Annotated in this window: 58 protein-coding genes (1 of these 58 cut by a window edge); 34 read left to right on the forward strand and 24 right to left on the reverse strand. The window is 62.3% G+C overall.

The window, feature by feature from the left end:
* A partial coding sequence (locus ACQKI2_RS07885) for a hypothetical protein (RefSeq protein ID WP_427379146.1) occupies window positions 1-391 on the forward strand: 391 nt, incomplete at its 5' end.
* A 534-nt stretch (window positions 392-925) separates the two neighbouring features.
* On the opposite strand, the gene ACQKI2_RS07890 is transcribed toward ACQKI2_RS07885, so the two are convergent.
* From ACQKI2_RS07890 to ACQKI2_RS07905, 4 genes are all read right to left on the reverse strand, one after another.
* Window positions 926-2701 carry a putative bifunctional diguanylate cyclase/phosphodiesterase gene (locus tag ACQKI2_RS07890; protein ID WP_427379147.1) on the reverse strand — a complete coding sequence of 592 codons (1776 nt, stop codon included), beginning with the start codon at window positions 2699-2701 and terminating at the stop codon, window positions 926-928.
* Window positions 2698-3252 carry a GAF domain-containing protein gene (locus ACQKI2_RS07895; protein ID WP_427379148.1) on the reverse strand — a complete coding sequence of 185 codons (555 nt, stop codon included), beginning with the start codon at window positions 3250-3252 and terminating at the stop codon, window positions 2698-2700. Before ACQKI2_RS07895 ends, ACQKI2_RS07890 begins: the two co-directional genes overlap by 4 nt.
* 357 nt (window positions 3253-3609) lie before the next feature.
* Window positions 3610-4248: a sigma-70 family RNA polymerase sigma factor gene (locus ACQKI2_RS07900; RefSeq protein WP_427379149.1), complete on the reverse strand. Its 639-nt coding sequence runs from the start codon at window positions 4246-4248 to the stop codon at window positions 3610-3612.
* Window positions 4245-4364 (reverse strand): NepR family anti-sigma factor, encoded by a 120-nt coding sequence (locus ACQKI2_RS07905; RefSeq protein WP_427379361.1) that lies wholly within the window; start codon window positions 4362-4364, stop codon window positions 4245-4247. Before ACQKI2_RS07905 ends, ACQKI2_RS07900 begins: the two co-directional genes overlap by 4 nt.
* A 675-nt stretch (window positions 4365-5039) precedes the next feature.
* Here ACQKI2_RS07905 and ACQKI2_RS07910 point away from each other — a divergent pair.
* Window positions 5040-5783 carry a response regulator transcription factor gene (locus ACQKI2_RS07910; RefSeq protein ID WP_427379150.1) on the forward strand — a complete coding sequence of 248 codons (744 nt, stop codon included), beginning with the start codon at window positions 5040-5042 and terminating at the stop codon, window positions 5781-5783.
* On the opposite strand, the gene ACQKI2_RS07915 is transcribed toward ACQKI2_RS07910, so the two are convergent.
* Together ACQKI2_RS07915 and ACQKI2_RS07920 are read right to left on the reverse strand one after the other, a co-directional pair.
* Window positions 5750-6184: a response regulator gene (locus ACQKI2_RS07915; RefSeq protein WP_427379151.1), complete on the reverse strand. Its 435-nt coding sequence runs from the start codon at window positions 6182-6184 to the stop codon at window positions 5750-5752. The two genes, ACQKI2_RS07910 and ACQKI2_RS07915, sit on opposite strands and share 34 nt — an antisense overlap.
* A gap of 75 nt (window positions 6185-6259) precedes the next feature.
* On the reverse strand, window positions 6260-6709 hold the full coding sequence (locus ACQKI2_RS07920) for a hypothetical protein (RefSeq protein WP_427379152.1): 450 nt from the start codon (window positions 6707-6709) through the stop codon (window positions 6260-6262).
* 298 nt (window positions 6710-7007) lie between these two features.
* Here ACQKI2_RS07920 and ACQKI2_RS07925 point away from each other — a divergent pair, with 298 nt between their 5' ends.
* The 4 genes from ACQKI2_RS07925 to ACQKI2_RS07940 are packed head-to-tail and all read left to right on the forward strand — an operon-like array spanning window position 7008 to window position 13848.
* On the forward strand, window positions 7008-7583 hold the full coding sequence (locus ACQKI2_RS07925) for a hypothetical protein (protein ID WP_427379153.1): 576 nt from the start codon (window positions 7008-7010) through the stop codon (window positions 7581-7583).
* On the forward strand, window positions 7547-8746 hold the full coding sequence (locus ACQKI2_RS07930; protein ID WP_427379154.1) for an ATP-binding protein: 1200 nt from the start codon (window positions 7547-7549) through the stop codon (window positions 8744-8746). The genes ACQKI2_RS07925 and ACQKI2_RS07930 overlap by 37 nt, the downstream gene beginning before the upstream one ends.
* Window positions 8743-12123: a PAS domain-containing protein gene (locus tag ACQKI2_RS07935; protein ID WP_427379155.1), complete on the forward strand. Its 3381-nt coding sequence runs from the start codon at window positions 8743-8745 to the stop codon at window positions 12121-12123. Before ACQKI2_RS07930 ends, ACQKI2_RS07935 begins: the two co-directional genes overlap by 4 nt.
* Window positions 12124-12138: 15 nt before the next feature.
* Complete coding sequence (locus tag ACQKI2_RS07940) at window positions 12139-13848, forward strand: two-component system sensor histidine kinase NtrB (RefSeq protein ID WP_427379156.1); 1710 nt, start codon at window positions 12139-12141, stop codon at window positions 13846-13848.
* 35 nt (window positions 13849-13883) lie between these two features.
* On the opposite strand, the gene thpR is transcribed toward ACQKI2_RS07940, so the two are convergent.
* Together thpR and ACQKI2_RS07950 are read right to left on the reverse strand one after the other, a co-directional pair.
* Entirely contained in the window at window positions 13884-14444 is a 561-nt protein-coding gene (gene thpR, locus ACQKI2_RS07945; protein ID WP_427379157.1) for an RNA 2',3'-cyclic phosphodiesterase, read from the reverse strand.
* Between the two features lie 73 nt (window positions 14445-14517).
* The gene (locus ACQKI2_RS07950) at window positions 14518-14850 is read right to left on the reverse strand and encodes a DUF2853 family protein (RefSeq protein ID WP_291051963.1); all 333 of its coding nucleotides are present in this window, start codon (window positions 14848-14850) and stop codon (window positions 14518-14520) included.
* A gap of 378 nt (window positions 14851-15228) precedes the next feature.
* Between ACQKI2_RS07950 and ACQKI2_RS07955 the strand changes: the two genes are divergently transcribed.
* The 5 genes from ACQKI2_RS07955 to ACQKI2_RS07975 all read left to right on the forward strand — a co-directional run bounded on the left by ACQKI2_RS07955 (window position 15229) and on the right by ACQKI2_RS07975 (window position 18508).
* Complete coding sequence (locus tag ACQKI2_RS07955; RefSeq protein ID WP_427379158.1) at window positions 15229-16002, forward strand: Bax inhibitor-1/YccA family protein; 774 nt, start codon at window positions 15229-15231, stop codon at window positions 16000-16002.
* Window positions 16003-16148: 146 nt separating this feature from the next.
* A complete protein-coding gene (gene mdh, locus ACQKI2_RS07960) occupies window positions 16149-17111 on the forward strand; it encodes a malate dehydrogenase (RefSeq protein ID WP_427379159.1) in 963 nt (320 codons plus the stop codon).
* Window positions 17112-17119: 8 nt separating this feature from the next.
* Window positions 17120-17422, forward strand: a complete 303-nt coding sequence (locus tag ACQKI2_RS07965; RefSeq protein WP_427379160.1) for a putative quinol monooxygenase — start codon at window positions 17120-17122, stop codon at window positions 17420-17422.
* A 91-nt stretch (window positions 17423-17513) separates the two neighbouring features.
* Window positions 17514-17966, forward strand: coding sequence for a hypothetical protein (locus ACQKI2_RS07970; protein ID WP_427379161.1), 453 nt, complete (start codon window positions 17514-17516; stop codon window positions 17964-17966).
* Window positions 17966-18508, forward strand: coding sequence for a GNAT family N-acetyltransferase (locus ACQKI2_RS07975; protein WP_427379162.1), 543 nt, complete (start codon window positions 17966-17968; stop codon window positions 18506-18508). The genes ACQKI2_RS07970 and ACQKI2_RS07975 overlap by 1 nt, the downstream gene beginning before the upstream one ends.
* 68 nt (window positions 18509-18576) lie before the next feature.
* Here the strand turns inward: ACQKI2_RS07975 and ACQKI2_RS07980 are convergent, their stop codons facing one another.
* Both ACQKI2_RS07980 and ACQKI2_RS07985 read right to left on the reverse strand, forming a co-directional pair.
* On the reverse strand, window positions 18577-18873 hold the full coding sequence (locus ACQKI2_RS07980; protein ID WP_427379163.1) for a PepSY domain-containing protein: 297 nt from the start codon (window positions 18871-18873) through the stop codon (window positions 18577-18579).
* 119 nt (window positions 18874-18992) lie between these two features.
* Window positions 18993-19286 carry a PepSY domain-containing protein gene (locus ACQKI2_RS07985; RefSeq protein WP_427379164.1) on the reverse strand — a complete coding sequence of 98 codons (294 nt, stop codon included), beginning with the start codon at window positions 19284-19286 and terminating at the stop codon, window positions 18993-18995.
* A 209-nt stretch (window positions 19287-19495) separates the two neighbouring features.
* Between ACQKI2_RS07985 and ACQKI2_RS07990 the strand changes: the two genes are divergently transcribed.
* From ACQKI2_RS07990 to ACQKI2_RS08020, 7 genes are all read left to right on the forward strand, one after another.
* The gene (locus ACQKI2_RS07990) at window positions 19496-20944 is read left to right on the forward strand and encodes a hypothetical protein (protein ID WP_427379165.1); all 1449 of its coding nucleotides are present in this window, start codon (window positions 19496-19498) and stop codon (window positions 20942-20944) included.
* Window positions 20945-20970: 26 nt separating this feature from the next.
* On the forward strand, window positions 20971-21543 hold the full coding sequence (locus ACQKI2_RS07995) for a hypothetical protein (protein ID WP_427379166.1): 573 nt from the start codon (window positions 20971-20973) through the stop codon (window positions 21541-21543).
* 36 nt (window positions 21544-21579) lie between these two features.
* Window positions 21580-22800 carry a murein hydrolase activator EnvC family protein gene (locus ACQKI2_RS08000; RefSeq protein WP_427379167.1) on the forward strand — a complete coding sequence of 407 codons (1221 nt, stop codon included), beginning with the start codon at window positions 21580-21582 and terminating at the stop codon, window positions 22798-22800.
* Window positions 22801-22832: 32 nt separating this feature from the next.
* Entirely contained in the window at window positions 22833-24179 is a 1347-nt protein-coding gene (locus ACQKI2_RS08005; protein WP_427379168.1) for a S41 family peptidase, read from the forward strand.
* Window positions 24180-24305: 126 nt separating this feature from the next.
* Window positions 24306-25607 (forward strand): divergent polysaccharide deacetylase family protein, encoded by a 1302-nt coding sequence (locus ACQKI2_RS08010; RefSeq protein WP_427379169.1) that lies wholly within the window; start codon window positions 24306-24308, stop codon window positions 25605-25607.
* Window positions 25604-26119, forward strand: a complete 516-nt coding sequence (locus tag ACQKI2_RS08015) for an RNA pyrophosphohydrolase (RefSeq protein WP_427379170.1) — start codon at window positions 25604-25606, stop codon at window positions 26117-26119. Before ACQKI2_RS08010 ends, ACQKI2_RS08015 begins: the two co-directional genes overlap by 4 nt.
* A gap of 20 nt (window positions 26120-26139) precedes the next feature.
* Window positions 26140-26892 (forward strand): alpha/beta hydrolase, encoded by a 753-nt coding sequence (locus ACQKI2_RS08020; protein WP_427379171.1) that lies wholly within the window; start codon window positions 26140-26142, stop codon window positions 26890-26892.
* Window positions 26893-26964: 72 nt separating this feature from the next.
* Here the strand turns inward: ACQKI2_RS08020 and folE are convergent, their stop codons facing one another.
* Window positions 26965-27585 carry a GTP cyclohydrolase I FolE gene (folE, locus tag ACQKI2_RS08025; RefSeq protein ID WP_035595302.1) on the reverse strand — a complete coding sequence of 207 codons (621 nt, stop codon included), beginning with the start codon at window positions 27583-27585 and terminating at the stop codon, window positions 26965-26967.
* 363 nt (window positions 27586-27948) lie between these two features.
* Here folE and cysS point away from each other — a divergent pair, with 363 nt between their 5' ends.
* From cysS to ACQKI2_RS08065, 8 genes are all read left to right on the forward strand, one after another.
* Window positions 27949-29334 carry a cysteine--tRNA ligase gene (gene cysS / locus ACQKI2_RS08030; RefSeq protein WP_427379172.1) on the forward strand — a complete coding sequence of 462 codons (1386 nt, stop codon included), beginning with the start codon at window positions 27949-27951 and terminating at the stop codon, window positions 29332-29334.
* Entirely contained in the window at window positions 29319-29891 is a 573-nt protein-coding gene (locus tag ACQKI2_RS08035; protein ID WP_427379173.1) for a histidine phosphatase family protein, read from the forward strand. Before cysS ends, ACQKI2_RS08035 begins: the two co-directional genes overlap by 16 nt.
* Window positions 29888-30508 (forward strand): exopolysaccharide biosynthesis protein, encoded by a 621-nt coding sequence (locus ACQKI2_RS08040; RefSeq protein ID WP_427379174.1) that lies wholly within the window; start codon window positions 29888-29890, stop codon window positions 30506-30508. Before ACQKI2_RS08035 ends, ACQKI2_RS08040 begins: the two co-directional genes overlap by 4 nt.
* Window positions 30509-30715: 207 nt before the next feature.
* Window positions 30716-31159 (forward strand): iron-sulfur cluster assembly scaffold protein, encoded by a 444-nt coding sequence (locus ACQKI2_RS08045; RefSeq protein ID WP_427379175.1) that lies wholly within the window; start codon window positions 30716-30718, stop codon window positions 31157-31159.
* On the forward strand, window positions 31159-31491 hold the full coding sequence (gene yidD, locus ACQKI2_RS08050; protein ID WP_427379176.1) for a membrane protein insertion efficiency factor YidD: 333 nt from the start codon (window positions 31159-31161) through the stop codon (window positions 31489-31491). Before ACQKI2_RS08045 ends, yidD begins: the two co-directional genes overlap by 1 nt.
* 261 nt (window positions 31492-31752) lie before the next feature.
* Entirely contained in the window at window positions 31753-33735 is a 1983-nt protein-coding gene (gene thrS / locus ACQKI2_RS08055; RefSeq protein ID WP_427379177.1) for a threonine--tRNA ligase, read from the forward strand.
* Window positions 33736-33777: 42 nt separating this feature from the next.
* The gene (locus ACQKI2_RS08060) at window positions 33778-35016 is read left to right on the forward strand and encodes an O-antigen ligase family protein (protein ID WP_427379178.1); all 1239 of its coding nucleotides are present in this window, start codon (window positions 33778-33780) and stop codon (window positions 35014-35016) included.
* Window positions 35013-35825, forward strand: coding sequence for a glycosyltransferase family 2 protein (locus ACQKI2_RS08065; RefSeq protein ID WP_427379179.1), 813 nt, complete (start codon window positions 35013-35015; stop codon window positions 35823-35825). Before ACQKI2_RS08060 ends, ACQKI2_RS08065 begins: the two co-directional genes overlap by 4 nt.
* 75 nt (window positions 35826-35900) lie before the next feature.
* Here the strand turns inward: ACQKI2_RS08065 and rpmE are convergent, their stop codons facing one another.
* The gene (gene rpmE / locus ACQKI2_RS08070) at window positions 35901-36119 is read right to left on the reverse strand and encodes a 50S ribosomal protein L31 (protein ID WP_011648164.1); all 219 of its coding nucleotides are present in this window, start codon (window positions 36117-36119) and stop codon (window positions 35901-35903) included.
* Between the two features lie 174 nt (window positions 36120-36293).
* Here rpmE and ACQKI2_RS08075 point away from each other — a divergent pair, with 174 nt between their 5' ends.
* A complete protein-coding gene (locus ACQKI2_RS08075; protein WP_427379180.1) occupies window positions 36294-38126 on the forward strand; it encodes an ABC transporter transmembrane domain-containing protein in 1833 nt (610 codons plus the stop codon).
* Window positions 38127-38130: 4 nt separating this feature from the next.
* On the opposite strand, the gene ACQKI2_RS08080 is transcribed toward ACQKI2_RS08075, so the two are convergent.
* From ACQKI2_RS08080 to ACQKI2_RS08090, 3 genes are all read right to left on the reverse strand, one after another.
* Window positions 38131-38298: a hypothetical protein gene (locus ACQKI2_RS08080; protein ID WP_427379181.1), complete on the reverse strand. Its 168-nt coding sequence runs from the start codon at window positions 38296-38298 to the stop codon at window positions 38131-38133.
* Between the two features lie 250 nt (window positions 38299-38548).
* Window positions 38549-40048 (reverse strand): flavin-containing monooxygenase, encoded by a 1500-nt coding sequence (locus tag ACQKI2_RS08085; protein ID WP_427379182.1) that lies wholly within the window; start codon window positions 40046-40048, stop codon window positions 38549-38551.
* A gap of 105 nt (window positions 40049-40153) precedes the next feature.
* Window positions 40154-40975, reverse strand: coding sequence for an inositol monophosphatase family protein (locus tag ACQKI2_RS08090; RefSeq protein WP_427379183.1), 822 nt, complete (start codon window positions 40973-40975; stop codon window positions 40154-40156).
* Window positions 40976-41144: 169 nt separating this feature from the next.
* Between ACQKI2_RS08090 and ACQKI2_RS08095 the strand changes: the two genes are divergently transcribed.
* On the forward strand, window positions 41145-41456 hold the full coding sequence (locus ACQKI2_RS08095) for a DUF4282 domain-containing protein (protein ID WP_427379184.1): 312 nt from the start codon (window positions 41145-41147) through the stop codon (window positions 41454-41456).
* On the opposite strand, the gene thiE is transcribed toward ACQKI2_RS08095, so the two are convergent.
* Entirely contained in the window at window positions 41457-42125 is a 669-nt protein-coding gene (gene thiE / locus ACQKI2_RS08100; RefSeq protein WP_427379185.1) for a thiamine phosphate synthase, read from the reverse strand.
* A gap of 112 nt (window positions 42126-42237) precedes the next feature.
* On the opposite strand from thiE, the gene ACQKI2_RS08105 reads away from it, so the two are divergent.
* Window positions 42238-42510, forward strand: coding sequence for a DUF2798 domain-containing protein (locus tag ACQKI2_RS08105; protein ID WP_427379186.1), 273 nt, complete (start codon window positions 42238-42240; stop codon window positions 42508-42510).
* Window positions 42511-42529: 19 nt separating this feature from the next.
* Here ACQKI2_RS08105 and ACQKI2_RS08110 read toward each other — a convergent pair whose 3' ends face one another.
* From ACQKI2_RS08110 to gap, 5 genes are all read right to left on the reverse strand, one after another.
* Window positions 42530-42760 carry a DUF1272 domain-containing protein gene (locus tag ACQKI2_RS08110; RefSeq protein ID WP_427379187.1) on the reverse strand — a complete coding sequence of 77 codons (231 nt, stop codon included), beginning with the start codon at window positions 42758-42760 and terminating at the stop codon, window positions 42530-42532.
* Between the two features lie 13 nt (window positions 42761-42773).
* Window positions 42774-43073: a zf-TFIIB domain-containing protein gene (locus ACQKI2_RS08115; protein ID WP_427379188.1), complete on the reverse strand. Its 300-nt coding sequence runs from the start codon at window positions 43071-43073 to the stop codon at window positions 42774-42776.
* Window positions 43074-43181: 108 nt separating this feature from the next.
* Window positions 43182-44075, reverse strand: a complete 894-nt coding sequence (locus tag ACQKI2_RS08120; RefSeq protein ID WP_427379189.1) for a fructose bisphosphate aldolase — start codon at window positions 44073-44075, stop codon at window positions 43182-43184.
* A 108-nt stretch (window positions 44076-44183) separates the two neighbouring features.
* On the reverse strand, window positions 44184-45380 hold the full coding sequence (locus ACQKI2_RS08125; RefSeq protein WP_427379190.1) for a phosphoglycerate kinase: 1197 nt from the start codon (window positions 45378-45380) through the stop codon (window positions 44184-44186).
* 101 nt (window positions 45381-45481) lie between these two features.
* Window positions 45482-46492 (reverse strand): type I glyceraldehyde-3-phosphate dehydrogenase, encoded by a 1011-nt coding sequence (gene gap / locus ACQKI2_RS08130; RefSeq protein WP_427379191.1) that lies wholly within the window; start codon window positions 46490-46492, stop codon window positions 45482-45484.
* 195 nt (window positions 46493-46687) lie between these two features.
* Between gap and ACQKI2_RS08135 the strand changes: the two genes are divergently transcribed.
* A complete protein-coding gene (locus ACQKI2_RS08135; RefSeq protein WP_427379192.1) occupies window positions 46688-47629 on the forward strand; it encodes a DMT family transporter in 942 nt (313 codons plus the stop codon).
* Window positions 47630-47758: 129 nt separating this feature from the next.
* Here the strand turns inward: ACQKI2_RS08135 and ACQKI2_RS08140 are convergent, their stop codons facing one another.
* On the reverse strand, window positions 47759-48172 hold the full coding sequence (locus ACQKI2_RS08140; RefSeq protein WP_427379193.1) for a hypothetical protein: 414 nt from the start codon (window positions 48170-48172) through the stop codon (window positions 47759-47761).
* 107 nt (window positions 48173-48279) lie between these two features.
* Complete coding sequence (gene secA, locus ACQKI2_RS08145; RefSeq protein ID WP_427379194.1) at window positions 48280-51033, reverse strand: preprotein translocase subunit SecA; 2754 nt, start codon at window positions 51031-51033, stop codon at window positions 48280-48282.
* A gap of 181 nt (window positions 51034-51214) precedes the next feature.
* Here secA and ACQKI2_RS08150 point away from each other — a divergent pair, with 181 nt between their 5' ends.
* Genes ACQKI2_RS08150 through ACQKI2_RS08165 form a run of 4 tightly spaced genes read left to right on the forward strand, consistent with a single transcriptional unit; the run spans window position 51215 to window position 53962 of the window.
* Window positions 51215-52126 carry a peptidylprolyl isomerase gene (locus ACQKI2_RS08150; RefSeq protein ID WP_427379195.1) on the forward strand — a complete coding sequence of 304 codons (912 nt, stop codon included), beginning with the start codon at window positions 51215-51217 and terminating at the stop codon, window positions 52124-52126.
* Entirely contained in the window at window positions 52123-53373 is a 1251-nt protein-coding gene (gene argJ / locus ACQKI2_RS08155) for a bifunctional glutamate N-acetyltransferase/amino-acid acetyltransferase ArgJ (RefSeq protein ID WP_427379196.1), read from the forward strand. Before ACQKI2_RS08150 ends, argJ begins: the two co-directional genes overlap by 4 nt.
* On the forward strand, window positions 53370-53786 hold the full coding sequence (mutT, locus tag ACQKI2_RS08160) for an 8-oxo-dGTP diphosphatase MutT (protein WP_427379197.1): 417 nt from the start codon (window positions 53370-53372) through the stop codon (window positions 53784-53786). Before argJ ends, mutT begins: the two co-directional genes overlap by 4 nt.
* Window positions 53783-53962: a Flp family type IVb pilin gene (locus ACQKI2_RS08165; protein ID WP_427379198.1), complete on the forward strand. Its 180-nt coding sequence runs from the start codon at window positions 53783-53785 to the stop codon at window positions 53960-53962. The genes mutT and ACQKI2_RS08165 overlap by 4 nt, the downstream gene beginning before the upstream one ends.
* Window positions 53963-53971: 9 nt before the next feature.
* Here ACQKI2_RS08165 and ACQKI2_RS08170 read toward each other — a convergent pair whose 3' ends face one another.
* On the reverse strand, window positions 53972-54121 hold the end of the coding sequence (locus tag ACQKI2_RS08170) for a methyltransferase domain-containing protein (protein WP_427379199.1). 792 nt of this gene lie beyond the right edge of the window; only the last 150 of its 942 coding nucleotides appear in the window; its start codon lies off the right edge, out of view; its stop codon occupies window positions 53972-53974.

Raw genomic sequence — 54121 nt, forward strand, 5'->3', positions numbered from 1 at the left:
GCTCCGCTCAGCGGGCCTTGACCACCCACCCCCAACCAGAAAGAAAGGCGAACAGAGTCTCCAATTAAACGGCCCGGATCAGGGGGCTGGGTCAGATCAATTGATGGCCGAGGTTAAAGAGTTGAAGGCGGCTGACCAGGCCATTCGCAACGAACTGGACAATCAGGTATCGAAACTTAAATCGGCCATTGAATCGCAACACGGCTCTCACAGCCTAGCAATTGACGACATCAGAGAAACACTAACGTTGCATGCTACTGGAGGTATCGACTTAACGCTAAGCGGCTCGGTATTCTTTTTTGTTGGGGCGGTTCTCGGTACACTTCCGTATTCAGTCATTAGATGGCCCTATGAGGTATCTTGGGAAGTTTTGAGCTGCCTAGGCTGCTAGTCTCGAAAGTACATTTGCCGTTTTTAGCCTGCATCGCCTATAGGGCTCCTAAGCAAGATAACTGTTGCCCCAGCAAACCAGTGACGGCCGGGTAGAACTGAGGTAGACTGACGTTATCCACAGGAATTCTGACAGAATCGGGACTCATACCGAATAACGATAAAATGTTGTTGGCATTTTTGATGGCCCAGACTCAAGGGTCGGATTTTTCCATTACAGAACAGTCGCTTGCGAGGACTTCGAGTCCGGCCAGGGGCACCATTCAGCGGTTTCAGACGGTCCGAGATAGTTTGAAGCTCAATGAAATAGTCAATAAATTCAATGATTAGGGTCCAGGGCGGTCCGGAGCCGTGCCTCGGCATGTGGGGGCATTCAGACAGCTTTGCGGTGGGCAGCGGCGCGGCAACATCCCGCTGGCTGGCCACGACTTCGGGCGGGGCCGGGCCATCTGGTCCTTTGAGGCGGTCTGGGGGCTTTGGGAAAATTGGCCCGGTGAGGCTTGCCGCATCGGGCGCGACGCTGCCGGGGAGTTGGTCAGGCGGCCGTGCAGCGGCGTTTGGCGATGAGGGCTTCAAATTTGCCCGCTTCCATGGCGGCGCCGAAGAGGTGGCCCTGAAGGTATTCACAGTGCATGCCTTCAAGATACGCTGCCTGCGTCTCGTCCTCCACGCCTTCGGCGATCAGTTTTGCGTCAAATACCTGTGCCAGTTGAGCCACGGAGACAATCAGCTTCCGCGCCCGCTCATCCTGTACGGCATCCTCGACGATCGAGCGGTCAATCTTGATGCGGTCGATGGGCAGGTCGAGCAAGGCCCTCAGATTGGAATAGCCTGTGCCGTAATCATCCAGGGCAATCCGGATACCCTGGTCCTTGAGGGCCTGTATATTGATGCGCGCGCGGCCAAGATCGTGAATGATGCTCGATTCGACTATTTCTATACAGACTTTCTGGGCAGGAATGCCGGACCGCCGGATGAGGCTGAGAAACTCATCCGAAAATCCGGGCCGGACAATCTCAAGCGCCGATGCGTTGAAGCTGACAAAATCCAGAGGGCCAGCGAGGATGATATGCCGGAACGTTTCGCACGCCTTTCGGACAATGCCGAAATCAAGCGCGGAAATGAGACCGCATTCCACGGCGATTGAAATGAATTCCTGCGCAGGAATCCTGCCCAGCGCCGGATGAGACCATCGCGCCAGAACCTCTGCGCCGATGATGTTGCGCGTTCGGGCATCCACGATCGGCTGATAGACGGGATAGATGTCCCCTTTGGCGATGGCCTTGCGGAGATCCCGTTCCAGGGTGAGGCGGCGGAAAGTGCGCAGGGCGAGCGCGGCATCGAACAGGCGGACCTGTTCCCGGCCCTGCTTCTTGGCTTCGATCAGCGCGGTATCAGCATTGAGCAGTAGGGATTCGGCGTTCTTCGCGTCCAGGCCGTGAACAGAAAGACCGATGGATCCGGACACGGGGATCAGTTTGCCATGAATCCGGGTTGAGCGAAAAATCCGATTGCGCTGTACACTGATGTGTTCGACGAGTACATGGGGCGCGACGCGCGGATGTTCGAAGAGAATTGCAAACTCGTCGCCCCCCATTCGCCCGACACTGCGGACGCCGGGCCAGGACACAAGGCGCCTGGAAACGGCGCGCAGTATCGTGTCTCCGGTCTTGTGGCCGTAGCTGTCATTTATGAACTTGAACCGGTCGAGATCCAGATAGGCCACGCACAGGATCCGGTCGGGTGGCAGAGGAGCGTTCAGCGCGGCGCCGAGATCCAGATCAAAGCCGATCCGGTTGCGCAGGCCGGTCGCCGCATCGGTATGAGCCGCTTTGGTGGCGGCCGATTCCGACTGCCTGGCAAGTTCCAGCCGCTCTTCCAGAGCGCGCATCCGCGCCGCATCCGGATGCCGGGCGGGCGCGACAACAGCCTCATGCTTCCGGATGGATTCCTTTGCTTGGCTTGATGCTGCGTCGGCGACATCCAGTACACTGAGAACAATGCCTGCGATGATCCTTTTGCCCGACGGCAGTGTAACCAGCCGCCTGACCGTCAGGAGTACGGTTCCGGTGATCAGGGTCTCCTCATCCAGGCTTTCTGCGCCGGCAATGACGCGCCGCTCGGCGTCCCGTATCCGGTCCAGGCAGGAGGGATGAGTAACGATGCTGTCGTCTTCGCCGATCAGATCCGCCTCGCCTGCCAAGGCCTTGAACGCAATGTTTGCGTATATCCATCGATGCGCGTCGTCCTTGGCGAAGACGGGATAGGGGGAGGCATTGAGGAAAGCCTCGAAAAATGCCTGATCCGTCATTTTCTGGAGCCGGAGCACGCTGACGTACCCGGAAGATTTTCCGGCATGAACACTCTTTCGATGATGCGGGCTGCATCTTCCGCATAGCGCCAGAGACGCGGGCCATCTTCCGGTTCGAAACGGCGGGGAATATCATCAAGCAAGCAGAAGCCCCCAATCCGGAATTGTCCGCCCACAGTCAGGGGCGCGCCCGCATAAAAGCGGATGTGCGGGGGATTGCGAACTTGGGGATTATTGCAGAAGCGGGGATCATCAAGTGTGTTTTCGACAATCAGCAGCCGCATCCGCCGGATGGTATGATGGCAAAATGCCATATCGCGCGGAATGTTGAAATCGCCGAATCCAACGCTTGATTTGATCCGCTGGCGTTCTGAATCGATCAGGGTCACAAGCACGATCGGTACACGGAATTCAGCAGCGGCTTCCTGGGTCAAGGCATTCAGGTCCGGAATGGCAGGGCCATTGAGGATGCCGAGATCATTCAGGAACTCCGCGCGCTGCGTTTCCGTGCGGCGGTCCCTCTCGGTTTGGGGCGGGGAAGCGATTGTCATGGCCGGAATCCGGGGTAGGGTGAGCTAAATCTTACCCGGATGATATCGCCGGACTGAGATAGTTTCTCGCAACGCACAGGCGCGCTCAGCTCTGAGCCCGCCGCAGCGGAAGCGAAGGTGAAACTGTCGGGAGCGGGGAAGGGAAAGTGTTGTCTCAGCCGCGCGGTGCTGCCGGAGGCATCCAGAACCGTCACCGCAAACCCATTGCCTGTGCCATCCAGATAAATGAGGCCCTTGCCCCGGGGCCTTCGGGTCAGGTGGCGGCCATCTCTTGTCTTCATCGGAACACCCCTCCAGAGCGGATTACGCGGGACTTCCGGTCCGGTTCCATTCCAGGTGGGATATTTTGCGGGCGGCTTAAGCCGCTCTTGCAGGCAGCTCTGTTTCGGGAGGAGAGGCGCCTGAAAGGTGGATGGTGAGCAGCTCTTCCAGCGGATTTGCGGGGCTGGCCTGCGGTTTCAGCCGGCCGGCTGCTGATTTTCCGGGTGTTTGGGTCATCAGGGCAACCAGGGCTTCCCGCCCGCGGCTCACCCGGCTTTTCACCGTCCCTTCGCTGCACCCAATGATTCCGGCGGCTTCTTCATAGCTGAAGCCTGCGGCCAGCACGGTGATGAGGGCTTCCCGCTGCTTTTCCGGCAGGTGGCGCAGCGCGTCCTGCATCACCTGAAAGTCGCAGGTCCATTCCTGGGCGCCAGGGGTCGTCAGAGCGGTCTCTGCATCCTCCGGCGCTAGGGAAGAGGCGCGCCAGGCCTTGCGCTGGTGCCCGGTATGAAGGTTACGGATGATGCGGAACAGCCAGGGCCGCATGGGGGCGCCGGGAATGAAGCGCTCGCGTGCGGCCCACGCCTTGAGGCAAGCGTCCTGAACGATATCATCTGCCAGATCCTTGTTGCGGCAAAGACTGCGCGCAAATGCGCGCATCTGGGGGAGCATCGCCTCCAGTTCATCGACAAAAGTTTTATCCGTTGGTTCGCAATAGGGGGCCTGCAATGTCATGCTCCGGACTTGTCTGCAACCGCACGCCGGGTCTCTTCTTCCCTCAGTGTCCTGATCAATGCAGTGAACCGCTCCGGGAGAGGTTCGTTCAGGATGGATTCAAAGTCCTGCCGCATTGCCTCCGCAGAAGAGTCGCGCAGCCAGGAAACCTTGCTTTCAGCGCAGTTTGCGCCATTGCACGGAAGGGAGAACAAGCGGGCAGCCACTGTTGGAATTCCTATGACATCGATCTTGTCGAGCTTCTTCCGCCCGGTCTTTTTTCTGCTTCTTGCAGTTTCCACCAGTGTGCGCAAAACAGGTTAACAGAGTATTTCGCGGCCAAATTGGCGGCGCAAAAAAAGATATATATTTCAATGGGATATCTTGCAAACAAAAAGTTGCCGGCGCGGCTTGGCGCGCCGGCAATCAGGTACAAGATAGATGGCATAGCATCAGATGCTACATGAGGGGGTACGTGTGACCAGAAATACCGTTCCAAGATTTTTTCATCGAAATGAATTGTGTCACGGATCCTGCCGTAAGATTTTTTGCGAACAACTTTCAATATCAACTCTCACCGCAATACGGGGGTGTACAGATGAATAAATATTCACATGGATGGATCCAGTCTTGTCTTCCAACTGACGTAAATAATTGCGGCGCAGCGAAATGAAGTTTACCGTTTGTAATTGATTCGTCCGGGGGGACGATGCGTGGTGATCCGTCCACGCTGCGGAATGAGACGCAGTATAAAAATATAGCGTCTGAAATGGGCGGTTTTAAATCTGATGCAGGTGGGGAGGCCTGTCCGGATGCGCGTTCTGCTTATCGATGATGATCCGCTCATCGCGAAAACGCTCCGGCTCGGCTGGCCAGACAAGGCAGACACGATTGAGGCCTGCCGGACATTCGAGCAGGCCAAGCCCATCATCCTCTCCTCTCGCCTGAAAACATTCGATTGCGTTATCCTGGACCTTCATCTGCCGGATGCCACGGGCGCAGAGGTGCTCGCTGAGATCAGGCGCAACAGCGACCTTCCAATCGTGATGCTGTCGGGAACAGGGGACGCCGATTTCCGCGCGGAACTTCTCATCATTGGCGCCGATGACTATGTGATGAAGCCGGTTGGGCTGCGCGAATTGCACGCCCGCGTTCAGAAACTTGTGCGCCGCACGTCCATGACGCCGCCGCCCTCGGCGCGGTCACGGATATTCATAGGCAAGGTGATCTATGATCCGCTGACCCGCCGATTGACCGGCGTGGATCAATCAGCGGAGCTGACGCATGCAGAGGCCGGCCTTCTGGATGCCATGATCCTTGCAAGCGGCGAAGTGGTGCACAGGGACGATCTCTATCTGCGCGCCTTCGCAAGGTCTTATCGCGACGGGGAAAAGGTTCTTGAAACCTATATCGGAAGGCTGCGCCAGAAACTTTCCGATCTCGGGGAGGACGGCGGCACACGCCTTCTGACTGTTCGCGGCCTGGGGTACAGGCTGGCGTTCAATCAGATTTCCGAAGACGATCAACAGCCGGCCGCAGGCAAGGAGCCTGAATAGCCGAACAGATGTTCCAGTTTCTCTCTCAACTGGAAGAATCTGTAAGGTTTGCTGAGAAGCTGCGCGCCTCGGATTTCGCTCCGGCTGTTGAGCACTTCCATCGCCGCATATCCTGACGTCAGCAGTACCGGCAGGTCCGGATTAAGCTTGCGGGCAGCCTCTGCAAGTGCGATTCCGTCAATTCCGCCAGGCATCACGATATCGGTGAACAGAAGATCTATCGTCTTGATTTCTGAAAGAGTCTGGAGCGCCGCATTTCCATCCGTGACCGATTGAACCTCGTGCCCAAGGGATGCCAGCATTCGAGAAACATGCCGCCTGACGAGCGGATCGTCTTCAACGAGAAGGATACTTAACCGGGGGCCTTGCCGAAACTCTTTGTCCGGACTGTCTTGTGGCATGGAGAGGGCCCGCGCGGTTTCCGGTCGCCTTATAATCGCTCCGGTTGCGAGTCTCAAGGGTGTTCTTGGGCCGTCTCAGGCCGCCAAGGGCGGCGTGTTGTGTGCGGGGCAATTCTGGCAGCCGAACTGTCTTGCCAGGTTGATCCGGCTCTCTACGGAGCTTTTCGTATCCCCCTGCAAGGTGGCAATCTGGCTGACATCGAGATTGACAACCGCATGAAGCAGCGCCGCTTCCCGGACCGGGAATGGCAGGCAATGAACCTTCTGGGGCGCGGTTTCCACAGGTTTTGTCTCCCCTGCGCCGTGCAGCGACATCAGCTCCTGCCGGAGGTAAGAATAGGCCAGAGGGAAGGGGATGGCGTTCATATCAATCGAGCCGGCCAAGTTGATAAACCGAGAAAGCGCGATCTCCACAAACACATCGGCTTGGGTTTTCGATTGCGTCAAAAGGCATGCCAGCGCGCGCAACTGGCGCACAGTGTCTTCGATAGAACAGGGCTGGTCCAACTCGAGGGTACTCAGCATGACGATGTTATCCCAGTTTGATTACATCATATTAAGGATGAAGGTGCCCGGCGGGTAGTCGGCGAAAGGTCTAAAAGGGTCTAATCGGGCCCGTGGCATGCCGCCCATTCCGCCTCGCCAAGCCTGGTAAACTGCGTTAGCGATCCAGGGCTTGCTCTTGGCGGAGCGGGCAGGGAGGGCGGGGATGAGCAATAGCGGTAACGGACGCGCAAGGCCCTATCAGGGGCTGGTGGCGGGGTTGGCGGCTGCGTCATCACGCATTTCAACATGACAGGCTGGATCGACCCGGAGCGGGTTGATGCCAAAGGGGGCGCCCGTGGCGGCTGACGAGATGGATGACACGGGCACGCAGGCAGATATGCGCCGCAGAAGGATCAGGGCTCTGGCGCTAAATGCCCTGAAGCAGGGCCGGGTCGAGGAAACCGAAGCATTTCTGCAGGCGGAGAATCTCTCCGTCGTGCAGCTAACCCAGGATGTTCTGGTTCACCAGGCCGAACTGGAAATGCAGGCCGAAGAATTGTGGGAAGCAAACCTGCAACTTCAGAAAGCCAGGGAGCGCTTCAGCCGCTTTTTCCGGTTTCTTCCGCATCCGGCCATTATCATTGATCCGGTGACGGCGACCATTAAGGATGCGAATGAACAGGCTCGCACGCAGTTCGACGTGGAGGGTGGCACGCGCGGGGTGGGCGCGCTTCTGCGCCGGCTTGGGCAGGGGCGCAGCGCGCAGGACCTTCTCGCGAGCGCTGTTGCAGAAGCGCATGTACGAGGTGAGGCGCAGCTGACGGATATCCGGCTTTTGCTCCGGTCAGGAGCGGTCTGGCGCGGCGGGATAACCTGGTGCGGATTGATGAAGACAACCGGAGCGGGGCGGTGATCCTGGCCGTGATCTCCGATGAGACAGAACGATACGCCCAGATTGACAGGCTATCGAGCGAAAGCCGGCTGGAAGGGGCATTCGCCAGCCTTCTTGACCTCGCCAACCGGCCCACCCTCTCGCTTGAAGCGGTTCTGCAGCAGGCGCCCGATATCGTCTTGGGGGCCATTGGCGAGAAGGCGGATGCCTGTGTGCGCATCCGGTTTGAGGGCCGCGAGTATCTGAGCAATGGATGGACCGAGCAAAGTGATCCGCACGTACTCCCCATCACGTCCAGGGCGGCCGGGGTGGGCACAATAGAATTTGGAATGCCTGAGGGCGGTCTCGCCGGGGAGCCGGCGGACAGCCGTTCACGGCCATCCCTGCGCACCTGCTGGCTGCTGGCAGACCTGCTCGGACGTATCATCGAAGACAGACAATTGAGGCGGGATCTGGAAAAGGCCGAGCGCCTCGCCGCGGCCGGTCAGATAGCCGCGGGTATTGCGCACGACTTCAATAATCTGCTTACGGCCATTCTGGGGGAGGCTGAGGCGATCTCGAGCGCAGATGCGCTGCCATCATACCTCAAGGAGGGGGCGGGCATCATTGAAGCCGCGTCGCTCAAGGCGGCGCGGTTGACGCATTACCTGCTGGCCTATTCGCGCCAGCAAGCCCTTGAGCCGGAGCGGGTGCGCCCCGTCCAGCTCATGAAGCGGTGCCTTCCGGGCTGGCAGGACCTGATTGGTCCCAAAATCAGTCTTCGCCTGGTGGCGCCCGCCGATGGCTGGGAGATTGAAGCAGATGCCGGGCAGCTGGAAAACGCGGTCCTGAACCTGATCTCCAATTCCAGGGATGCAATCGAAGAAGACGGCGAGATCGTGGTCACGCTTCGCAATCTAGATTTTGCCGGGCAGCTGGAACTGGGGCGGTCTCCGGAGCGGCCGGCGGCCGTCGTGCTCGAAGTCAGGGATACCGGCTGCGGTATGACCCCGGACGTGCTCGCCAAGGCGCAGGAGCCATTCTTCACAACCAAGGAAAGGGGAAAGGCCAGCGGCCTCGGGCTGAGCATGGTCACAGGGTTTGTTCAGCAAACGGGCGGCATGGTCGATATCGTTTCAGCGCCGGGGCAGGGAACCCGTGTGCAGATGTTTTTTCCGGCAAAGACGGATACGGGTGCGTCATGACAGTTCTCCCAATCATCACTGACGAAACCTGCGCAGGATACGAGCTGATCCTGAATCCGGTTTTGATTGCGGCGCGTGCCGATCTTTCGATCCGGCGGGCGAACGGCGCCGGCAGGCAGCTTTTTCCCGCTCAGCCTGGAACCTGGTACCTGCCGGGCATTCTATCTGAAGCCGATGTTGGCAGATTTGACGAGCTTGCATCCGGCCTGGGCGCTGGGGACAGGAAATCCATTCGTGTACTGGTCAGGACACCGGGAGAATATCGCGGCTATGTTCTGGAGGTCTGTCTCGTGATGCTGAAAGGCAGGGAGTGCCTCTTCATCAGCATGAGCGCCGATGTCAGCGACGCAAAAGCATCTGCACAGCTGCGAACCATGGATAGATTGCTTGGTTTGGGATGGTGGGAATGTGATGTCGGCTTGCAGGCCTTCTCCTGGTCTGACCGTGTCTACGATCTTATGGGTGTGCCGCTGGGCAGTCCGCCTCCCACATTTGAGGGATACATAAATCTCATTCACCCTGCTGATCGGCAGGCGGCCATTCAAGCTTACCAGCAATTCGTGGTCGGGGGCGGCGGTTCGATTGAGTTTCAATACAGAATTCTGCGCCCAGATGGCAGCGTTCTGCATATAAAGGGCTCCGGTGAACGTCAGCAGCAGGACGGAAAGGACGTCATTGTTGGTGTACTGCAGGACGTAACCTCGCTTGTGGTGGCCCGGCGCCGTGTGGATGAAGTAGAAGAGCTGCTCAAACTCGCCGGGGACCATGCGAAGTTCGGGGCATGGCATGTGGACCTGGAGACCGGCCGCCTGTTCTGGACAGAGCAGATCAAACGGATTTTTGGCCTTCCGGATGATTATGAGCCTCGCCCTGGCGCAGGCTGGAACTTCGTTGCCCGCGAATATCGCGGCGCGCTGAAGGTGGCATATGAAAACTGCATCTCCTCAGGGCAGGAATTCCAGCTTACCTTCGAGATCATAGATACAACGGGCCAGCGCGCATGGATCAGTTCTTCGGGCAGGGCAATCCGGGATGAGGCAGGCCGGATCGTCAGTATTCAAGGTGCCTTTCAAGACATAACGGCAATCCGGGAAGCGGAGGAGCGAACGGCCCGTTCTGATCTGGAGCGGGTGAAGATACTTCAGAGCATTTCGGATGCTTTCTTCGCCCTGGATCAGAATTGGCGGTTCACCTACATAAATCCGCAAGCGGAGAAACTTTTGCAGAGATCGAATGCTGATCTCATGAGCAAGAGCATCTGGGAAGAATTCCCGGGAGCTGCCGGGTCGATCTTTCAGGTCAATTATGAGCACGCCGTCACCTTCGGAGAATCCGTCAGCTTTGAAGAATATTTCGTGCCCTTGGAGGCCTGGTTTGAAGTATCAGCCTACCCGATGCAGGATGGCCTGTCTGTCTATTTCCGGGATGTGACAGCCCAAAGGCGGAGGGACGAACATCTCCGTCTGCTGGACGCCGCCGTTTCGCGGCTGAATGATATTCTTCTGATTACCGAAGCCGCCCCGCTGGATGCTTCTGTCGGGGGGCCGAGAATTGTCTATGTGAACGACGCCTTTGTCCGGCTTACAGGGTTCACCCGGCAAGAGGTGATCGGGCAAACTCCTAGAATTCTTCAGGGACCGGGAACCGACCGGTTTCAGTTGGACCGTATCCGGCGCGCGCTGGAGAATTGTGAGCCGGTCCGCGCCGAACTCGTCAACTATTCCAAGGATGGCAGGGCCTTCGATCTGGAGGTCGATATAGTTCCGTTGGCGGATCAAGGCGGAAATTACACCCATTGGGTGGCCGTTCAACGCGACGTCTCGGAAAGGAAAAGAGCCGAAGAGGCAAGGCGGCTCAGCGACGAGCGGTTCCGGCTCGTTTCCAAGGCCACCAACGATGTCATCTGGGACTGGGATATCGCGGCGAACAGGATTTGGTGGAGCGATGCCATCACGACGGTCTATGGTTATCCGTTCGGTGACGATCATGCGCACCCGGACATCTGGTCAAACCGCATACATCCCAGCGACAGGGAAGGCGTGATCCATCAGTTGCGATCTGTCATCACCGGCACAGGAAATGTATGGTCGGATGAGTATCGGTTCATGCGCGCCGACGGGACCGCAGCGATTGTATCCGACCAGGCTTTCATCATCCGCGACGAGACTGGAGTGGCTCTGAGAATACTCGGCAGCATGCGGGATATGACCGAGCAGCGCAGTCTGGAACAGAAGCTTCGCGAATCTCAGAAGCTGGAGGCAGTTGGTCAGCTCACAGGCGGCGTGGCGCACGACTTCAACAATCTGTTGACGGTCATTCTCGGAAACGCCGAGGAACTCTCGCATCTTCTGAGCGAGGACAGCCAGCTTCGTCAGATGGCGGAGATGACGGCAACCGCTGCGGCGCGCGGCGCCGAGCTGACCGCCCACCTTCTGGCCTTTGCGCGCCGCCAGCCGCTTCAGCCCATGGTGTCGGATCTCAACCGGCTAATTCAAGGCATGGAGGGATTGTTCCGGCGAACTCTGTCGGAGGATATCGACATTGAATTTGTCCGGTGCGCCGGCCTCTGGCAAACTGAAGTCGATCCGGGCCAGCTTGAGGTGGCGCTGCTCAATCTGATGGTGAATGCGCGCGATGCCATGCCTCTGGGCGGGAAGCTCACCATGGAAACGGCGAATGTCAGGCTCGACGAAGACTATGCTGCACATCACCATGAGGTGGCCTCCGGGCAATATGTCATGGTGTCAGTGACCGACACAGGCAACGGTATGGACGCGGTCACGGTTTCCCGCGCGTTCGAGCCTTTCTTCACAACAAAAGCGGCCGGCAAGGGCAGCGGCCTTGGGCTCAGCATGGTGTTCGGCTTCGTCAAGCAGTCGCGCGGCCACATCAAGATCTATTCCGAGATCGGAGAAGGCACGTCGGTAAAACTCTACTTCCCCAGATCCCACCTGGCGATAAGCGCCAGCGCCCCGATACAGGGCGAAGAGGTGGTGCTTGGCGGCGCGGAGCAAATCCTGCTGGTGGAGGATGACGACCTGGTGCGGGAACACCTGGCAAATCAGCTCGCCGGTCTTGGATACCGGGTGCTGCAGGCCGCCAGCGGGCCAGAGGCAATCGGCGTGCTGTGGGAAACTGCAGAGGTGGATCTTCTGTTGACGGATATCGTGATGCCCGGCGGTATGAATGGCCGCGAACTGGCCGAAAGGGCGTGTCACTTCCGTCCGGGCCTGAAGGTGTTGTTCACATCGGGATACACCGAGAACGCCATCGTGCACCACGGCCGGCTGGACCCTGGCGTAGAGTTGCTCAGCAAGCCATACAGGCGCAAGGAGCTCGCAGCCAAAGTCCGCAAAGTTCTGGACGGCGACAGCTAACGGGGGGGCAGGCGAGTGGCTCAGCAACAGAACTCCCGGCGCGGGCCTTTCCTGGGGCTCGACTCAAGAGCGACAATCCTCTTCGGCCTTGTGGTTGCCCTCTTCGGCTCCATAGTGGGGTATGTGCTGACGGCCTGGCTGGGAACTGCCGGCAAATTGGAGAGCGCTTTCATTGCCGGCTGCGCTGTAGCGGTCGTTGTCTTTATCCTTATGCTGGTAAAGCCCTCGCCAGTGCCTGCGAAGAAGGTCTCGAGGTACGCAACCGTCTTCTTCAGCCTTTATCTTCTGGCTGTCGGCCTTGCGGCGATCTGGGGCGGCAGTGATTTTTACAGCCTGCTTCCCTATCTCTTCTGGTATTATCCCTTGCTGGCCTACAGCAAGCTCAACAATGTCGGAAAACGCGCTGCCCTCCTTGATCGCGTGATGGTTGGTGGACCAATCATCCTGCTGCTGGTTTATGCCTCTGCCCATCCTGAAGTTCTTGAGCCTGATCTGCTGGGCATCCTCTGGGCGGCGGGCGTCTCGCATGCGGCTTGTGTCATCCTGCTGGGCCGGCTCGCCGGCTACAGGGAGGCGTTGGCAGATGCGCGGGCACGCGCCGAGGAAATCCGCCGGAGCGCGGATACCCTGAAGCAGAATGAAAGCCGGTTTCTCCAGGTCATGCATGAAGCCGGGCTGGGGCTCGGGATGATTGATCCGCATGGCCGCGTGGCCTGGGCAAACGAGACGGCAACCGGCTGGACGGGCAGAGGATCGATTATTTCTCTTCCGTATGCCGAGCTTGTGCCCGACCGTGAGAGACAGTCATGGCAAACGCAGGTCCGTCTCCTGCAGGCTGGTGACATCCCCCGCATCCGGTTTGAATATATCGTGGAGACGCAAAGCGGGCCGCGGGTCATCGAGAGCAATTTCTTTCTGGCGCCCCCCGCCAGCACGTTGCCGGCCGGCATCATTTTCGTTTGCCGGGATATTACCGATCTGCACGAACTGGACGCGCAGCTTCGCCAGTCCCAGAAGATGGAGGCCCTCGGGCGTTTGACAGGCGGCATTGCGCACGATTTCAACAACCTTCTCACCGTCATGCTCGGAAGCGCCGAAGCGCTGAAATTCCGCTTCGGGCCAGGCACTGAGGAGCATGAACTGGCCGAGATCATCGAAGAGGCTGGCGATCGGGGGGCAGGGCTGGTCCGGCATCTTCTGGCATTCTCGCAGAATCAGATGCTCAGACCACAGAGCATGAGCGCTTCCGGTCTCGTCAGGGCCTCCATTTTGCTGCTGAAGCCGGGCCTTCCCGAGTCCATAGAGCTTCATACAGACCTTGAAGATGGGAACTGGCAGATACTGGTCGATCCGGGGCAATTCGAAGCGGCCCTTCTCAACCTTACGGTCAATGCCCGCGACGCGATGCCCTCCGGTGGCCGGATTTCAATCAAGGTATCCCTGCTTGACGCGGGAACCGGCGATACTGGGGGCGTCAGTGGGGACCGGGTCGTCGTCAGTGTTTCGGATACGGGGGAGGGCATACCTCCGCAGCAGCTGGCAAGGGTGTTCGAGCCCTTCTTCACCACCAAGCCGGCGGACAAGGGTACAGGCCTGGGGCTCAGCATCGTGTACGGCTTTGTCAGACAGTCCGGCGGCGACGTCCAGATCCGGTCAAGAGTGGGTAGGGGAACGGAAGTGATGATGATCTTCCCCCGCCATTCCGGGAACGCCTGCGCGGCGTAGGGCCGTCTTTGATTTGCTGCCTGATCCTGGCCGCCTCAGTCAAAACCGGCGCGCAGGTCGCGCAGGGGATAGTCGGCCATGGGGTCGTAGCGGGAAGGGCCGCCGCTGCGGCGGGGAATGCTGGCATAAAGATGGAACAGGCTGGCGCGGAAGGGCGCGCTGTGATAGGCCTGATGGGCCTGCGTCCAGTCCCTCACCGTGTCGAGCGGTGTGCCGTGCAGGTAAGCCAGCGTGATGTGCGGCGTGAAAGGGTGCTTTTCCAGCGGGATGCCAAGACGGCGCGCGGCGCGTTCGCACTGGCTGGCGAGGGCACGCAGCTCGTCGCTCTCGCCGATCCGTGCCCAGACGGCGCTCGGTTCGCGCCGCCCGAACCAGCCCATGCCTTCCACGCGCATGTCAAAGGCATCGGCCTCTATCTCGCCGAGAAGTTCGTCCAGATCGCGGGCCTGCGTGTCGGAAAGCTCGCCATAGAAACACAGCGTCACATGAAAATTCTCTTCCGGGCGCCAGCTGGCGCCGGGCAGATCCTTCTGCAGCTTGCGCAGGGGCGCCGAAATCTCCGGCGGAACGGGAAGGGCAGCGAACAGGCGGTACATTCCGCCTGTTCACCACACTGCTCCGCTCATGAAAACCCGTGCCGGCGGCCGGCCGGGATTTTCAGGCTTATTTTCAACCGGAAAGAGCCTCCAGGCGGCCAAAATGCTCCGCCAGGAGATAATAGAAGGTCACGCGCGATTTCTGGCCCCCTTCGGCCTTCATCGTTTCGCAGACGGACTGGATAGCGGCATCGAGTTCCTGCTGCTTATGCGCCAGGCCCAGCTTGCCGCGGCACCATTTCTCGCGCACCCGGTCAAGTTCGCCCGAATCCGTGCAGGCCACGATCGAGCTGTCCTTGTTGCGCAGCGCGATTCCCAGATGGCCTACAATCTTTTCGGCGGCGGCCTGATTATAACCTTTACTGTATTTCTTGATGTTCTCAGCATAAGCAGAAGCATCAGCCATGAGTTTCCCCTTCTCATTTGATGGAACGCCTCCTGATGGAGGCTCTCCACACGGAGAGGTTTAACCCTCGCCCGTGCCGAGTCAATGATACTTAAAAGGCGGGCACGGCTACATTTGGACAGAATCAGGCTGGATTGAGGCATTCAAGTAAAATTCAAAAATTTAATACTCTATATTTCGAATTATAGAGTATGAGTACAATAAATACTTGTGCTTTCCCGCCGATAGATCCCCGTGCAAAAGAGTTGGTATGCCTGCGCAATCGCTAAACTGAACGCTTGATCCCGGTTTTTGTTGCGGATCGGATGCGAAATGCCCATATTCAATACCGAACGGCACCCTCGGGTTGCCGGGTTCACAAGAAAGGACTTGAAAAACATGAACGAATTCAACCGGGGCTTCGGCGCGGTCGATGTTCGCTCGATGGACACTTCGGTCAATGTTGGTCTGCGGACCTTCATGCTGGGTGTATATCAGAAGCTTGCGCTCGGCATCGCGCTGTCTGGCGGCGTTGCCTTCCTCGTCGGTTCGGGGCTCGTTCCCGGCCTGACGCAACTGCTTCTCGGCACGCCACTCTTCTACCTGTTCCAGTTCGGCCCGCTGGCACTAATCCTGGGCTCGGCCTTCCTGATGCGGAATCCCTCCCCGCTGGCAACCGGTATTCTTTACTGGACCATCGTGGTGATGCTCGGCGTCTGTCTGTCGATCTGGGTGGCCATGGCGGCCGCGCAGACCGGTGTGACCACACGGGGCGGCGCTGCGCTCAATGTCACCTTCATGACGATGACCAAGGCCTTCCTGCTGACGGCATCGGCCTTCGGCGCCCTCAGCCTGTTCGGCTACACCACCAAGGCAAACCTCCGCCCGATCGGCATCATTGCCGTCTTCGCGCTGTGGGGTGTGGTGGGCATCTCGCTGCTCAGCTTCCTGTTCCCGCCTTCGGGCATGTTCGAGGTCATCGTCCAGGTTGCCGTGCTCGGCATCTCGGGCGTGCTGGTGGCTTTCCAGACGCAGGAACTGAAAGAGGGCTACTTCGCCAATGAGGGGGATACCCGCTCCCTCGCCGTGATGACGAACTGGGGCGCCCTCAACTTCTTCATCATGTTCTACAACATGTTCACCATCCTGATGTCGCTGCTCTCGCGCGACTGACCGGGAAGGGGAGACCCTCAAATAAAAAACGCCCCGCGAGCCCGTCTCGCGGGGCGTTTCACATTTTGGCCGCATTGCAACATCCGCGGTCCTCGGCTAGGGGTCCGGCAGCTTGTTTCCACGACCATTTTCCTCAGGAGAAACACATGGCCCGCAATAAGATTGCGCTGATCGGCTCCGGCATGATTGGCGGTACACTTGCCCATATCGCAGCCCGCGAAGAACTGGGTGACGTGATCCTGTTCGACATCGCCGAAGGCCTGCCGCAGGGCAAAGGTCTCGACATTGCCGAATCCACCCCGGTTTACGGCGCCTCGGTCAATCTGAAAGGCGTCAACGACTATGCCGGCATCGCTGGCGCAGATGTCTGCATCGTCACCGCCGGCGTGCCGCGCAAGCCGGGCATGAGCCGCGACGATCTCCTCGGCATCAATCTGAAAGTCATGAAAGCCGTCGGCGAAGGCATCAAGGCCCACGCCCCGAACGCTTTCGTCATCTGCATCACCAACCCGCTCGACGCGATGGTCTGGGCGCTGCAGAAATTCTCCGGCCTGCCGGCCAACAAGGTCGTCGGTATGGCGGGCGTGCTCGACTCTTCGCGCTTTGCCTACTTCCTCTCCGAGAAGACCGGCGTGTCGGTGGCAGACATTCACGCCTGGACGCTGGGCGGCCATGGCGACGACATGGTGCCGATGGTGCGCCACTCGACCGTGGGCGGCCTGCCGCTGACTGAACTCGTCAAGCAGGGCTGGATGAGCCAGGGCGATCTGGACGCCATCGTCGAGCGCACCCGCAAGGGCGGCGGCGAAATCGTCAACCTGCTCAAGACCGGTTCGGCCTATTATGCCCCGGCCGAGTCGGCCATCGCCATGGCGAAATCCTACCTTGCCGACCAGAAGCGCGTCCTGCCCGTCGCGGCCTACCTCTCGGGCGAATACGGCCTGAAGGACATGTATGTCGGCGTGCCGACGCTGATCGGTGCAGACGGCGCCGAGAAGATCATCGAGTTCGACTTCAACGCCGATGAAAAAGCCATGTTCGAAAAGTCCGTTGCTTCAGTGAACGGCCTGATCGAAGCCTGCAAAGGCATTGATCCGTCGCTGGCCTAAGCCGGGCGATGATCATCGTTGAAGGCTATGTGCGGTTTGCGGATGCGGGAGATTTTTCCCGCATCCGCGACGCGGCCTTCGCCCAGATGAGTGCCAGCCGGGCCGAGCCTGGCTGCCTCGATTACACCTACGCCCTAGATGTGGCCGACCCGTGCCTGATGCGTGTGCTGGAGCGCTGGGAAAGCTGGCAGGCGCTGGAAGATCATTTTACCCGCCCGCACATGATCCCCTGGCGCGCCGCGTTGGCGTCCGTCTCGATTGAGGCGCGGTTACTCCACGCGCATGAGGCCGTTGACACGCGCCAAGTGTAACGAAACCTTCATTCAGCCAGATGCTTCCCGCGATGCCGCTCTCTGCGCTAAACGTCTGGTCTCGAACGAGTCCAGCAAAGGTGACCCCAGAATGCGTACATCCCTGATTTCCCTTGCCGTGATTGGCCTCACCGCGTGTTCGGCAGGTGCGCCGACAGAACTGACGGCAGCCCTCCAGGCAGGCCCTCCCGGCCCTGGCCACGAGATCGGCGGCAGCATTGACCTGGTCAATTACGATCAGGCGGCTGGAAAGCTGACGGTTGAGGGCTGGCATATGCTGACGCCGAAGACCCGCGATCAGGTCCTCAATGTCTACACCAACAATGCTGTTTCGGTTGAGAGCATCACCCGCCGGGAGCGCGCGGACGTGGCCGCCGCCATCGGCAACAATGATCTGAAGCAGGCCGGCTTCGCGCTCGTTCTGAATACCGAACCGGGAACTCCGCTCACCCAGCTCTGCATCTCGATGACGGACAAACATTATGGTGCCCGCGTTCTCAACGCGCATAGCTCCGATCAGCCGACCTGTTTTGGCGCCAGTTGATGGCAATTGGCCCGGTTATCGAGACGCCGCGCCTGATCCTGCGGCCTCCGGGGCCGCAGGATTTTGATGGCTTCTGCGCGCTGGCGGCAGATCCGGAAGCCGCGCGTTTCATTGGCGGGGTTCAGCCCCCGGAAACCGTGTGGCGGAGCCTCTGCGCCATAACCGGCGCTTGGACGATCAGCGGCTGCTCGATGTTTTCGGTCATCGAAAAGGAAACCGGCCAGTGGATCGGCCGGCTCGGGCCATGGCACCCGCATGGCTGGCCCGGTACCGAAGTCGGATGGGGATTGCTGAAATCGGCCTGGGGCAGGGGCTATGCGCTGGAAGGCGCAACCGCGGCTATGGACTATGCGGTCGATACGCTTGGCTGGCAGGAAATCATCCATTGTATCGAAGCGGAAAATGCGCCCTCGATCCGGGTTGCCGAGCGGCTCGGCGCCCGCAAGCTGCGTACCGTGCCCGCGCCGCCACCCTTCAAGGATATCGTCTGGAACATATACGGCCAGCCGGCAGACGGCTGGCGCGCGCGGCGCAGCGGCTGAGCCGCGCAAAGCAAAGGGCGCAGAGATCATTCTCCGCGCCCTGTCGCATGTGAGCTATCGCCGCGCGCTCAACGGATCACGCGCAGGCAATCATCATCCGTGTCCCGATCAAGATCGTATTTCAGGATGTCGCCGGTGCGGCGATGCAGATCAATTTCCAACTCGCGCCCATCGGCGGTGCAGCCTTCAATTTCCCACTCGCCATCATCGAGTTCGATCTCCAGCACATGCACCATGCCTTTCTGGCTTGCGATGTCGATCGCCTGCTCGCGGCTGATCGTGTCGGTGCCGGCAGACTGGGCAAGGGCAAACGGAACGGGGGCGGCGATTGCGGTGGCAATCAGGGCGGCAGAAATGCGCTTCATGGGGAACTCCTTGTTTTTTCTAATCGTTCTAACGTGTGAGCCGGGTCGGGGTTCCGGGCGGATGTGTGCAGGGGAGGAAATCCATCCGCCCGGCCCTTTCGCTGAAGGGAGGCTGTCCCTCAGCAATCGTCATCCTCATCGATCTCCAGGTCGAGGATCGCGCCGGTGCGGCCATGGATGTCGATCTCTATCTCGCGGCCATTCCGGGTGCAGCCTTCCAGCTCCCATTTGCCGTCATCGCGCTCGATCTCCTTCACACGGGTCATGCCCTCGGCGCGGGCAATCTGCACGGCCTCTTCGCGTGAGACCGTGACGCCGCCCGCGCCGGCGCCGCCACGCAGGCCATACTCATCTTCGGCCAGCGCAGCCGGGGCAGGGGCGGCCAAAGCCAGCACGGCCAGGCAAGCTGTCATCAGCGTCTTCATAATCATCGTCCTTCAAATTTCGGGTTGTTCTTGCGGGGAAGTTGAGCGTCTTTCTGCCCCGCAGGCCCTGAGCCCCTCCTGACACGCGCTGTCAGGTCGCTGTCAGTTTCGTATTCCCGGGCAGGCTTATGGCTCGCTTGCTCACTGACAGGGCGGCACCTATCATGGCGCAGTCCTGTTTTTCTGATGAGGCGCGCATGCAGAGTTTCTGGCGGGGAATCTGGAGGCTGGCCGGCATAGTTCTGTTCTGGCCGGCGGCGTGCGCCACCCCGCCGCAGTCTTTGCCGGAACCGGTGTCTGCGCCGGGGCGGCCCGCCGTGGAAGCTATGGTGTCGCGCAGCCCGGCGGGCTGGAGCGTGGACTTTGCCTTTCATCAGCGTGCCCCGGTCTGGGCCTTCACGCATTCTGCCCTGCTGCGCGATAGCCGCACGCCTTGGCGGCCTCTGCAATGGGAGGTCATCACGCCGGGCGTAATGCTCGATCATCTTGGCGGGCGGGATGTTCTGCGCATGCGTGATGGCGGGGATGTTCCTGCGCAGGTGCAGATCGCACTGCGGCCAGCCTCGGCAGGGGTGGAGGCGTCCTACAATCCCGCACTTGTCTTTTCCGATGGCGCTGTGGCCCTGTTCAGCGATCAGTTTGATATAATCCCGCTCGCTTCGATCGATACGGCCAGCCAATTACCGCCCGATCTGAGCGAGGCTGGCCTGCCGCCCGCCGAAGTGGACGTCACCTGGCAGGATGCTGCCGGACCGGTGCTGTTCAAGGGGCAGAGGCTTCAGGCGCCCTCTGCCCAATCGGCTGGTACCTATGTTTTGTTTGGTTCCCCGCCCGCCATTGAGACCGATCAGTTCACGGTGATCGCCGATACGGCCTTGCCTGAATGGATCCGGGAAACGATCCTTGTCTCAACACCAGAGATAATTAATCTTTATACAGATCGTTTGAGGCTCGCTCCGTCCGCAAGGCCCATGGTGTTCGCGAGTTGGAACGGCCCCACGCCGCGCCTCTACAGTATGGGCGGCAGCGTCATGGAAGGCCTTATTGCGATCGCGTTTGAAGGGGAGGGGGTGGTGGCCCCGTCTGAAGAACTCCGCCTGCAGACACAGCTGTTCCTGGCGCATGAAGCGGCCCATTTTTGGCTGGGTCAGCTTGCGGCGTATGAGCGTGAGGCGGATATGTGGATCACCGAAGGCGGCGCAGACCTGATGGCCGCCCGCGCGCTGGAAAGCCTCGCGCCGGATTTTCCGGTGAAAGACTTTCTGCAGACTGCGGTGGATGATTGCTCCGCCTATCTGCAGGATGGGCCGCTTGTCTCTGTCAATGAGCGCGGGCATCAGCGGGCGCATTATGTCTGCGGCACAATGTTCGCTCTGGTGGCAGAAGGCTTTGCCCGCAAGGCAGGGGTTGAAAGCTGGCTGGATGTGGTTTCCGGCCTGATCCGCGACAATGAGGAAGACCGGGTGATCAGCCGGGACGACTGGATGTCCATGCTGACCGGCTACGCTGAGCGCAGCGACATCGCGCCAGCCATTGTGCGCCTGATCGAGGAAGAAACGCCCGAGCCTGAAGCCGCCCTCTCCGCGCTGCTCACCGAGGCGGGCATCCGCCATGACCTGAACGAGGGCCGGATTGTCCTCAACTGATCTCTCCCGTACTGGCGGCGCGGCCGATGGACGGTGAGCGTCCGTTCAGTTTCGATCCGGACGTCCGGATAGGGGACGCCCTTGAGGCTGCCCTTGAGGCATTGCGCCTCGCCCGCCGGGAGCTTGCCGGAACAGACACCCAGCCAGAACGCTGGCGCTGGGTGGCACTCGGCCTTGTCAGCGCGCTGCAGGCCGCGCTGGTTGCCGCGCTTTCCGGCTATGCGTCCGCCCGGCCCGAGGATGTCGCCAACCCCTCCCAGTCAGACAGGGTGGCGCCGATTGCCCTGCTGCTGCGCCGGGCAAGGTCATCGGAACATCTCAACCCGCCTGAGCGGCTGGATCTCACCGGCGCGCAGGTACGCGGGCTTGAGGAACTCGTCGCCATGCGCAATGCCGCCGTCCATGGGCTCGGCTTTCAGGTACCGGAAAACCCCGCCGCCCTTGCCAGAGCGGCCGTGGCGGTCATTCGCCATCTGCTGTTGACCCATCCGGCGTTCGATATGTCCGGATTTGTCCTCTTCCTGTCCCTGATTGACCGGGAGTTGACCGCGCTGGGCACGGCTCTGGCGGCGAAAGTCCCCGGAAAGGCCTATGATTAACGCCAAAGTGACGCCTCATGGCGCATTTCTGGCGTCATGCGATTTTTCCGCCCGCTTGTCCTTTCTTGCCTCGCGCTCGCGCTGACTGCTGCGGGGCCCGATACCTATACGCGGCAGGATCTGGAGGCGCTGGAAAAGGAAAAGCGCGCTGCCGAACAGAAACTCGAGCAACTTCAGTCCACGGGCGAAAGCACTGTCCGCGATCTCAAATCGCTGGACCAGGATCTTCTCGCCGCCGCCGCCGAAGCGCTCCGGCGGGAGGAGCAGGCCGTCTCCGCTGAGAAGGCGCTGATCGATCTGTCGGTCAAACGGGAGAGGGCTTCTGCTCAACTCCTTGAAAATGAAGGCGCTTATGAGGATCTGATTGCCGCCCTCGCCGCTGCCAACCGGCGCCGCCCGCCCGCGCTCGTGGTCTCGCCTGGCCAGTCCGGCACCGCCATCCGCCGCGCCGTGCTGATGCAGGCAACGCTGCCGGAACTCAACGCCCGTGCCCGGCGCATATCCGGTGAGATCACCGCGCTCAACAAGCTGGAAGACCAGATCCGCACAGAACAGGCCCGCCTTGAGGCGGCCGAGGCCACCATCGCCTTGAAAAAAGAGGAAATCGAGCGTCTCGCCGCTGCCAAGCGCAGCCAGTATGAAGGCGTTGCCGGCGATGTCTCCGTCCTGCGCGCCCGCGCCGAAAAGCTGGGCCGGGAAGCCGATACGCTGCGCGACCTGCTGGCGGCGCTGGAATCCAGCGCCCCGGGCGCTCCCGGCATTAAGCCGAAACAGCGCCCGCAACTGGCCGCGCTGAAGCCAGCGGCGAAGTCCGCCGCGCCCGGCACAAAGACCGCGCCGATCAAAACTTCGTCAAAACCGCTGGGAAAAGCTGCCCTCGGCGGCCTGCTCCAGCCGGTTGCCGGCGATGTGCGCAACCGCTTCGGGGACAAGCTTTCTGGTGGCAGCACTGCAGAATGGGTGAGTTTCGAGACCCGCTCGGAAGCCCAGGTGGTCGCCCCGGCGGGCGGCACCGTCGAATATGCCCGGCCCTTCCGCAGCTATGGGTCGATGCTGATTCTGCGCACAAGCGACGGGTATCATGTTATTCTGACAGGGATGAGCCGGATTTACGTATCCGAAGGCCAGTCTGTTACTGCCGGTGAGCCGGTAGGGTTGATGCCTGATCGCACCGATCCGCCGCCTGAACTCACTCTGGAATTAAGGCTTGGCGACAGGGTGCTTAATCCTGCAGAGTGGATGATGCGTGGCGGCTGATCCGCCGTGTGAGGATGAAGATGGAGTGGAATATGCGTTCATTGCTGACCGGAACGGCCCTGGGTGGAGTTCTGGGAGCGCTGGCGGTGGGTTTTGCGGCGATGGCCTGGCCTCAGGGGCAGGACGTCAAGCCGCCGGAAGATCCGCGCGTTGCCACCTATCAGCAGATTGAGCTGTTCGCAGAAATCTTTGCGCGCGCGCAGCGGGATTATGTCGTCCCGATCGACGAGCGCGAAGCGATGGAGTCGGCCATCAACGGCATGCTGACCTCGCTTGACCCGCATTCCAGCTATATGAACCCGGAAGATTTCCGCTCGCTCCAGGTCCAGACCTCCGGCGAATATGGCGGCCTTGGCATCGAAGTGACGATGGAAGACGGCTTCGTGAAGGTCATCTCCCCGATCGACGACACCCCGGCCCAGCGCGCTGGCATCCAGCCGGGCGATTACATTACCGCCATCAACGGCAAGCCGATCATGGGCCTGACGCTGAACGACGCCGTCAAGGAGATGCGCGGCGAGAGGGGCACCGAGATCGAGATCACCATCCTGCGCGAGGGCGTTGACCCGTTCCCTGTGAAGCTGGTGCGCGATGTGGTGCAGCAGAAATCCGTCACCTGGAAGAAAGAGCCGGGCGACATTGCCTATATCCGTGTCTCCACCTTCAATGAGCGGACCGGAACCCTGCTTGAAGATGCCGTGCAGGCGATCAGCCGCGATATTGGCGCGAAGCCTGCCGGCATCGTGCTGGATCTGCGCAATAATGGCGGCGGCCTGCTCGATGAAGCGGTGAAGGTGTCTGATTTCTTCCTCTCCGGCGGCGAGGTTGTCTCGACCCAGGGACGCCGCCCAATTGATGTTGAGCGGCGCAACGCCACCAAGGCGGAAGTGTTCAAAGGCGTGCCTCTGGTCGTGCTGATCAATGGCGGTTCGGCTTCGGCATCCGAGATTGTCGCCGGCGCGCTGCAGGATCGCGGCCGGGCGCTGGTTGTGGGCACCACCAGCTTCGGCAAGGGGTCGGTCCAGTCGGTGATCCCGCTGGGGGCCGAGCGCGGCGCCATCCGTCTCACCACCGCGCGGTATTACACGCCGTCGGGCCGCTCCATCCAGGCGCTGGGGATCGAGCCGGACATCATGATTACCCAGGTCCGCCTGACCGAGGAAGAACTCGCCCGGATCCAACGCTTCTCTGAAGCAGACCTCCCCCACGCCCTCGCCAACGAGTCCGGCGCAGAGCGGTCCAAGCTGCGGATGCCGGATGAGCAGCCGCCCGAGGAGTATGAGGGCGAAGACTTCCAGCTCGAGCGGGCGATGCAGCTGCTGAAGGACGGCAAGGCTTCGATTTCACCCCTCGCCATGCAGCCTGATAAGGCCGGTTAACGATTTCCACTGCTTAAAGGCCCGATTGATTGAGGCCCGGTAAGCATCTGTTTGCCTCCTGTTAACCCTGCGCGGCGATTCTGAAAGCTGCTTTCCGCCGCCGTCAGATTTTCACGAGGTCGATACATGGGTTACCGGCAGTCAGAGCCGTCACCGCTGAAGTCCGGCCTCATGCATGCCGGCATGAGCCTCAGTGTCTTTGGCGGTCTCGCCGTGGCACTGGGCACGGGGATCCATATTACGGCTGACCCGGCAGCGGCTGGCCCCCGCCAGACGATTTCGCTGTTCGGCACCACCTCCACCGACGCGGATGAGAAAAGCGCCGCCTTCGCGGGAATCCGCGCCGCCGATTATGACGAAGACTATGCGCCGGCTGACTATCCCGCCTCCGGGGGGATGGACCTTGCTTATACCGAGCTGGATGGCGACGGCATGCGCATCGACATCACCGGCGGGCAGGGGGGGCCGATCGTGGCACCGGCAGCCGGCATCCGGATCAATGGCCGCCTCGTGCAGCCCGGCCAGTCCTTTGGCGAAGTGGCGGCCGGGGCGCCGTCAGGCGCTGCGGCCCCAGGCGCGCCCTTGAAACTCAACAGTGCCGAAACCGCCCCCAAACCCGCCAGCAAGGCCCCGGCAGATGTCTATGCCCGGCCATTCTCGAACCCGGAGGGGCGCCCGGTTGTTGCGCTGGTCATCGGCGGCCTTGGCATCAACTCCACCCAGACCAAGCTTGCGATTGACGCGCTGCCCGCCGATGTCACCCTGTCGTTTGCACCGGATGCCAGCCGCCTTGATTACTGGATCAAGATGGCCCGCGCAGATGGCCATGAAGTGCTGATCGAAGTGCCGATGGAAGCCTATGAGTATGGCCGGATGCGGATGCACCCGGACACGCTGATCGCCGGGGCCGACCAGAAGGCAAACCTTGCCAGGCTCAACCAGGTGCTTAGCCGTGCCAGCGGCTATTTCGGCGTCATCAATTATCAGGGCGCCAAGTTCGGCGCCGATACCGGGTCCATCGAGCCCATTTTCGACGTACTGGCCGAGCGCGGCCTTGCCTTCATTGATGATGGCAGCGTTCACAAGGCTTTCTTCGGCCAGGTTGCCGATACAAAGGGGCTGCGTTTTGCCCGCGCCGCCGGCCCGGTCGATACCCGCCAGTCCCCCCAGGACATCGCCGCCGAGTTCATGGAACTTGAAACCATCGCCCGCGCGCATGGCGGCGCCATCGGAGCGGGCTTTGCCTTTCCGGTGACGATTGAAGCTACTTCGCTCTGGATCGATACGCTCGGCGAGAAAGGCCTGGTGCTGGCGCCGGTATCCGCCCTCGTGCCGCGCTCGGCAGAGCCTGCTGCCCAGCCTTTGGCCGAGCGGCGCGAGCTTCGCACTGGCAGCGCGGGCCAGGCTGGTCTAAAAACCGGCGGGTGACCCAGCCCCGACTCGATCCCCAGCTTTATCGCGCCAATGTCGGCCTCGCCATGTTTTCGAAGGCGGGGCATGTGTTCATTGGCCGCCGCATCAATGGCCGCGGCCCCTTCCAGTGGCAGATGCCGCAGGGCGGGGTCGATCCCGGCGAAGATCCCCTGACCGGCGCCCTGCGCGAACTGGAAGAGGAAATCGGCGTGCCCGCCAAGCTTGTCGATGTGCTCGAAGAGACCACCGACTGGCTCTATTATGATTTCCCCCCAGACCTGAAGAAACGGATGCCGGGCCCGTATCTCGGCCAGCGGCAGAAATGGTTCGCTTTCCGCTTCAAGGGGTCTGACAGCGATGTGCGCCTGGATCGCCATACGCCCGAATTTGATGCCTGGCGCTGGGCCAGGCTGGAGGAGACGCCGGACCTGATTGTGCCCTTCAAGCGGCCCGTCTATCAGGAAGTGGCGACCCGCTTCCAGCAATGGGCAGAGCCGGTGTTGCCGGGCAGGGTGCCGCAGGGCTGACAGGATAGGGGGTAGGGGACATGGGCGATCTTCTGATGATCCACGGGGTAGGCTGTGACGGCTCGGCCTGGGACCGGATGAAACCCCTGTTTGAGGCGCGCGGCTGGACCTGCCACACGCCCACCCTGTTTCCAGGCCGGCGCGTGCGGGAAAATCCGCCCTCCAATCTCTCGGATCTCGGCCTGCAGGATTATATCGACGCGATGCGTGCCGAGGCGGCGCGCATCACGGCCGCCACGGGGCAGAAACCTGCCGTGATCGGACATTCCATGGGCGGCCTGATTGCGCAGGCCCTCGCCGAAAGCGGGGATGTATCCAGGGCTGTTTTCCTGACGCCCGCCCAGCCCAAAGGCTGCGCCGTGATTGGCCCTTCCGTTGCCTGGACCTTCTTCAACGTGATCCTGTCGCAGGATCGCAAGAAGGCCCACAAGGTCTGGAAAACCGGCTTCCGTTACGGCGTGCTCAACTGTGTGCCCAAGGCGCGTCATGACGAGATCTATGCCGGCGCGCTCTACGATTCCGGCCGGGTCTATGGCGACATCACCGATGGGATCGAGATAGACGAGAAAAAGATCACCCTCCCTACCCTGACGATTGCCGCGGGAAAAGACCGCGCCACGCTCGCCAGGGCCGTTCGTAAGGTCGCTGCCAAATACGCCGCCAGCCCCGTGCCCGGCGATTTCATCGAATATCCCGGTCATGCCCACTGGATCGTGGACGAGCCGGGCACGGAACAAGTCGTCGCGGATATTGCCGCCTGGCTCGCGCGCTGATCCAGGGCTAAAAGAAAACGCCCCACCGGAAGGGCAGGGCGTTTCAGGAAAATTATTCAGCCGTCTGAAAAATCAGCCGTTCTGGTTGCACATCGCCAGGAAGCGGTTGCGCAGGTCAGCGTCGGATTTGAACACGCCGGTAAACTGCGTGGTGATCGTGGTGACATGCTTGTGGTGAACGCCGCGGGTCGACATGCACTGATGCTCGGCCTCGATGAACACGGCCGTGCCCATCGGGGCGAGGCTTTCGGTGATCGCGTCGCAGATCTGCGCGGTCATCGTTTCCTGCGTCTGCAGGCGCTTGGCGAAAATCTCCACCACGCGCGCCAGCTTGGAAATGCCGACCACAGCGCTTGACGGTTTATAGGCCACGAAAGCCTTGCCGATGAAGGGCGCGATATGGTGCTCGCAATGGCTCTCCACCTCGATGTTGCGCAGCATGACGATGTCGTCATAGCCCTGCACATCCTCGAAGGTCCGGCTGAGATATTTCACCGGGTCTTCGCCATAGCCTTCAAACCACTCCTTGTAGGCATTTACAACGCGCTTGGGCGTGTCGATCAGGCCCTCGCGGCGCGGATCATCGCCCGCCCACGCAATGAGCGTGCGGACGGCTTCTTCGGCCTCTTGCTGAGTGGGGCGCCGAACGGGGTCCGCGCGCGGAATATCTTTTTTGGGGGTTACGGCGTCCATAGCCAATTCAGTTGTCCTTCACTGAGGGACGGGGGTCGAGCCGGGGCATCCCTTGAAGGTCTTTGACGCCTTCTTGCCCGGACTTAACGCCCGCCCGGAGTTGATACCCTCAGGGCGATGTGAGGATACATAGGCCCGGCGGGTCTTTGTTTCCAGAGCTTTCTACGGGGAAAGCTGGGCGCTGGATTATGGAAATCTTGGCTTTCCCGGCGGAAGGTGATACGCACCGGCTCATGCCGAGCGCCGCGTTTGCATATTCTTGCTGCCGTCCCTGTTGCTGCTGAGGCCGCAACGGGCCATAGGGCTGCCCGGAACATCCAGCCCGCGAGCTGCTCCCCCGACATTCCCGATCCAAGAGATACGATGACCCTTCGCATTTACGATACTGCCGCGCGCAAGAAGCGCGTCTTCGAGCCCCAGGACCCGAAGCGGATCACGATGTATGTCTGCGGCCCGACCGTCTATAATTACGCCCATATCGGCAATGCCCGCCCGCCGGTCGTGTTCGATGTGCTGCGCCGGGTGCTGATGGCGAAATATGGCGAGCGCGCGGTCGTTTATGCGCGCAATATCACTGATATCGAAGACAAGATCATCGCCGCCAGCCTGGCCTCAGGCGAGCCGATTGCGGCGATCACGAAGAGATATGCCGCCATCTACAATGCAGACGTGCAGGCCCTGAACGTCATCCCGCCCAGCATCGAGCCCTGGGCAACCAGCCATGTGCCGGAGATGATCGAGATGATCGAAAAACTGGTGCGTAAGAAATACGCCTATGTCGGCGAAACCGGCGTGTGGTTCTCCGTGCCCTCGATGCCCGATTATGGCCGCCTGTCTGGCCGCAAGCCGGAGGATAATGAAGCCGGCGCCCGGGTGGCGGTGGACGAGGACAAGCGCGATCCGGCGGATTTCGCGCTCTGGAAATTTGCCAAGCCCGGAGAGCCGGAAGACGCGATCTGGGACAGCCCCTGGGGCCGCGGCCGCCCCGGCTGGCACATCGAATGCTCGGCCATGGCCGCCAAGCATCTCGGCCGTACGATCGACATTCATGGCGGCGGCGTGGACCTGACCTTCCCTCACCATGAGAACGAGATCGCCCAGTCCGAATGCGCCCATGGCGAAGAACTGGCGCGCTACTGGATGCATAACGGCTTCCTCGACATGGGCGGGGAGAAAATGTCGAAGTCGCTCGGCAACATCGTCACCGTGCATGACCTGCTGAAAAACTGGCCGGGTGAAGTGCTGCGCTTTGCGCTGCTGACGGCGCATTACCGTGCCCAGCTCGACTGGACCGAAGACCTCCTGAAACAGGCCAAGACCACGCTCGACCGGATCTACGGGGCCCTGCGCCGCGTCTGGGAGGCTGAAGGCGGCGAGGCGCGCGATACCGGTGTCCTGCGGGCGCTGGAGGATGATCTCGGCACGCCGGACGCGCTGGCCGAACTTTCCCGTCTGGCAACGGAAGCCAATACGGCGGCCGACATCAAGGATGCCACCGGCATGGCCAATGCGCGGGCAAACCTGCTAGCGGCCGGAAGACTGCTTGGTCTGCTCACCAAAACACCCAAGGAATGGGAGCAGGGCGGCGATACGGACGAGAATGCCCGCATCGATGCTCTGGTGAAGGCCCGTATCGATGCGCGCGCTGCCAAGGATTGGGCCGAGGCGGACCGTATCCGCAAGACGCTGGCGGAAGAGGGGATCGAGATCATGGATGGTCCGGCAGGCAGCACATGGCGGCGCATCTGATCCGCCGCCGCTTTCTTGCGTTTGTCGCGGCAGGCCTCTTCTTGGCCTGCCTCAGCCCCATTCAGGCCTCGGCCGAGACTGCCGCGCCCGCCGCCGAAGCGGTGACCCGGCTTTTCCTGGTGCGCCATGGCGAGAAGGAGGCCGGCTCTGATCCGGCGCTCTCGCCTGCGGGCGCCCTGCGCGCCGCCGCGCTGGTGGAACGCCTTTCGGACGAAGGCGTTACCGAAATATGGTCGACCGCGACACGCCGCACACAGGAAACCGCTGCGCCGCTTGCGGCGGCCCTGGGCTTGCCGGTGCAGATTTATGATCCCGTGCAATTGCCCGCCTTTGGCAATCAGCTCGCCGCAACGCCGGGGGTGAAACTGGTGGTGGGGCATTCCAATACGACCGACGCCCTGGCCGCCCTGATCGGCGCAGATCCCGGCCCGCCGATCGATGAAGCGGCCGAGTTCGACCGGCTTTACGTCGTCACGATTACCGGTGGCTATCAGGTCACCTCGCGGATCGAACGTTATGGCGCCCCGGCATCTGGCGCAGAAACGCCGCTGCCATGAACCGCAACGGCACGGATATTCCCGTCACCAACCTGCGCACCATGATGCGCTCTCTCGTCCTCAACACGGAGGGCGACGAGGTGACCGTTCACGAACTCCTCGTGGCGATCGGCCGGCGGGCCCATGGCCCGGTTTTCCTGCTGCTGGGTTTCATTGCGGTCAGCCCGCTGACCATCATTCCCGGCGCCAATTGGTTCATTGCCACCGTCATTCTGGCGTTTGCCCTGCAGATCGTGTTCGGCCTGCGCCATCCCTGGCTGCCCAAGGGCGTTACCGAGATCAAGTTCAAGCGGGACCATCTCGTCCAGGGCGTCGCCGTGGGGGAGCGGTATGCCCATATGGTCGATGCGCTGGTAAAGCCGCGCCTTACCTTTCTGACAGAGCCACCCTTTCTCCAGATCGTCGCGGTGATCTGCGTGCTGGCGGCGCTCCTCACCTATCCGCTTGGGCTCGTCCCCCTCGGGCCGCTGCTGCCCAGCCTGACGGTACTGCTCTTTGGCCTCGCGCTGACGGCGCGGGATGGCTTTGTGCTGCTGCTGGCGGGGGCGGCCTTCGCCGGGGCCATCCTGCTGGTGGTGAACCTCGCCCCCCGCCTGATGGCGCTTTGGCCGTTCTGAAGGCGGGCTGAAGCGCGGGCGGCTAAGCCTCTCCAATCGTTAAGTTGACCCTAGGGCATGGGGCGGGCATCGACCCCTCATGGCCTTTGGCCTCATTTCTCCACCTCTCGACTTCCGGCCTGCCGGCAAGTGTCTCCAGAGACCCGCCCGGCAGGCCTTTTTTCTGGCCTCTTGCCGGTGAAGTCCTGCCGGGCCATCTAGGCAGCCATGAGCGAGCTTTATCACAACCGTATCCTCGAACTCGCTGCCGGCATCCCGAATGTGGGCGAGCTTGCGGGCGCTGAGGGGGAAGCGCTGAAAGTCTCGCGCGTCTGCGGCTCCACCGTGCATGTGGCGCTGACGCTGGATGCGGCGGGGGAGGTGGTCACCGCCATCGCCGTTGATCCCAGGGCCTGCGCGCTGGGTCAGGCGTCCACGTCGATCCTTTCGGCCAATGCGGTCGGGGCAACGGTCAGCGAAATCCGCGCCGCCCTCGAAGCCCTGCGCGCCATGCTGAAGGAGGGCGGCCTGCCGCCGGAAGGCCGTTTCTGGGAACTGCGCCATCTGGAACCTGTGGCCGACTATCCCCCCCGCCACGCCTCCACCCTGCTCGCCTTCGAGGCGGCGGTGGCCGCCATAGACCAGGCCCTCGCCGCGCGGGCGGCGGTGTGATGACCCTGCGCCGGCGCACAGCCTATGTACTGCTCGCCATCTACAAGCATGGCCCGAGCCAGGCGCTACAGCTTTTCGGTGCGCGCTGCCAGCATCACCCCACCTGCAGCGAATTTGGCGCCGAATGCGTTGCCCGGCATGGCTGGTGGGCAGGGGGCTGGATGGCGCTTGCCCGTTTCATCCGCTGCCGGCCCGGCGGCAGCCATGGCGTAGACCCGCCCCCGGAAACGAAACCCACCGTACCCTTCTGGCAGCCCTGGCGCTATGGCGACTGGAAGTCCGGCCCCAGAGATGGCACGCCGGGCCTGGTTGAAACCTCGCCCGAGGCGTGACATATGAGCGGCATGAACGCAGGTTTCTTTCTCACCGGGCTCACCCCGCGAACTCGTCAGGGTGCATGACGCACTCCTGAAGGCGCGCCCGCGTGCCCGTTCATGCACCCGCACAAATTCACCGTCCCGGCTGCCCTGAAAACGGGGTAGGCATCCTGTCAAAGCCGCGTTAATCACGGCGCGCCAGAAGCCTTAGCCGGATTCCCAGATTTTCCTGCGGGAACATGAAGTTCCGCAGCCCGCCAAAGAAACCAAAGACCCATGATCCAAGTCACGCTGCCCGATGGCTCGAAACGCGAATACCAGGACGGCGCTTCGCCGCTGGACGTTGCCGAGTCGATCTCCAAATCCCTCGCCAAGAAGGCCCTCGCCGCCAAGGTTGACGGCCAGATGTGGGATCTCGTCCGTCCGCTTGAAGGTGATGCCAGCGTCGCCATCATCACGGACCGCGATCCCGAAGGCCTCGAACTGATCCGCCATGACGCCGCCCACGTCCTCGCCCAGGCGGTTCAGGAACTCTACCCCGACGCCCAGGTGACGATCGGCCCCGTCATCGATGACGGCTTCTATTACGACTTTGCCCGCAAGGAGCCTTTCTCCACGGATGAGTTCGAAAAGATCGAAGCCAAGATGCGCGAGATCGTCGACGCCGATTACCCGATCATCCGCGAAGTCTGGGACAAGGACGCCGCCATCGCCGAGTTCAAGCGCATTGGCGAAGACTACAAGGCCCAGATCATCGACGACATCATCCCGCCCGGCGAAGCCATCACGGTTTACAAGCAGGGCAACTGGTTTGACCTCTGCCGCGGCCCACATCTTCCGTCCACGGGCAAACTGCCCAAGGCATTCAAGCTGATGAAGCTTGCCGGGGCTTACTGGCGCGGTGATCATCGCAATGAAATGCTTCAGCGGATGTACGGCACGGCCTGGGCAAATGAGAAAGACCTCAAGGAACATCTCCACCGCCTGGAAGAGGCCGAAAAGCGCGATCACCGGAAACTCGGCGCGCAACTTGACCTGTTCCACCTGGATGGCATGGCGGCGGCCGGTTCGGTCTTCTGGCATCCCAATGGTTTCCAGGTCTGGCGTCAGATCGAGGCCTACATGCGCCGGCGCCTGGATGCGTCGGGCTATGAGGAAATCAAGACGCCGCAGCTGATGGACTCCGTCCAGTGGGAAAAATCCGGCCACTGGGGCAAGTATCGCGAGAACATGTTCATCGTGCCGGATTTCATTCCGGAGGGCGACGAGGGCGTGGAAATCTCAGTGCCGGAAGACGCCAAGCTGATGGCGCTGAAGCCGATGAACTGCCCGGCGCATGTCGAGGTGTTCAAGTCCGGCCAGAAATCCTACCGCGACCTGCCGCTGCGCCTGGCCGAATTCGGCTGCTGCCACCGCAACGAACCGCACGGCGCCATTCACGGCATCATGCGCGTGCGCCAGTTCACGCAGGACGACGCGCACATCTTCTGCCGTGAAGACCAGATCGTCGAGGAATCGATCCAGTTCTGCCGCCTGCTCGAAAGCGTCTACCGCGATTTCGGCTTCGAGAAGATTGCGGTGAAACTTTCAACGCGCCCCGATGTGCGCGCGGGCGATGATGCGACATGGGACCGGGCCGAGAGCGGCCTTCAGGCAGCCGTCGATGCGGCCGGTCTGCCGTGCGAACTGCTGCCGGGGGAGGGCGCCTTCTACGGGCCCAAGCTCGAATTCCAACTGACGGATGCCATCGGCCGGGTCTGGCAGTGCGGCACGCTGCAGCTTGATTATGTTCTGCCTGAACGTCTGGGGGCGGAGTATATCGCCTCTGACGGGTCCAAGCAGCGTCCCGTCATGCTGCACCGCGCGATCCTCGGCTCGATGGAGCGGTTCATCGGTATCCTGATCGAGGAGTTCGCCGGGGCCTTCCCGATCTGGCTCGCGCCGGTTCAGGTTGTGGTTGCGGCTATTTCCGATGATGCGGCAGGTGCATATGCCGAGAAGGTCGCTGCCGAGCTTCGCAAGACGGGCCTCAGGGTAGAGGTCGATCGCCGCAATGAAACGATCAACTACAAGGTCCGGGAACATTCCTTGCAGAAGGTTCCGGTCATTGCCGTTGTCGGCGCGCGGGAAGCGGAGGAGCGCAAGGTGGCGCTGCGCCGCCTAGGTTCGAACGGCCAGCAGATCCTCTCGCTGGAAGAGGCGCTCGTTTCCCTGGCAGATGAGGCGCTCCCGCCTGATCTGAAGCGCGCCCGCAGCTAAGGGGCGGTGACAACCCCGTTCTCAACGGCCAGAGTGAGCAGAATGGCTTACGGACCTGTCTTTGCCGGACTGCTTCTGCTCTGGCCGCTTCTGGCCGTGCTGGGCACGCTTGGTTTTGCGCCGCTTCTCGGGCTGACCGGCATCGCCGCTCTGGTTCTTGCCCGCCCCCGTATGCCGCCCACGCTCTATGCCGGCTTCGCGATTGCCTTCATCGGCTGGGCGGCCATCAGCGAAGTCTGGTCGCCCGCCACAAACCGGCTGGTCAGCGGCAACCTGTTTGAAGGCACATTCGCGATTGGTGCGCGCAGCCTGATCATCGTTCTCACCGCCAGCTTTGCGATGTTGACCATTGCCGGGGCCATGCGGTCGCAGCTGGGGCCCCGCACCCGCAAGTGGATCTATGGCGTCCTGGCGGCGCAGGGCGCGCTGGTCTTCCTATCGGCTGTCGCTGCCGGGCCGGTCCTGCAGATGCTCTATGGCGACGACCCTCAGGAAGTGGTCAACGGCATCCAGAATATCGGCCGCAACATCAACCTCTTCACCGTGGTTCTGCCCATCCTGGCCGCGGCGCTCGGCGTGCGGGGAGACCGGCTGGGCCTGCTGGCTGCCTCGGGCCTGGTGCTGCTGACCGTTTTTGCCGGGCTGATGACGGACAATCATGCCGCCGTCTTTGCCATCTGCGGGATGATTGGCGCGTTCCTGCTGATCCGGCTGCTGCCTGAAACCGGCTATCGCTGGCTGTTTGGGGCCATCGCAGGCCACATTGCGGCGGCCCCCTTCATGGTCAGCCTGTTCATCCGCCTGATGACAGGTCTCGACAGCATCCTGCCGCCTTCCTTCCGGTCCCGCTTCTGGTCCTGGGAGGTGGTGATGAACCGCATCGGCGAGGCGCCTTACACGGGCCACGGCCTGATGGCCACCCGGACATGGGGCGAGACCTATGCTGACTATCCGGCCTGGGCAGCACAGCTGCCGGAGTTCTGGAAAGACTTCCCCGTCGTGCCGGGGCATCCTCACAACATGCCGTTGCAGATCTGGGCGGAAACCGGTTTCATCGGCGCCATGCTGGCGGCCTTCGCCATCACGGTGATCGGCTTCCGGCTGCCGCGGCCCTCACAGCTGCGCCCGGAAATCCGCTTTGCCATTGCCGGCATGGCGGGCGCCGTGTTCAGTATCTTCAACTTCTCCTACAGTGTATGGAACGAGGCGTTCTGGTCGGGGCTCGCCCTGGCGGTGGCCATGCTCATCCTGCTCAACCGAAGCGGCAAGGCGGCCGAATGAGCAGCCCCGCGCAGACCGCTGCCCTGGTCGTGACCTATCACACCGGCCCGCGGCTCATCGAATGCCTCTATGCGCTCAAAGCCGATCCGGAGATTTCCGAAATCGTCATCGCGGATAATGGCAACCCGCCAGACGTTCAGGCCTGGCTGGAAGGCTTCGTCACCGGCTGCGCAGGGAAAGCCAAACGTCTGCGGCTGGACAATCCGGGTTTCGGCGCAGCGGTCAACCGCGCGGCTGGCGAGACAGCAGCAGAGCGCCTGCTGGTGATCAACCCGGATTGCGTAATCCGGCGCGGCTCGGCGGGCCAGCTGGCAGCGGCGCTGGAAGGCGCCGCGGCGCCGACAATAGCGGGCGGCCGCATCTTCGGCATAGATGGGCGGGAACAGCGCGGCGCCCGGCGCAATACGCTGACGCTGATGGCCGCGCTCGGCCTCTCCCGCTGGACGCTTGAGAATGCCCCCCCGCCCTCCGGGCCGGTTCCCGTTGGCGCGATCTCCGGCGCCTTCTTCCTGATGCGGCGGGCCGATTTCGAGCAGCTCGGCGGTTTCGACGAGGGCTATTTCCTGCATGTGGAGGACGTTGATCTCTGCCGCCGGGCAATCGAGGCCGGGGGCAGGGTGATCTACCAGCCTGCCGCCGGCGCGCTGCATTACACCTCCACCTCCAATGTGCCCTCAGCCTTCGTGCAGGCGCAGAAAGCCCGCAGCCTGGCCCGCTATTTCCGGAAGTTCGCCAAAGGCCCGCTTGAGCGGGGCATGGTGGAACTCGCCGTTCCGTTCATCGGTCTTGCCCTGCGGCTGCGCAGCTGACCTTCGCTGCAACGAAAAAACCCCGGCCAGAGGCCGGGGTTTTTCACGCAACACATCGCGTAGAAGCAGAAAGCCTTACACGAAACCTTTGAACTTGTCCTTGAAGCGCGAAACGCGGCCGCCGCGGTCCAGGGACTTGCCCTCGCCGCCGGTCCAGGCCGGGTGCACTTTCGGGTCGATGTCGAGCACCATACGGTCACCCTCTTTGCCCCAGGTGGAGCGGGTCTGATACTCGGTGCCATCGGTCATCACCACGGTGATGAAGTGATAGTCGGGATGCCCTTCTTTCTTCATGGCCTGGGCCTCTCTCTCATAAGCGGTTCGGAACGGGGTTGACGCACCGGGGTGCGCTGGCATGTCTCAGCCGGAATTCGAAGTGGGCCGTATAAGGGAAAGGCCTCGCCCCCGCAAGGGGCGCTGACAGGGATTCGGCAACAGCCGGGCCCAACAGGGAGAAATGCCGCGCCAATGGCCGATTCCAGCGCCGATATCGTGGACGACCGCCGCACAACCCTGCCGGAAGGCGGGGAGGCGATCGGCCGCCCGCGCGGGCGCAGCCTGAAGCCGCTGGCGCTCCTCTGGCCCTATGCCCGGCGGCACTGGATCACGGTCACCGTGGCGCTGGTCTTCCTGGTGGCCGCCGCCGTGCTCAGCCTGGCGATCCCCATGCTGCTCGGCCGGGCGGCCGATGCCGGCCAGCAGGCAGGGCAGGATCCCGCCCTGCTCAAGGCGCTGATCGACCAGGCTTTCCTCTGGGTGTTCGCCGCCGCGGTGGGCTCCGGGGTTCTGGGCGCGATCCGCTTCTACTTTGTTTCGCGTTTCGGCGAGCGGATCGCCGCCGACCTGCGCCGGGACATCTATGCCCATCTGCTGAAGCTCTCGCCCGCCTATCACGCCAAAATGCGCTCAGGCGAGGCGGTCTCGCGGCTGACGGCGGATATCACCTTGCTGGAGACATTCCTCGGCTCCTCCGCCTCGCTGGCAGCGCGCACGCTGATGACGACGACCGGCGCGCTGGCGCTAATGCTGGCGGTGAACTGGAAACTCGGCCTGACGCTTCTGGCGATGCTGCCGGTGGCGATCCTGCCGGTGATGATCATCGGGCGGACGATCCGGAAGATGTCCAACCGGGCCCAGTCGCGCCTCGCCGATGCCGGCGCGGAAGCAGCCGAAACGCTCGACTCCATTGAACTTGTCCAAGCCTATGGCCGCGAGGCGGGCCAGCTTTCGGTCTTCGAGCGCGCGGTGGAGGCAACCTTTGCCGCCGCGATGCGGCGCACGGGCGCGCGCGCGATCATGATCGTGCTGGTCTCGGTGCTGCTGTTTGGCGGCTTCACCGGTGTTCTGTGGCTGGGCGCGCGGGCCGTGGCCAGCGGCGAGATGAGCTTTGGCGACCTCGCCACCATGGTGCTTTATGCCGCTTATGCCGGATCGGGCTTTGGCATGCTGGCGGAAGTTTACGGCGAAGTGATGCGCGCGGCGGGCGCAGCAGACCGGGCGGCCGAAGTGCTGCGCGCGGTGCCGGAGATTTCCGCGCCCGCCCATCCCAAACCGCTGCCGGCGAAGGGGCCGGGCGCGCTCAGCTTTGACAAGGTGTCGTTCCATTATGGCGAGGAGACCGTCTCGGCGCTGAAGGATTTCTCGCTGGAGGTGAAGCCGGGCGAGTTCGTGGCGCTGGTGGGCCCGAGCGGGGCGGGGAAGACAACCGTGTTCCGGCTGGCGCTGCGCCTGTTTGATCCGCAGGCGGGAGAAATCCGCCTCGACGGAGTTGCCTCGACAGAGGCAGAGCCCCGCGACTGGCGCCGGTGTTTTGCCTATGCGCCGCAGGAGGCGGCCCTGTTTACCGGATCGGCCGCCGACAATATCCGCTTTGGCGACGAGGCCGCCGATGACGCGATCCTGGAACAGGCAGCGCGGATGGCCGAGGCGATGGGCTTCCTCAGCGAGAAAGAGGGCCTCGCAACCGAACTTGGCCAGAAGGGGCGCAGCCTTTCGGGTGGCCAGCGCCAGCGGATCGCACTTGCCCGCGCGCTGGTGCGCAATGCGCCGGTGCTGCTGCTGGACGAGGCGACCTCGGCGCTGGATTCCGAAAGCGAAGCGGCTGTGCGCCGGGCCATCGAAAACGCCGCCGAAGGGCGCACGACCCTCGTGATTGCGCACCGCCTGTCTACAGTCCGCCGGGCTGACCGTATCCTGGTGATGGAGCATGGCCGGATCGTGGAAGAGGGCACCCATGACAGCCTTGTGGCACAGGGCGGCCTTTATGCGCGGCTGGCCGAGCTTCAGTTCACGGAGCGCTGAAGGCTCAGCCGAACGTCTTCTTCCGGTCGCGTTTCAGGGCGCCGTCGAGGGAGAAGGAGAAGGCGAGCGACAGGATCAGCGGCACCCAGATCGGCAAATTGCCGAGGCCGGGTGTTTCCAGCGCCGCCGCCAGATGATCATCCACACACCACCATAAAAGCCAGAGCCACATTGCAGGGCCTCCTTTGCGTTGAGGGGAGAGTTTAGTCTGAGTGGGCGGGGAGGGCTATGGGGGTGTTTGCAAGGGCAGAGCAGCTTCCGTTCCCTCGTCCCCCTCTGCCCCTTCGGGGCGGCGCAGCGCAACTTCTTCCTCCCCTGCGCCTGAGGCGGGGGAGGTGCCCCGAAGGGGCGGAGGGGGACGAGGCATATCGTGCGGGCCGGATAGTGGGTATCGCTACGCTCTGCCCACCCTGCGGATAACCTTACTCCGCCGCTTGCAGTGCCGGTTTCGCCGCCGCAGCCTTTGCCGGAATGTGGAACTGCATGACGCCGTCTTCGATAGGCAGTTCACGGAGATTTTTCCGGTCAACGAAATAGTTCTGGTTGAGTTTCCACGGCGCCTCTGTGTGCTGGCGGGGGAACTGGTCCATCACGCGCTGGAAATAGCCCGAGGAAAAGTCCACGAACGGCTCTGTCTCGTTCGGGAAGGCGGCGAGATAGGGCATGGCGGAGGTTGCGCCTTTTTCATCCATCAGATTGATCAGTCGGCTGACATACTCGCTGGTGAGGTCTGCCTTCAGCGTCCAGGAGGCGTTGGTGTATCCGAAGGTGACGGCCAGGTTTGGCACGTTCGACAGCATCACGCCCTTATAGTTGAGCAGCCGGCCCGGATCGACCTTGGCCCCATCCATAGACACCTCAACGCCGTTCATGAAGACGAGGTTGAGGCCGGTTGCGGTGACGATGATGTCGGCTTCCAGCGCCTTGCCGGATTTCAGTAGGATGCCTTTTTCCGTGAAGCGCTCGATATGATCTGTCTCGATGCTGGCCTTGCCGGATTTCAGCGCCTTGAAGAGGTCTGAATCCGGCACCAGGCAGAGGCGCTGCTCCCAGGGATTATAGGCGGGGTTGAAGTGCTTATCGACGTCATAGTCTGGCCCCAGCTCCTCGCGCACCATTTTCAGGAGGCGCTCGCGCGCCGCTGCCGGGTCCGACCGGGTCTTGCGGAAGAAGAATTGCTGGAAGGCAACGTTCCGCCAACGGATCAGATTATAGGCCCACTGATCGGGCAGGATCTTGCGCAGGAAATTGGCAAGGCCATCGACCGCCGGGCGCGAGACCACATAGGTGGGTGAGCGCTGCAGCATGGTGACATGGCCGGCCTTGCTGGCCATCGAGGGCACCAGCGTCATGGCGGTGGCGCCAGAGCCGATGACGACGACCTTCTTGCCCGAATAGTCTAAGTCTTCGGGCCAGTGCTGCGGGTGGATGATCTGCCCCCGGAAGGCTGCCTCACCCGGAAATTCCGGCCGGTAGCCCTGATCATAACGGTAATAACCCCCGCACATGAACAGGAAGCGGCAGGTGGTTTTCTCCTGCGCTCCGGTCTTCACATTCTCGCTGGTGACGGTCCATGCCTGATCGGCGCTCGACCAGTTGGCAGCGACGATCTTGGTGTCAAACCGGATATTCTGGCGGATGCCGTATTCGTCGGCCGTGTCATTGACGTATTTGCGGATGGAGGGGCCGTCGGCGATGGCCTTGGCCTCGGTCCAGGGTTTGAAATTGTAGCCCAGCGTGTGCATGTCCGAATCCGAGCGGATGCCGGGATAGCGGAAGAGATCCCAGGTGCCGCCGATGGCGCCCCGCGCCTCATAGATGCGGTAGCGCTTGCCGGGGCTGCGCTTGGTGAGATGCACGGCGGCGCCAATGCCGGAGAGGCCGGCGCCGATGATGAGGATGTCTGTGTCGAGCTGGGTCATGGCCGCAGATTACGCGAATTTGCCCGAATGGAAATACGTGACGCGCGCGTCACGTAAATTTAACTGGCAGTGACCGTGCAAATTCTGAGGGCCAGCGCCCGGAAATCAGACCTTCGCGGCCTTGCCGAAAGAGCCGGCATGGCGAAGCTGTTCCATCACCCCGGGAACGATGTCTTCATTGCCGGCGAGGATGTTGCCGGTTTTCATGACGTCGCCGCCTTCGATTTCCTCGATAATGCCGCCTGCTTCGCGCACCAGGACGATGCCTGCGGCGATGTCCCAGGGCTTCAGGCCGCGTTCCCAGAAGGCGTCAAACCGGCCGGCGGCGACCCAGGCAAGGTCCAGCGCAGCCGAGCCATAGCGGCGGATGCCGGCGGTGGCGGGCGTCATCGCGGCCATCTCGCGGGCGAAGGTGATGTGGCTTTCCTCGCTCTTGCCCATCCAGGGCGTGCCGGTGGCCACGACCGCTTCGCCGAGTTTCTTGCGGGCGGCCACGCGCAGCTTGCGCTGCTCCAGCCAGCAGCCACGGCCCACTTCGGCCCAGAAAATCTCGTTCTTGGCGACATCGAACACGACGCCCGCAAACGGCCGCCCATCACGCTCAAGGCCGATGGAGACGGCGTAATGGGGCTGGCCGTGCATGAAGTTCAGCGTACCGTCGAGCGGATCGACGATGAAGCGGTTGGACTTGTCGGTGCCTTCGACGATGCCGCGCTCTTCCATCAGGAAGCCATAGCCGGGGCGGGCCTTGGTGAGGCTGTTATAGATGATCTCTTCGGCGCGCATGTCGGCGCTGGTGACGAAATCTGCCGGGCCCTTGCGGGACACCTGCAGGTTTTCAACCTCGCCGAAATCGCGGGCCAGGCTGCGGCCTGCGGCGAGGGCGGCGGCGATCATCACAGTGCCAACGGGAGAGGGTTTCGACATGGGAACGTCTCGTCTGGGCGCATTTCTGGCGGGAAGCGGGGGCGTAAGCCTTTGATCGCCCAGGGTCAAGGCGCCGGAGTGTTAATGGCTATGCCGGCTTTTAAGGTGGTTGCCGTAAGCGTCAACTCCCGGCACTGTGGCCTCCCATGAGCAAAGGAGGGCTGAAGCCATGGTCAATCAATTCCTGTCATTCGACAAGCTGATCGGCGCCAAGCTGATCGCCATTCTCTACTATCTGGGACTGATCGGTATTGCGCTGGGGCTGATTGCCGGGGTTCTCTCCGGACTTGGCACTATGGTCAGCTTCAGCTTCTTCGGGGGTATTGGCCTTGTGATCGGGTCGATCATCGGGGCGGCGCTCGGCCTGCTGTTCTGGCGCTTCATGTGCGAGCTTTACATGCTGCTGTTCCGCATGGCCGACGACCTGCGGGACATCAAGACCGCCAAGGGCGCCCCGCCGGTGGTGCCCCCGGCGGTCTGATCAGGGCGCCAGTTCGTCGAAGATCGCGTTGAAGGCCCTGACCGCTGCGGCGGGGCCTTCTTCATGCGCCCAGACACCGCTGGAGACGGCCAGGAAGTCTGCCCCGGCGGTGACCAGCGGGGCGGCGTTGGCAACCGTGATGCCGCCGATGGCAACGCAGGGGATCAGCATGGCGGCCTGCCAGACTTCCAGCAGTTCCAGCTCGGCCGGCACGGTGCCTTCCTTGGTGGCGGTGGGGTAGAAGGCGCCAAAGGCCACATAATCGGCCCCGTCTTCCCCGGCCTGCATCGCGCGGTGATAGGAATTCTTGGCGGTGGCGCCGATGATGGCGTCCGGCCCGAGCAGCTTGCGGGCGGTCTTCACCGGCATGTCATCCCAGCCGACATGCACCCCGTCTGCGCCCAGTTCCTGCGCCAGCTCGGCAGAATCGTTGATCAGCACGGCAACGCCTGCCTCCTGGGCCAGGGCGGTGACGGCGCGGCCAACGTCGCGCGTGGCCTGCATATCTATCATGCCATCCTGGCCCTTGAGGCGCAGCTGCAGCGACGCCACATCCCCGGCGCGGAGGGCGTCCTCCAGCGATTTTCCAAAGGCCTGCACATCGCCGATCTGCGGCGGCGTGATCAGATAGAGACGTGTGCGGGCGCGGGGCGGGGCTTTGTCAGACATGGCAGCAGCCTCTGGCGCCCCGGCCGGGGGAAGTCAACGGAAGGCGTAGACCTCGCGCAGTAATGCTTATAAGTTCCAAGTTGGAACTTTGCTCTCGGGACAAAAACCCTTCATGACCAAGAAACTGCCCGTTCGCCTTTTCCAGCCTATCTTCGGCCTGTTCATGGCCTTCTTCATGAGCTTCCTGATGTCGGGCGCCATCACGGCGATCAATGTCGGCCTGCCGCCGGACTTCTTCAGCCGCTGGATGCATTCCTGGGGCGTCGCCTTCATGCTGGCCTATCCGGCAATCCTGATCGTGGCGCCGATTGCCCGCCGCCTGACGCTGAAACTGGTTCAGTCTCCCTTTGCGCCCGCCGCCCCGGTGGCCGGCACCAAGGGCTGACGCCGCGCGGGAAGGGGCGTTACCCCTTCTTCAGCACACGTTTCGTGCTCGCGGGATTTTTCGCCAGCGCGGCGCCCCGGCGCAGGGGCCGGGGCTCCAGATCGCCCCGGCAATTCGGGCAGACCCCATCAAGGTCTCCATCGGCGCACTCATCGCAGAAGGTGCATTCGAATGAGCATATGAAGGCGCCGGGCTCATCCGGGGGCAGATCACGGTCGCAGCACTCGCAATTCGGGCGCATTTCCAGCATGGGCCTGGTGTCCTCAGAAATCGAACAGATCGCTCAGGAAGCTTTCGCGTCTGTTGCGTTTGCCTTTCCTGTATTTCCAGTCGTCCTCATCATCCCGGCGGCCGGCGAAGCGGTCCTCGTCGCGGTAATGTTCCGGGCGGTGGGCTTCAGGATGGGGCGCGGAAGGGGCGGGGATGACGGTGGCGGCGCGGTCAATGATCTTGTCGAGTTCGCCCCGGTCCAGCCACACGCCCCGGCATGTGGGGCAATAGTCGATCTCGACGCCGGACCGCTCGGCGATCACCAGGGTTTCACCATCGACAGGGCATTTCATCGGGCCGGCTCCTTGAGGGCATGAAAAAAGGCGCAGCGGCGGATGCGCTGCGCCTTCTGAAATGGGGTGACTTGCCCGGCCCTCAAGGGGGCGCGGCGCGTCAATCGCTCAGCCGGCCTTGGAGGCTTCGCAGATGCAGTCGATCGTGTCGCCGAGCACGGCATCGAAATCGCCATCTGCCTGCTGGGCGGAGAGGCCCTCGGTCAGCGCGCGCGAGAAGGAGGCGATGATGCCCGTGTTTGCGGCAAGCTTGTTGTTAGCTTCCTCGCGGCTGTAGCCGCCCGACAGAGCAACGACGCGCATGACGCGCGGATGGTCAACCAGCGGCTTATAGAGGTTGGCTTTCGTCGGCAGCGACAGTTTCAGCATCACCTGCTTGTCATGGCCCAGCGCGTCGAGCTGTTTCAAGATTTCGGCCAGCAGGATTTCCTCGGCTTCGGCCTTGTCGGCGATGGTGATGGTCACTTCCGGTTCGATGATCGGCATCAGGCCATGGCCGAGGATCTGGCGGCCAACATCAAACTGCTGGGCAACGACGGCGGCGATGCCTTCGGCATTGGCGGCGTTGATGACCGAGCGCATCTTGGTGCCGAAAATGCCCTTGGCGACGGCGCGCTCCAGCAGGGCGTCCAGTTCCGGCATCGGCTTCATCAGCTGCACGCCGTCTTTCTCGTCGGCCAGGCCCTTGTCCACCTTCAGGAAGGGAACAACCTGACGCTTCGTCCAGAGATATTCTGCGGTCGGAATGCCGTCGATTTCGCCGTCCATGGTGCGCTCGAACAGGATGGCGCCGACAACTTTCTCGCCGGTGAAGGCGGGCGACTTGATGATCCGGGCACGCATCTGGTGGATGAGGGCGTACATTTCCTCATCATTGCTGTAGGCGCTTTCCTGGATGCCATAGAGGCGCAGGGCCTTGGGGGTCGAGCCGCCCGACTGATCGAGCGCTGCGATAAAGCCAGGCTTTTCGGCGACCTGTTTTGCCATTTGTGCGTTCATCATGATGTTCTGTCCCGGTAGGTTCGTTCGTTGGTGGCTAACTGACTTGGATTCTTGTCCGCTTTGTGGCGCCCCTTGCAAGAACAGCGCCGCGCAGCGGGAGAGTGGGGGCTATTTGAGCAGGGCGGTTACACCCGGCAGCTCCTTGCCTTCCATCCATTCCAGGAATGCTCCGCCTGCGGTGGAAACAAAGGTGAAATCGCCCGCGACACCGGCATGGTTGAGCGCGGCAACCGTATCCCCGCCACCGGCAACGGCAACGAGCTTGCCGGACTTGGCGAGGCCTGCGGCCGCCTCGGCGAGCTTCACGGTGGCGGTGTCGAACGGGGTCAACTCGAAGGCGCCCAGCGGGCCGTTCCAGATCACGGTTTTGGCGCGGGAGAGGGCATCGGTCAGGTAGCGGATGGTTTCGGCGCCGGCGTCCAGCACCATTTCGTCCGCAGCGATATCATTCAGGCCGCAGGTGCGATTTTCGGCGTTCGCCTTGAATTCCTTCGCCACAACAACATCGCGCGGCAGCAGAATTTCGCAGCCCGCAGCCTTCGCGGCCGCCTGGATCTCGCGGACGGTGCCGGCAAGGTCATGCTCGCAGAGCGACTTGCCGACATTCACGCCATCTGCGGCGAGGAAGGTGTTGGCCATGCCCCCGCCAATGGCGAGCATGTCTACCTTGGAAACGAGGTTCTTCAGAAGGTCGATCTTGGAAGAGACCTTCGCGCCGCCGACAATCGCCATCACCGGGCGCACGGGCGCGCCAAGCGCCTTGTCGAGGGCGTCGAGTTCCGCCTCCATCGTCACGCCGGCATAGGCAGGCAGAAGGTCAGCCAGCACGGCCGTCGAGACATGGCGGCGGTGAGCGGCCGAGAAGGCGTCGTTGACATAGAGGTCGCCCAGGGCGGCGATTTCCTTGGCGAGTTCCAGATCGCCCTTTTCCTCGCCTTTGCAGAAGCGGGTATTCTCCAGCAGGATCACGCCGGCGGGCGGCAACTCGGCAATCGCCTGCTTCACATGCTCGCCCTTGCAGTCGGCAATGAAGCTGACATTGGCGCCGAGCACTTTGGCGAAGGCGCCGGCGATCGGGGCAAGGCTCATCTCGGCAACACGTTCGCCTTTGGGGCGGCCGAAATGGGCGAGCAGGGCAACCTTGGCCCCGGCGGTGCGCAGCGACTGAACGGTCTCAATGGCGGCGCGCAGGCGCGTATCGTCCGTCACCAGACCATTTTCCATCGGCACGTTGAAGTCGACGCGCACCAGCGCGACCTTGCCGGTGAGATTGCCTGCATCAGGGATGCGTTTGAACGAGGGCATGGAGTATCTCCGATCACCCCCGCCGGGGCGGGGGCTCGTGAAGGGTTACATGCCGCCGCTCGCCCCGCCTTCGCTGGCGGGGCGAGCGGCGGGGAAGGCGTTCAGATGAGCTTCGCCATCGCAAGGGCGGTGTCGGCCATGCGGGTCGAGAAGCCCCACTCATTGTCATACCAGGTCATGATCGAGACGAAGTTGCCGTCCATCACCTTGGTCTGGTCGAGATGGAAGATCGAGGAGCGGTCGTCATGGATGAAGTCCGACGACACGTTCGGAACGTCCGTATAGCCGAGGATGCCCTTCAGCGGGCCGGCGTCTGCGGCGGCCTTGATGGCGGCGTTGATTTCTTCCGGCGTGGTGGCCTTCTTGGCGACGAATTTCAGGTCAACCACGGAGACGTTGGGGGTCGGCACGCGCACCGAGATACCGTCGAGCTTGCCTTTCAGTTCCGGCAGCACGAGGCCGACAGCCTTGGCGGCGCCGGTCGAGGTCGGGATCATCGACAGGGATGCCGCGCGGGCCCGGTAGAGATCCTTGTGCATCTGGTCGAGCGAAGGCTGGTCGTTCGTGTACGAATGGATCGTCGTCATCATGCCTTTTTCGATGCCGACGGCCTTCTGCAGGACCTGGGCAACCGGCGCGAGGCAGTTGGTGGTGCACGATGCGTTGGAGACGACAGTGAATTCTTTCTTCAGCTTGTCATGGTTGACGCCGTAGACCACCGTGAGGTCTGCGCCATCGGCCGGGGCCGAGACCAGCACGCGCTTTGCACCGGCGGCGAGGTGGGCGGAGGCCTTGTCCTTGGAGGTGAAGATGCCGGTGCATTCCATCGCGATATCGACGTCGAGTTCGCGGTGGGGCAGATCCTTCGGATCACGGATGGCCGTGACGAGGATCGGCTTGCCGTTGATGACAATCTTGTCACCATCGACCTTCACATCCGCCGGGAAACGGCCATGGACCGAATCGAAGCGGAGCAGATGGGCGTTGGTTTCGACAGGTCCGAGATCGTTGATGGCCACCACTTCGATATCGGTGCGGCCATGCTCGATGATCGACCGAAGAACCAGCCGGCCGATGCGGCCGAATCCGTTGATGGCTACACGAACGGTCATCTTTATTTCTCCTCTTGGGCGAGCAAATTCACAGGCTTGCGCCCCTTTAAATGGGTGTGTCGGCCCCGTCCACCCCACACGATGCGGCACCGCGACGCGAAACGGGACAAACGGGATTTCATCCTTGCTGCTTGCAAGCTGCGTGCTAGTCCGGAGGGGAGACAGGCGGCGCAGAGACGCTGCGGGGAGACAACGATGACAATGCCCGAAACGGCGCAGTCTGGCGCCCAGCGCCGCTCTTTGACCGTCTGGATCATCTTCACCGTGCTGACAATTCTGTGGGCAGGCGCCTATGGTTTGACCCGCATTGCCGTCGGCACGGGCACGGCAGAAGGCCTCCCCCCCGAATGGGTACTCCCCGGGCGGCTGACCGGCGGGGCGATCTTTCTGCTCATCCTGATGTTCGTACTCGGAAAGCGTCTGCCGCCGCTGAGCGACCGGCGCCGCTGGGCTGTCATCGTTGCCATGGGGTTCATCGGCTCGCTGATCCCCTTCTTCCTGATCACCGTGGCGCAGCAGACGGTCGATTCCAGCCTGGCGGCGCTCTACACGGCGGCCGCGCCGGTCTTCGTGACGCTGGGCGCCAGCCTCCTGTTCTCCGAAGAACGCATGACCCGGAATACCGGCATCGGCATCCTGCTCGGCTTTGCCGGGGTGGTGGCGCTGTTCGGCCCGGAGGCGATCCGGCATTTCGGTTCGGCCAGCATGACGGCGCAGCTTCTGCTGCTGCTGGCAACGCTCGCCTTCTCGGCCAGCACGCTGATTGCGCGGGCGTCCCCGCCGATGGAGGTGATCCCGATGGCCGCAGGCTTCATCACGGTCTCTGCGGTACTGTCCTGGCCGATGGTGTTCACCGTGGACGCTGCCGCCGTTTCGGCAGACTGGCATCACTGGCTGGCGGTGGCCGGGCTGGCCATCGGGCCATCGGGCGTGGCGCAGGTGCTGTATATGGCGCTGGTGGCGCGGGCCGGGGCGACGTTCCAGTCGCTGACGGGTTATTCCGTGCCGGTGGCGGGCGCGGCGTTCGGCTGGCTGTTCTTCCGGGAGACCCAAAGCTGGAATGCGGCCCTGGCTCTGGCGCTGATCCTCGGCGGTGTGTGGCTGGCCCGGCAGGGCGGGCGCGGCCGGATCGTCTGACTTTACCCGCCGGATAAGCGCTCGCCTCTCAAGGGAATTCCGGCGCGCCTCTTTGAGGGATAAGGCCACCAAAAAACTCCAAGAAAAACTCCAACGGCTGGGCCAAAAACTCCAACCGCGCGCCAACCGCTACTCTGATGCGTCCGGGGTTTTGACCGGGCAGCGGGTCCACTGTTTTGCGTTCTCCCAGTCGCTCTGAATGCCGGAGGCGTCCTTGCCCGCGAGCAGAAAAGCGTCTTCCGAAATCCAGTCGGCCACCAGAGAGGCGCCGTCCGCGCGCCACCAGGGGAAACGCCCGCCAAAGGCTTTCACCTCCCAGATGCCCATATCGCCGCCGGGCGTGCGGGCGTGGATCGCATGCTCGCCCGCCGCCTCGATCACCGCTGGATCATCGCAGGAGACCTGGGGCACGTTGACGATGACATCCGGCCCGTCGCGGAAGCCGATCTGCCAGCTGCCCACAAAAGGCGCGGCCTCTGCCGGTGCAGGCTGGGCAAGGGCGGGCAGGGCGGCCAGCGCCGCGAGCAGAGAGAGATGTTTCATGGCAGCCAGCTTAGACAGCAGCGCGCGCGGGTCTTCCCCCGAAACGGGGTACGCCCCACCTTTAAGGGGCGGGGCGTATCAGATCGGGGCTGCTGAAGGGGCGCCTATCAGGCTTTCTGCGGGACGATGGCGCCGTGGCAGTATTTGTATTTCTTGCCCGAGCCGCAGGGGCAGGGGGAGTTGCGCGGCGTGTTGGACCAGTCGTCCTCGGCCTGGAACAGCGGCGGGCCGGGCGGGGTGGCTTTATCGTCCGGGTCCATCTCATTGATGCCGGTATCGGGATCGAGCTTGGTCTCGTGGATCTGCTGGGGCGGCTTAGGCGGCTGGGGACGCGGGGGCGGCGCCACCGGCTGGGGCTGCTGGGCCGGGGCCTGCTGCACACGGATATGCATCAGCGAGCGGGTGACCGTGGCGCGCAGTTCGCTCAGCAGGCTGTCGAACAGGTTGAAGGCTTCGCGCTTGAACTCGTTGAGCGGATCGCGCTGGCCATAGGAGCGCAGGTGGATCACCGAGCGCAGCTGGTCGATCTGCTGCAGGTGTTCGCGCCAGCGCAGGTCGAGCACCTGAAGCAGGAACTGCTTCTCGATGCGGCGCATCTGCGGCGCGCCGATCTGCGCAATGAGATCAGCATACTGAGCCTCGACAGCCTCACGGATGCGGCCGGCAATCTCCTCATTGGCCACGCCTTCCTCGGCGGCCCATTCGCGCACGGGAAGTTCCAGGGCAAGGTCTGACCGCAGGCTTTCTTCCAGGCCAGCGATATCCCACTGCTCCGCATACGCTTTTTCCGGCATCGTGCGGGCTACGAGGGCCTCGATCACGCTTTCGCGCATATCCTCGATCACGTCGGAGACATCATCAGAGCGCAGGAATTCCATGCGCTGCTCGAAGATAGCCTTACGCTGATCGTTGATCACATCGTCATATTTGAGAACGTTCTTGCGGATCTCGAAGTTGCGTTCCTCGATCTTCTTCTGCGAGGTCTCCATCGCCTTGTTCATCCAGGGATGGGTGATGCCCTCATCTTCCTTGATGCCGAGGCGGCGCATCACGGCGTCCATCCGGTCGGCCGCGAAGATGCGCATCAGGTCGTCTTCGATGGAGATATAGAATTTCGATTTTCCGGGGTCGCCCTGACGGCCTGTCCGGCCGCGCAGCTGGTTGTCGATCCGGCGGCTTTCGTGACGCTCCGTACCCAGAACATAAAGGCCGCCGGCATCCAGCGCCTGCTTTTTCTTGACTTCGATATCGGCCTTGATCTGGGCGCCGAGCAGCGAGATTTCGCCTTCCGACAGGTCGCGGCCGAGGGCCTTTTCCTTCGCGGTACGCTCCTGCTCCAGGCGCATTTCATAATTGCCGCCGAGCTGAATGTCCGTGCCGCGGCCGGCCATGTTGGTGGCAACCGTCACAGCGCCGGGCACGCCGGCTTCGGCCACGATGAAGGCTTCCTGCTCGTGATGGCGCGCATTGAGAACCTTGTGGGGAATGCGCTGCGCGGTGAGCAAGTGGGAGAGGAGTTCGGATTTCTCGATCGAGGCGGTGCCCAGCAGGATCGGCTGGCCCTTGGCGTTGGCGGCGCGCACTTCCTTGATGATCTCGGCATATTTTGCCTTGGCGGTGCGGTAGACGACATCATCCTCATCAATCCGGCGAACAGGTCTGTTCGTAGGCAGATCAACCACTTCCAGCTTGTAGATGTCGGCAAATTCCGAAGCCTCGGTCAGCGCCGTACCGGTCATGCCGGCGAGCTTTTTATAAAGGCGGAAATAGTTCTGGAAGGTGATCGAAGCCAGCGTCTGGTTTTCCGGCTTGATCTCGACGCGCTCTTTCGCCTCGATGGCCTGATGCAGGCCTTCGGAGAGGCGGCGGCCTTCCATCATCCGTCCACTGAACTCGTCGATCAGCATCACCTGATCGTCCTTGACGATGTAGTCCTTGTCGCGGGAATAAAGCTTGTGGGCGCGCAGGGCCTGGTTTGAATGGTGGACGAGGGAGATGTTCGACGGCTCCCAGAGCGAGCCTTCCAGCACGCCCATCTCGGTCAGCCATTCTTCCATCTTCTCGGTGCCGGTTTCGGTGAAGACGACCGAGCGCTGTTTCTCGTCCAGCTCGAAGTCGCTCTCTTCCAGGCGCGGGATCAGACTGTCGACGGCGATGTAAAGCTCGGAGCGGTCATCGGTCGGCCCGGAGATGATCAGCGGCGTGCGGGCCTCATCGATCAGGATGGAGTCCACCTCGTCGACGATGGCATAATGGTGGCCGCGCTGGGCCATCTGGTCCAGCGAGTATTTCATGTTGTCGCGCAGATAGTCGAAGCCGAACTCGTTGTTCGTGCCATAGGTGATGTCGGCGGCGTAGCCGGCCTTGCGCTCTTCCTCTGAGATGCCGTGGACGATCACCCCGGTCGTCATGCCGAGGGCAGCATAGATGCGGCCCATCCAGTCAGCGTCGCGGCGGGCGAGATAGTCGTTGACGGTGATAACGTGGACGCCCTTGCCGGCAAGCGCGTTGAGATAGGCCGCCAGGGTCGCCACAAGGGTCTTGCCCTCACCGGTGCGCATCTCGGCGATGGCGCCGGAATGCAGGATCATGCCGCCCATCAGCTGCACATCAAAGTGGCGCATGTTGTTGACGCGCTTGGCCGCTTCCCGGACGACGGCGAAGGCCTCTTCCAGCAGGCTGTCGAGCGTGGCGCCATCTGCCAGGCGCTTGCGGAACTCGGCTGTCTTGCCCTTGAGGGACTGGTCCGACAGCGCCTCCATGATCGGCTCAAGTGCGTTGATCCGGTTTACCCGCGCCTGAAGCGGCTTGAGTTTACGGTCATTGACCGTACCGAAAATCTTGCGAGCTATGGAAAGCATATAAACAGCACCAACCAGTTCGGGTGAAAAATTCTAATCCTGCCAGACATCTTACAGGACTTTTCCGGGTTCTCCCACCGCGCTTTCACCGGATGAAACCACTCGACCAGCGCGCGGGGCAGACTTAAGAACGCCGCCAAAGGGTGTCAATGCGGCGCCTTCAGCCAGAGAGGTGTGGCCCATGACCCGGCGGCGCGCTGATTTTACAGTCCTTTGTGCGGCCCTGGCGGCATTGGCGCTGGCCGGTTGCTCGCAGGAGGGCTTCCATCTGGACGAGAAGCAGCGGGAGGTCAGCCGGGAGGTGGCCGCCCGGGTGAATGGCGAGCCGATCTATACCGCAGATGTCGAGCTGGAGGCCGTGGCGCGGGGGCTGGTGGTCTCCGGCGCCGCGCTGCGCAGCGGGGACGAGGCCTACAAACAGGTGCTCGACCAGCTGATCGACCAGAAGCTGATGGCGCAGGAAGCCGGGCGCCTGGGGCTGGAGAAAGACCCCGCCGCCCAGCGCCGCCTGGAAATGGCGCAGGAGCGGATCATGGGGAACCTTCTTGTGGAAAGCGTGGTGGCCCAGCAGGTCACCGACGAGATGATCGACCGGATGTATGCCGAGCAGGTGCGCCTGCAGCAGGTCAATGATCAGGTGTCGGTGGCCCATATCGTCACCGATACGGAGGAGGAGGCCGAGGCCGTCTGGCTGCGCGTGCAGGCGGGCGAGCCGTTCGAGGGGCTGGTCTTCAACCATTCCAAAGACAGCGCCACCCGGATGGAAAATGGCGATCTGGGCTATGTGGCGCCCAATGATCTGCCCGATCCCTATCCGGTGGTGATTGCCAACACGCCGGTCGGCGAGGTGTCGGCGCCCTTCCAGGTGGAGGACAGCTGGCGCCTCCTGAAGGTCAAGGACCGCCGCACCGAACCGCCCAAGACACGCGAGGAAATGCGGCCCGAGATCGCCACTTTCCTGACGCTCAGCGAAGTCAGCCGCATTCTCCGCCGCCTGCGTACCGAGGCGAGCATCGAGAAAGTGGACGGCCAGACCTATACGCCGGAAAACGCGCCCGCGCCGGCCAAAGCCCTTACCGGAGATGAACTGTGAACCTGACCCCTTCGCCCTTTGCCCCTGCTTCCTTTCCGGCGCTGCCGGCTGTACGCGGCCTCAAGGCGGCTGCCGGCAGCCGCGGCTTCTATGCGCGCCGGGGTATCACGCGCGACGATGTGTTTCTGGTGGTATTCGATCCCGGCACGGCCTGCGGCGGGGTGTATACCCGCTCGCTGACGGCGTCGGCCGATGTGCGCTGGTGCCGGCAGGCGCTGGAGCAGGGCGGGGGGCAGGCGGCCGCTTTGGTCGCCAATTCGGGCAATTCCAACGCCTTCACCGGCCCAAAGGGTGTGTTGAAGAATGAGGCAACGCTGAAAGCGCTGAGCGAAACCCTCGGCGTGAAGAAGGAGCATTGCTTCCTGGCCGCTACCGGCGTGATCGGTGAGCCGCTGTCTGATCCCAACTATGTGGGCGCTTTTGTGCCAGACTTGACCGCAAAGCTCGGCGCGCCGGACTGGGAAAGGCTCGCCCGCGCGTTCATGACGACGGACACCTATCCCAAAGGCGCGGGCACTGTGGCCAGCCTTGACGGCACCGAAGTGCGCTTTGCCGGCATCGCCAAGGGATCGGGCATGATCGCGCCGAACATGGCGACGATGCTGTCCTATGTGTTCACCGATGCGGCCATTGCGCCCGAGCTGCTACAGACGGCGCTGCGCCAGGTGGCGGACGAGACGTTCAACGCGATCACGGTGGACGGCGACACGTCCACCTCCGACACGCTGATGGTGTTTGCCACCGGGGCGAGCGGCATGGCGCCGGTCACTTCGGAAGAAGACCTGCGCTTCCGCGCGTTCACGGCAGCGCTGAAAGAGGTCTGCCTCGATCTGGCGATGCAGGTGGTGAAGGATGGGGAAGGGGCGAGCAAGGTGGCCACGATCACCGTGGAAGACGCCGCCTCTCCGGCCTCGGCCAGGAAGATTGCCTGCGAGATTGCCAACTCTCCGCTGATCAAGACCGCGATGGCGGCGGGCGACGCAAACTGGGGCCGGATCGTGATGGCTGTGGGCAAGGCGTATGAGCCGATCGAGCTGGACAGCCTCGCCATCTGGTTTGACGACGTGCAGGTGGCCAAGGGCGGGGCGCGGGCACCCGATTATGACGAGGCCGCCGCCAGCGCCGTGTTTGCCAGGAGCGAGTTTGCCATCCGCGTGTCGGTGGGCGTGGGCACGGGCCGGGCAACGGTTTGGACCTGCGATCTCACCCATGGCTATGTCGATATCAACGGCGCCTACCGGACATGAGCCGGCGGCTGTTGCTGGTGGTTGCGGCCGCGCTGATCGACGAGACGGGACGCATCCTCCTGGCGCAGCGCCCGGAGGGCAAGCAGCTGGCCGGGCTGTGGGAGTTTCCGGGCGGCAAGATCGACCCCGGCGAGACACCCGAGGCGGCCCTCGTGCGGGAACTGGCCGAGGAACTTTCGATCACGGTTAAGGAAGAGGAACTGAAGCCGCTGACATTTGCGAGCTTCACTTACCCTGACTTTCACCTGTTAATGCCACTCTATGCGTGTGAAAGCTGGACCGGGACGATCCATCCGCGCGAGGGGCAAGCCATCGCCTGGGTAGAGCCTGCAAGGCTGCGAGAGTATCCTGCGCCACCGGCAGACCTGCCCCTGTTCGACTGGCTGATGGAGCAAGCGTTTGCGGAGCGATGATGCGCCTGTTCAAGACCCGGCTGAAGAAGCTCGCCGCTGATGAAGGCGGGGCAACCGCGATTGAATACAGCCTCATTGCCGCGCTGGTCGTTGTCGCCATCCTCGGGGGCCTGTCGGCCGTCGCCAATTCCAACAATGCAAATTATGAGCTGATCGAGGAAAAGATCGCGGTCTGACGCGCCCGCTCAGCTCTCTTCCTGATCCGGCCCCTCGCTGCCCGGCTTTCCGGCGCGGCGCACCGCATCGGCCATGCTGGCCTTGGCGCTGCCGGGTTTCAGCGGCTGAGGCTGTCCCGGTGCCGGCGCCCAGCCGGACAGGTGAACGATCTCGAAGGT

This window comes from Hyphomonas sp. NPDC076881 (assembly GCF_050269995.1).
Classification (GTDB): Bacteria; Pseudomonadota; Alphaproteobacteria; order Caulobacterales; family Hyphomonadaceae; genus Hyphomonas.

Coding starts and splice junctions, on each gene's coding strand:
- ACQKI2_RS08085 (WP_427379182.1), bottom strand. CDS start 40,048: ATGACCCAGCTCGACACAGACATCCTCATCATCGGCGCCGGCCTCTCC.
- ACQKI2_RS07890 (WP_427379147.1), bottom strand. CDS start 2,701: ATGACGGATCAGGCATTTTTCGAGGCTTTCCTCAATGCCTCCCCCTAT.
- ACQKI2_RS08090 (WP_427379183.1), bottom strand. CDS start 40,975: ATGTCGAAACCCTCTCCCGTTGGCACTGTGATGATCGCCGCCGCCCTC.
- ACQKI2_RS08150 (WP_427379195.1), top strand. CDS start 51,215: ATGACCCGGCGGCGCGCTGATTTTACAGTCCTTTGTGCGGCCCTGGCG.
- ACQKI2_RS08165 (WP_427379198.1), top strand. CDS start 53,783: ATGATGCGCCTGTTCAAGACCCGGCTGAAGAAGCTCGCCGCTGATGAA.
- ACQKI2_RS08105 (WP_427379186.1), top strand. CDS start 42,238: ATGACCAAGAAACTGCCCGTTCGCCTTTTCCAGCCTATCTTCGGCCTG.
- thrS (WP_427379177.1), top strand. CDS start 31,753: ATGATCCAAGTCACGCTGCCCGATGGCTCGAAACGCGAATACCAGGAC.
- ACQKI2_RS08095 (WP_427379184.1), top strand. CDS start 41,145: ATGGTCAATCAATTCCTGTCATTCGACAAGCTGATCGGCGCCAAGCTG.
- ACQKI2_RS08040 (WP_427379174.1), top strand. CDS start 29,888: ATGAACCGCAACGGCACGGATATTCCCGTCACCAACCTGCGCACCATG.
- ACQKI2_RS08005 (WP_427379168.1), top strand. CDS start 22,833: ATGCGTTCATTGCTGACCGGAACGGCCCTGGGTGGAGTTCTGGGAGCG.
- ACQKI2_RS07900 (WP_427379149.1), bottom strand. CDS start 4,248: ATGACATTGCAGGCCCCCTATTGCGAACCAACGGATAAAACTTTTGTC.
- ACQKI2_RS07970 (WP_427379161.1), top strand. CDS start 17,514: ATGCGTACATCCCTGATTTCCCTTGCCGTGATTGGCCTCACCGCGTGT.
- ACQKI2_RS08035 (WP_427379173.1), top strand. CDS start 29,319: ATGGCGGCGCATCTGATCCGCCGCCGCTTTCTTGCGTTTGTCGCGGCA.
- ACQKI2_RS08065 (WP_427379179.1), top strand. CDS start 35,013: ATGAGCAGCCCCGCGCAGACCGCTGCCCTGGTCGTGACCTATCACACC.
- ACQKI2_RS07975 (WP_427379162.1), top strand. CDS start 17,966: ATGGCAATTGGCCCGGTTATCGAGACGCCGCGCCTGATCCTGCGGCCT.
- ACQKI2_RS07915 (WP_427379151.1), bottom strand. CDS start 6,184: ATGCCACAAGACAGTCCGGACAAAGAGTTTCGGCAAGGCCCCCGGTTA.
- cysS (WP_427379172.1), top strand. CDS start 27,949: ATGACCCTTCGCATTTACGATACTGCCGCGCGCAAGAAGCGCGTCTTC.
- ACQKI2_RS08135 (WP_427379192.1), top strand. CDS start 46,688: ATGACAATGCCCGAAACGGCGCAGTCTGGCGCCCAGCGCCGCTCTTTG.
- ACQKI2_RS07985 (WP_427379164.1), bottom strand. CDS start 19,286: ATGACAGCTTGCCTGGCCGTGCTGGCTTTGGCCGCCCCTGCCCCGGCT.
- ACQKI2_RS07955 (WP_427379158.1), top strand. CDS start 15,229: ATGAACGAATTCAACCGGGGCTTCGGCGCGGTCGATGTTCGCTCGATG.
- ACQKI2_RS08125 (WP_427379190.1), bottom strand. CDS start 45,380: ATGCCCTCGTTCAAACGCATCCCTGATGCAGGCAATCTCACCGGCAAG.
- ACQKI2_RS08110 (WP_427379187.1), bottom strand. CDS start 42,760: ATGCTGGAAATGCGCCCGAATTGCGAGTGCTGCGACCGTGATCTGCCC.
- mutT (WP_427379197.1), top strand. CDS start 53,370: ATGAGCCGGCGGCTGTTGCTGGTGGTTGCGGCCGCGCTGATCGACGAG.
- ACQKI2_RS07910 (WP_427379150.1), top strand. CDS start 5,040: ATGCGCGTTCTGCTTATCGATGATGATCCGCTCATCGCGAAAACGCTC.
- gap (WP_427379191.1), bottom strand. CDS start 46,492: ATGACCGTTCGTGTAGCCATCAACGGATTCGGCCGCATCGGCCGGCTG.
- ACQKI2_RS07965 (WP_427379160.1), top strand. CDS start 17,120: ATGATCATCGTTGAAGGCTATGTGCGGTTTGCGGATGCGGGAGATTTT.
- ACQKI2_RS07935 (WP_427379155.1), top strand. CDS start 8,743: ATGACAGTTCTCCCAATCATCACTGACGAAACCTGCGCAGGATACGAG.
- secA (WP_427379194.1), bottom strand. CDS start 51,033: ATGCTTTCCATAGCTCGCAAGATTTTCGGTACGGTCAATGACCGTAAA.
- ACQKI2_RS07995 (WP_427379166.1), top strand. CDS start 20,971: ATGGACGGTGAGCGTCCGTTCAGTTTCGATCCGGACGTCCGGATAGGG.
- ACQKI2_RS07920 (WP_427379152.1), bottom strand. CDS start 6,709: ATGCTGAGTACCCTCGAGTTGGACCAGCCCTGTTCTATCGAAGACACT.
- ACQKI2_RS08010 (WP_427379169.1), top strand. CDS start 24,306: ATGGGTTACCGGCAGTCAGAGCCGTCACCGCTGAAGTCCGGCCTCATG.
- ACQKI2_RS08045 (WP_427379175.1), top strand. CDS start 30,716: ATGAGCGAGCTTTATCACAACCGTATCCTCGAACTCGCTGCCGGCATC.
- ACQKI2_RS07925 (WP_427379153.1), top strand. CDS start 7,008: ATGCCAAAGGGGGCGCCCGTGGCGGCTGACGAGATGGATGACACGGGC.
- ACQKI2_RS08140 (WP_427379193.1), bottom strand. CDS start 48,172: ATGAAACATCTCTCTCTGCTCGCGGCGCTGGCCGCCCTGCCCGCCCTT.
- ACQKI2_RS08000 (WP_427379167.1), top strand. CDS start 21,580: ATGCGATTTTTCCGCCCGCTTGTCCTTTCTTGCCTCGCGCTCGCGCTG.
- ACQKI2_RS08075 (WP_427379180.1), top strand. CDS start 36,294: ATGGCCGATTCCAGCGCCGATATCGTGGACGACCGCCGCACAACCCTG.
- ACQKI2_RS08020 (WP_427379171.1), top strand. CDS start 26,140: ATGGGCGATCTTCTGATGATCCACGGGGTAGGCTGTGACGGCTCGGCC.
- folE (WP_035595302.1), bottom strand. CDS start 27,585: ATGGACGCCGTAACCCCCAAAAAAGATATTCCGCGCGCGGACCCCGTT.
- ACQKI2_RS08115 (WP_427379188.1), bottom strand. CDS start 43,073: ATGAAATGCCCTGTCGATGGTGAAACCCTGGTGATCGCCGAGCGGTCC.
- ACQKI2_RS08080 (WP_427379181.1), bottom strand. CDS start 38,298: ATGTGGCTCTGGCTTTTATGGTGGTGTGTGGATGATCATCTGGCGGCG.
- ACQKI2_RS07990 (WP_427379165.1), top strand. CDS start 19,496: ATGCAGAGTTTCTGGCGGGGAATCTGGAGGCTGGCCGGCATAGTTCTG.
- ACQKI2_RS08060 (WP_427379178.1), top strand. CDS start 33,778: ATGGCTTACGGACCTGTCTTTGCCGGACTGCTTCTGCTCTGGCCGCTT.
- mdh (WP_427379159.1), top strand. CDS start 16,149: ATGGCCCGCAATAAGATTGCGCTGATCGGCTCCGGCATGATTGGCGGT.
- ACQKI2_RS07980 (WP_427379163.1), bottom strand. CDS start 18,873: ATGAAGCGCATTTCTGCCGCCCTGATTGCCACCGCAATCGCCGCCCCC.
- ACQKI2_RS08120 (WP_427379189.1), bottom strand. CDS start 44,075: ATGATGAACGCACAAATGGCAAAACAGGTCGCCGAAAAGCCTGGCTTT.
- ACQKI2_RS07895 (WP_427379148.1), bottom strand. CDS start 3,252: ATGACAATCGCTTCCCCGCCCCAAACCGAGAGGGACCGCCGCACGGAA.
- yidD (WP_427379176.1), top strand. CDS start 31,159: ATGACCCTGCGCCGGCGCACAGCCTATGTACTGCTCGCCATCTACAAG.
- thpR (WP_427379157.1), bottom strand. CDS start 14,444: ATGTACCGCCTGTTCGCTGCCCTTCCCGTTCCGCCGGAGATTTCGGCG.
- ACQKI2_RS07905 (WP_427379361.1), bottom strand. CDS start 4,364: ATGCGGCAGGACTTTGAATCCATCCTGAACGAACCTCTCCCGGAGCGG.
- rpmE (WP_011648164.1), bottom strand. CDS start 36,119: ATGAAGAAAGAAGGGCATCCCGACTATCACTTCATCACCGTGGTGATG.
- ACQKI2_RS07950 (WP_291051963.1), bottom strand. CDS start 14,850: ATGGCTGATGCTTCTGCTTATGCTGAGAACATCAAGAAATACAGTAAA.
- thiE (WP_427379185.1), bottom strand. CDS start 42,125: ATGTCTGACAAAGCCCCGCCCCGCGCCCGCACACGTCTCTATCTGATC.